The 57,671-nt window shown below is 72.8% G+C and carries 48 protein-coding genes (2 of these 48 cut by a window edge); 17 read left to right on the forward strand and 31 right to left on the reverse strand.

What is annotated here, in order from left to right; genetic code table 11:
- Positions 1–154 carry the start of an acyl-CoA dehydrogenase family protein gene (locus HNR57_RS36460; protein ID WP_184567209.1) on the reverse strand. It extends 1,001 nt beyond the left edge of the window, so only the first 154 of its 1,155 coding nucleotides appear in the window; it begins with the start codon at positions 152–154; its stop codon lies off the left edge, out of view.
- A gap of 127 nt (positions 155–281) precedes the next feature.
- On the opposite strand from HNR57_RS36460, the gene HNR57_RS36465 reads away from it, so the two are divergent.
- The 6 genes from HNR57_RS36465 (at position 282) to HNR57_RS36490 (ending at position 6,544) form a co-directional block, all read left to right on the forward strand.
- Entirely contained in the window at positions 282–1,892 is a 1,611-nt protein-coding gene (locus HNR57_RS36465) for an AMP-binding protein (RefSeq protein WP_184567211.1), read from the forward strand.
- A gap of 15 nt (positions 1,893–1,907) precedes the next feature.
- Positions 1,908–2,720 carry a PaaX family transcriptional regulator gene (locus tag HNR57_RS36470; RefSeq protein ID WP_184567215.1) on the forward strand — a complete coding sequence of 271 codons (813 nt, stop codon included), beginning with the start codon at positions 1,908–1,910 and terminating at the stop codon, positions 2,718–2,720.
- Between the two features lie 153 nt (positions 2,721–2,873).
- Complete coding sequence (locus tag HNR57_RS36475; protein ID WP_313675787.1) at positions 2,874–3,692, forward strand: YhjD/YihY/BrkB family envelope integrity protein; 819 nt, start codon at positions 2,874–2,876, stop codon at positions 3,690–3,692.
- Between the two features lie 118 nt (positions 3,693–3,810).
- Entirely contained in the window at positions 3,811–4,626 is an 816-nt protein-coding gene (gene modA / locus HNR57_RS36480; protein WP_184567217.1) for a molybdate ABC transporter substrate-binding protein, read from the forward strand.
- Entirely contained in the window at positions 4,623–5,474 is an 852-nt protein-coding gene (modB, locus tag HNR57_RS36485; RefSeq protein ID WP_184567225.1) for a molybdate ABC transporter permease subunit, read from the forward strand. Before modA ends, modB begins: the two co-directional genes overlap by 4 nt.
- Positions 5,471–6,544, forward strand: coding sequence for an ABC transporter ATP-binding protein (locus HNR57_RS36490; protein ID WP_184567227.1), 1,074 nt, complete (start codon positions 5,471–5,473; stop codon positions 6,542–6,544). The genes modB and HNR57_RS36490 overlap by 4 nt, the downstream gene beginning before the upstream one ends.
- 21 nt (positions 6,545–6,565) lie before the next feature.
- Here HNR57_RS36490 and HNR57_RS36495 read toward each other — a convergent pair whose 3' ends face one another.
- From HNR57_RS36495 to HNR57_RS36510, 4 genes are all read right to left on the reverse strand, one after another.
- Positions 6,566–7,777, reverse strand: coding sequence for an NAD(P)/FAD-dependent oxidoreductase (locus tag HNR57_RS36495; protein ID WP_184567229.1), 1,212 nt, complete (start codon positions 7,775–7,777; stop codon positions 6,566–6,568).
- Between the two features lie 114 nt (positions 7,778–7,891).
- On the reverse strand, positions 7,892–8,842 hold the full coding sequence (gene sigJ / locus HNR57_RS36500) for an RNA polymerase sigma factor SigJ (protein ID WP_184567231.1): 951 nt from the start codon (positions 8,840–8,842) through the stop codon (positions 7,892–7,894).
- A gap of 10 nt (positions 8,843–8,852) precedes the next feature.
- Positions 8,853–11,213 (reverse strand): bifunctional salicylyl-CoA 5-hydroxylase/oxidoreductase, encoded by a 2,361-nt coding sequence (locus HNR57_RS36505; RefSeq protein ID WP_376772332.1) that lies wholly within the window; start codon positions 11,211–11,213, stop codon positions 8,853–8,855.
- Entirely contained in the window at positions 11,213–12,040 is an 828-nt protein-coding gene (locus HNR57_RS36510; protein WP_184567235.1) for an enoyl-CoA hydratase family protein, read from the reverse strand. The genes HNR57_RS36505 and HNR57_RS36510 overlap by 1 nt, the downstream gene beginning before the upstream one ends.
- Before the next feature lie 308 nt (positions 12,041–12,348).
- On the opposite strand from HNR57_RS36510, the gene HNR57_RS36515 reads away from it, so the two are divergent.
- Positions 12,349–12,816 (forward strand): ATP-binding protein, encoded by a 468-nt coding sequence (locus HNR57_RS36515; RefSeq protein WP_184567237.1) that lies wholly within the window; start codon positions 12,349–12,351, stop codon positions 12,814–12,816.
- On the opposite strand, the gene HNR57_RS36520 is transcribed toward HNR57_RS36515, so the two are convergent.
- The 13 genes from HNR57_RS36520 to HNR57_RS36580 form a co-directional block, all read right to left on the reverse strand.
- Positions 12,773–14,203, reverse strand: a complete 1,431-nt coding sequence (locus HNR57_RS36520; RefSeq protein ID WP_184567239.1) for an amino acid permease — start codon at positions 14,201–14,203, stop codon at positions 12,773–12,775. The two genes, HNR57_RS36515 and HNR57_RS36520, sit on opposite strands and share 44 nt — an antisense overlap.
- A 103-nt stretch (positions 14,204–14,306) precedes the next feature.
- Positions 14,307–15,314 carry an ornithine carbamoyltransferase gene (argF, locus tag HNR57_RS36525; protein ID WP_184567241.1) on the reverse strand — a complete coding sequence of 336 codons (1,008 nt, stop codon included), beginning with the start codon at positions 15,312–15,314 and terminating at the stop codon, positions 14,307–14,309.
- Positions 15,315–15,424: 110 nt separating this feature from the next.
- The gene (locus HNR57_RS36530; protein ID WP_184567243.1) at positions 15,425–16,651 is read right to left on the reverse strand and encodes an arginine deiminase; all 1,227 of its coding nucleotides are present in this window, start codon (positions 16,649–16,651) and stop codon (positions 15,425–15,427) included.
- Between the two features lie 100 nt (positions 16,652–16,751).
- Positions 16,752–18,467 carry an HEXXH motif domain-containing protein gene (locus tag HNR57_RS36535; protein WP_184567245.1) on the reverse strand — a complete coding sequence of 572 codons (1,716 nt, stop codon included), beginning with the start codon at positions 18,465–18,467 and terminating at the stop codon, positions 16,752–16,754.
- 94 nt (positions 18,468–18,561) lie between these two features.
- Positions 18,562–18,795, reverse strand: coding sequence for a hypothetical protein (locus HNR57_RS36540; RefSeq protein WP_184567247.1), 234 nt, complete (start codon positions 18,793–18,795; stop codon positions 18,562–18,564).
- Between the two features lie 97 nt (positions 18,796–18,892).
- The gene (locus HNR57_RS36545; RefSeq protein ID WP_184567249.1) at positions 18,893–20,026 is read right to left on the reverse strand and encodes an effector-associated domain 2-containing protein; all 1,134 of its coding nucleotides are present in this window, start codon (positions 20,024–20,026) and stop codon (positions 18,893–18,895) included.
- The gene (locus HNR57_RS36550; RefSeq protein WP_184567251.1) at positions 20,023–21,198 is read right to left on the reverse strand and encodes a hypothetical protein; all 1,176 of its coding nucleotides are present in this window, start codon (positions 21,196–21,198) and stop codon (positions 20,023–20,025) included. Before HNR57_RS36550 ends, HNR57_RS36545 begins: the two co-directional genes overlap by 4 nt.
- A gap of 67 nt (positions 21,199–21,265) precedes the next feature.
- On the reverse strand, positions 21,266–25,699 hold the full coding sequence (gene fxsT, locus HNR57_RS36555) for an FxSxx-COOH system tetratricopeptide repeat protein (RefSeq protein ID WP_446696908.1): 4,434 nt from the start codon (positions 25,697–25,699) through the stop codon (positions 21,266–21,268).
- 68 nt (positions 25,700–25,767) lie between these two features.
- Complete coding sequence (locus HNR57_RS36560; RefSeq protein WP_184567255.1) at positions 25,768–26,859, reverse strand: AAA family ATPase; 1,092 nt, start codon at positions 26,857–26,859, stop codon at positions 25,768–25,770.
- Between the two features lie 16 nt (positions 26,860–26,875).
- Positions 26,876–28,393, reverse strand: a complete 1,518-nt coding sequence (locus HNR57_RS36565; protein WP_184567257.1) for a VMAP-C domain-containing protein — start codon at positions 28,391–28,393, stop codon at positions 26,876–26,878.
- Between the two features lie 157 nt (positions 28,394–28,550).
- The gene (locus HNR57_RS36570) at positions 28,551–31,094 is read right to left on the reverse strand and encodes a polynucleotide kinase-phosphatase (protein ID WP_184567259.1); all 2,544 of its coding nucleotides are present in this window, start codon (positions 31,092–31,094) and stop codon (positions 28,551–28,553) included.
- On the reverse strand, positions 31,091–32,554 hold the full coding sequence (locus tag HNR57_RS36575) for a 3' terminal RNA ribose 2'-O-methyltransferase Hen1 (RefSeq protein ID WP_184567261.1): 1,464 nt from the start codon (positions 32,552–32,554) through the stop codon (positions 31,091–31,093). The genes HNR57_RS36570 and HNR57_RS36575 overlap by 4 nt, the downstream gene beginning before the upstream one ends.
- 156 nt (positions 32,555–32,710) lie before the next feature.
- Positions 32,711–33,634 (reverse strand): LLM class F420-dependent oxidoreductase, encoded by a 924-nt coding sequence (locus HNR57_RS36580; protein ID WP_184567263.1) that lies wholly within the window; start codon positions 33,632–33,634, stop codon positions 32,711–32,713.
- Positions 33,635–33,870: 236 nt separating this feature from the next.
- Between HNR57_RS36580 and HNR57_RS36585 the strand changes: the two genes are divergently transcribed.
- A complete protein-coding gene (locus tag HNR57_RS36585; protein WP_184567265.1) occupies positions 33,871–34,044 on the forward strand; it encodes a hypothetical protein in 174 nt (57 codons plus the stop codon).
- Positions 34,045–34,069: 25 nt separating this feature from the next.
- On the opposite strand, the gene HNR57_RS36590 is transcribed toward HNR57_RS36585, so the two are convergent.
- Entirely contained in the window at positions 34,070–34,540 is a 471-nt protein-coding gene (locus tag HNR57_RS36590; protein ID WP_184567267.1) for a DUF6099 family protein, read from the reverse strand.
- 472 nt (positions 34,541–35,012) lie between these two features.
- Positions 35,013–37,286, reverse strand: coding sequence for an MMPL family transporter (locus HNR57_RS36595; RefSeq protein ID WP_184567269.1), 2,274 nt, complete (start codon positions 37,284–37,286; stop codon positions 35,013–35,015).
- 175 nt (positions 37,287–37,461) lie between these two features.
- Between HNR57_RS36595 and HNR57_RS36600 the strand changes: the two genes are divergently transcribed.
- Together HNR57_RS36600 and HNR57_RS36605 are read left to right on the forward strand one after the other, a co-directional pair.
- Positions 37,462–38,634 (forward strand): sensor histidine kinase, encoded by a 1,173-nt coding sequence (locus HNR57_RS36600; protein ID WP_184567271.1) that lies wholly within the window; start codon positions 37,462–37,464, stop codon positions 38,632–38,634.
- Positions 38,609–39,271 carry a response regulator gene (locus HNR57_RS36605; RefSeq protein WP_184567273.1) on the forward strand — a complete coding sequence of 221 codons (663 nt, stop codon included), beginning with the start codon at positions 38,609–38,611 and terminating at the stop codon, positions 39,269–39,271. Before HNR57_RS36600 ends, HNR57_RS36605 begins: the two co-directional genes overlap by 26 nt.
- A gap of 117 nt (positions 39,272–39,388) precedes the next feature.
- Here HNR57_RS36605 and HNR57_RS36610 read toward each other — a convergent pair whose 3' ends face one another.
- The 3 genes from HNR57_RS36610 to HNR57_RS36620 all read right to left on the reverse strand — a co-directional run bounded on the left by HNR57_RS36610 (position 39,389) and on the right by HNR57_RS36620 (position 41,309).
- Positions 39,389–39,712, reverse strand: a complete 324-nt coding sequence (locus HNR57_RS36610; RefSeq protein WP_184567275.1) for a nucleotide pyrophosphohydrolase — start codon at positions 39,710–39,712, stop codon at positions 39,389–39,391.
- Entirely contained in the window at positions 39,705–40,841 is a 1,137-nt protein-coding gene (locus HNR57_RS36615; protein WP_184567277.1) for an AAA family ATPase, read from the reverse strand. Before HNR57_RS36615 ends, HNR57_RS36610 begins: the two co-directional genes overlap by 8 nt.
- 72 nt (positions 40,842–40,913) lie before the next feature.
- Entirely contained in the window at positions 40,914–41,309 is a 396-nt protein-coding gene (locus HNR57_RS36620) for a cell division protein SepF (RefSeq protein WP_031134653.1), read from the reverse strand.
- Between the two features lie 194 nt (positions 41,310–41,503).
- On the opposite strand from HNR57_RS36620, the gene HNR57_RS36625 reads away from it, so the two are divergent.
- Together HNR57_RS36625 and HNR57_RS36630 are read left to right on the forward strand one after the other, a co-directional pair.
- A complete protein-coding gene (locus HNR57_RS36625) occupies positions 41,504–45,523 on the forward strand; it encodes a bifunctional nitrate reductase/sulfite reductase flavoprotein subunit alpha (protein ID WP_184567279.1) in 4,020 nt (1,339 codons plus the stop codon).
- A gap of 164 nt (positions 45,524–45,687) precedes the next feature.
- Entirely contained in the window at positions 45,688–47,382 is a 1,695-nt protein-coding gene (locus HNR57_RS36630) for a hypothetical protein (protein ID WP_184567329.1), read from the forward strand.
- Between the two features lie 8 nt (positions 47,383–47,390).
- Here HNR57_RS36630 and HNR57_RS36635 read toward each other — a convergent pair whose 3' ends face one another.
- A complete protein-coding gene (locus tag HNR57_RS36635; RefSeq protein ID WP_184567281.1) occupies positions 47,391–47,906 on the reverse strand; it encodes a YceI family protein in 516 nt (171 codons plus the stop codon).
- A gap of 118 nt (positions 47,907–48,024) precedes the next feature.
- Between HNR57_RS36635 and HNR57_RS36640 the strand changes: the two genes are divergently transcribed.
- The 5 genes from HNR57_RS36640 (at position 48,025) to HNR57_RS36660 (ending at position 52,080) form a co-directional block, all read left to right on the forward strand.
- Complete coding sequence (locus tag HNR57_RS36640) at positions 48,025–48,528, forward strand: MarR family winged helix-turn-helix transcriptional regulator (RefSeq protein WP_184567283.1); 504 nt, start codon at positions 48,025–48,027, stop codon at positions 48,526–48,528.
- Positions 48,529–48,717: 189 nt separating this feature from the next.
- Positions 48,718–50,061 (forward strand): hemolysin family protein, encoded by a 1,344-nt coding sequence (locus HNR57_RS36645; protein ID WP_184567285.1) that lies wholly within the window; start codon positions 48,718–48,720, stop codon positions 50,059–50,061.
- Positions 50,058–51,080, forward strand: coding sequence for a CNNM domain-containing protein (locus tag HNR57_RS36650; protein ID WP_184567293.1), 1,023 nt, complete (start codon positions 50,058–50,060; stop codon positions 51,078–51,080). The genes HNR57_RS36645 and HNR57_RS36650 overlap by 4 nt, the downstream gene beginning before the upstream one ends.
- A 387-nt stretch (positions 51,081–51,467) precedes the next feature.
- Entirely contained in the window at positions 51,468–51,698 is a 231-nt protein-coding gene (locus tag HNR57_RS36655) for a hypothetical protein (RefSeq protein WP_184567295.1), read from the forward strand.
- 211 nt (positions 51,699–51,909) lie between these two features.
- Positions 51,910–52,080, forward strand: coding sequence for a hypothetical protein (locus tag HNR57_RS36660; protein WP_184567297.1), 171 nt, complete (start codon positions 51,910–51,912; stop codon positions 52,078–52,080).
- On the opposite strand, the gene HNR57_RS36665 is transcribed toward HNR57_RS36660, so the two are convergent.
- From HNR57_RS36665 to HNR57_RS36695, 7 genes are all read right to left on the reverse strand, one after another.
- Positions 52,081–52,416: a DUF3140 domain-containing protein gene (locus HNR57_RS36665; protein WP_184567299.1), complete on the reverse strand. Its 336-nt coding sequence runs from the start codon at positions 52,414–52,416 to the stop codon at positions 52,081–52,083.
- A gap of 12 nt (positions 52,417–52,428) precedes the next feature.
- The gene (locus HNR57_RS36670) at positions 52,429–52,653 is read right to left on the reverse strand and encodes a hypervirulence associated TUDOR domain-containing protein (protein ID WP_184567301.1); all 225 of its coding nucleotides are present in this window, start codon (positions 52,651–52,653) and stop codon (positions 52,429–52,431) included.
- Positions 52,654–52,708: 55 nt separating this feature from the next.
- Positions 52,709–53,830 (reverse strand): acyltransferase family protein, encoded by a 1,122-nt coding sequence (locus tag HNR57_RS36675; protein WP_184567303.1) that lies wholly within the window; start codon positions 53,828–53,830, stop codon positions 52,709–52,711.
- A 191-nt stretch (positions 53,831–54,021) separates the two neighbouring features.
- Positions 54,022–55,083 carry a peptidoglycan recognition protein family protein gene (locus HNR57_RS36680; protein ID WP_184567305.1) on the reverse strand — a complete coding sequence of 354 codons (1,062 nt, stop codon included), beginning with the start codon at positions 55,081–55,083 and terminating at the stop codon, positions 54,022–54,024.
- Positions 55,084–55,777: 694 nt separating this feature from the next.
- Positions 55,778–56,818, reverse strand: coding sequence for a hypothetical protein (locus tag HNR57_RS36685; protein ID WP_184567307.1), 1,041 nt, complete (start codon positions 56,816–56,818; stop codon positions 55,778–55,780).
- Positions 56,811–57,335 (reverse strand): hypothetical protein, encoded by a 525-nt coding sequence (locus tag HNR57_RS36690; RefSeq protein ID WP_184567309.1) that lies wholly within the window; start codon positions 57,333–57,335, stop codon positions 56,811–56,813. The genes HNR57_RS36685 and HNR57_RS36690 overlap by 8 nt, the downstream gene beginning before the upstream one ends.
- Before the next feature lie 129 nt (positions 57,336–57,464).
- Positions 57,465–57,671, reverse strand: partial view of a pyridoxamine 5'-phosphate oxidase family protein gene (locus HNR57_RS36695; RefSeq protein ID WP_184567311.1) — the final stretch only. Its footprint extends 291 nt past the window's final position; 207 of the gene's 498 nt are visible here — the last part of the coding sequence; its start codon lies beyond the right edge, outside the window; the stop codon is at positions 57,465–57,467.

Raw genomic sequence — 57,671 nt, forward strand, 5'->3', positions numbered from 1 at the left:
CGAGGAGCCCCAGGCTGCCCAGTTCGGCGACCAGGGCCCGGTTCACCTGCCCCGGTTCGCCCTTGTCGGCCAGCGGGCGGAGCCGTTCCGCGGCCAGGGTGCGCAGCTCGGCACACCAGGCGAGTTGTGCCGGTTCGAGCGAGAATGCGGTCATCGCCGGTCCCTTCTCCGCCACCCCGCCTTCCGGCCGGGCCACTCCGAGGCTATCGCGGACCGTTGACTGTCGTCACCAACACGATACGCTCCTGGGGCGAGCCCACCACGCCAAGGGGGCGAACCGTATGAATTCACGGCGCACGGCCCACGTCGACACCTTCGCCCGGGACCATCTGCCACCCCGGGACCAATGGCCCGAGCTCCGCTTCGATCTGCCGGAGCTGCACTACCCCGAACGGCTCAACTGCGCCGCCGAACTGCTGCACGGCCCGCCCGACGATCGCCCGGCGTTCCTCACGCCCACCGGCGAGCCGTGGACGTACGGCGATCTGCGCGCCCGCGTGGACCACGTCGCGCACCTGCTCACCGGTGAACTCGGTGTCGTCCCCGGCAACCGGGTGCTGCTGCGCGGCCCCACCACGCCCTGGCTCGCGGCCTGCTGGCTGGCGGTGCTGAAGGCGGGGGCCGTGGCGGTCACGGTGCTCGCCCAGCAGCGCCCGCACGAGCTGAGCACGATGTGCGAGATCGCGCGGGTGCGGCACGCGCTGTGCGACATCCGGGCCGTCGACGACCTCGCCAAGGCCGAGGTCCCCGGCCTGCGCATCACGGCCTACGGCGGTGACGCCCCGGACGACCTCCTCAACCGCCCGGCCCCCGCGACCCCGTACGAGGCCGTCGCCACGGCGGCCGACGACGTGGCGCTGATCGCGTTCACCTCCGGCACCACCGGCCGCCCCAAGGGCTGTATGCATCTGCACCGGGACGTCCTGGCGATCGCCGACACCTTCTCCCGGCACGTCCTGAAGCCCGACGCGGACGACGTGTTCACCGGCAGCCCTCCCCTGGGCTTCACCTTCGGTCTCGGCGGGCTGGTGGTCTTCCCGCTGCGGGCCGGCGCACGTGCGCTGCTGCTCGAACAGGCCGGGCCCCGGCAGCTGCTGCCCGCCATCGCCCGGCACCGGGTCTCCGTGCTGTTCACCGCGCCGACGGCGTACCGCGCGATGCTCGACCAACTCGACGGGCATGACATCTCCTCCCTGCGCCGCTGCGTCTCGGCCGGCGAGAACCTGCCCGCGGCCACCTGGCAGGCCTGGCACGAGCGCACCGGCCTGCGCGTCATCAACGGCATCGGCGCCACCGAGCTGCTGCACATCTTCATCTCCGCGGCAGACGACCGGATCCGGCCCGGAACCACGGGCGTCCCCGTGCCGGGGTGGCAGGCGCGCGTACAGGACGCGGACGGCCGGCCCGTGCCAGACGGCCAGCCGGGGCTGCTCGCCGTACGGGGACCGGTCGGCTGCCGCTACCTGGCCGACCCTCGGCAACGGGACTACGTGCGCGGCGGCTGGAACGTCACCGGCGACACCTACGTCCGCGACCCCGACGGCTACTTCCGCTATGTCGCCCGCGCCGACGACATGATCATCTCGGCCGGCTACAACATCGCCGGCCCCGAGGTGGAGGACGCGCTGCTGCGGCACCCGGACGTGGTGGAGGCGGCGGTCGTGGGGCGGCCCGACGAGGCCCGCGGGCAGGTCGTGCTGGCCTTCGCCGTCCTCAAGGAGGGCGCGGAGCGGGACGCCGAGGCGCTGCGCGCCTTCGTGAAGGGCGAGCTGGCCCCGTACAAGTGCCCGCGCGAGATCGTCTTCCTGGACGCGCTGCCGCGCACGGCGACCGGCAAGCTCCAGCGGTTCAGACTGCGGGCCCACGGGGTACCGGGAGGCGACCAGGAGTGATCCGTACGACCTAAGATGATCAACGTGTCCGACCAGCATGCACCACGGTCTCTCATCGTCACGCTCTACGGCGCGTACGGCCGCTTCGTGCCGGGCCCCGTGCCGGTAGCCGAACTGATCCGGCTGCTGGCCGCGGCCGGCGTGGACGCCCCGTCCGTCCGCTCCTCGGTGTCGCGGCTCAAGAGACGCGGACTGCTCGTACCGGCCCGCACCGCCCAGGGTGCGGCCGGCTACGAACTGTCCCCGGACGCCCGTCAGTTGCTCGACGACGGCGACCGCCGCATCTACGCCTCCGCCCCGCCCGAGGACGAGGGCTGGGTGCTCGCGGTGTTCTCCGTGCCGGAGTCGGAACGGCAGAAGCGGCACGTGCTGCGCTCCCGGCTGGCCGGGCTCGGCTTCGGCACGGCCGCCCCGGGCGTGTGGATCGCGCCCGCGCGGCTCTACGAGGAGACCCGGCACACGCTCCAGCGGCTGCGGCTCGACGCGTACGTCGACTTCTTCCGCGGCGACCACCTCGGCTTCGCCCCGACCGCCGAGGCCGTAGCCCGGTGGTGGGACCTCGCGGCCATCGCCAAGGAGCACGAGGCGTTCCTCGACCGCCACGCACGTGTGCTGCGCGACTGGGAGAAGCGGGAGGACACCCCGGCCGAGGAGGCGTACCGGGACTACCTCCTCGCCCTGGACTCCTGGCGCCACCTCCCCTACACCGACCCGGGCCTGCCGTCCGGCCTGCTTCCCGCCGACTGGCCGGGTGTCCGCTCGGCGGCGGTGTTCCGGGGGCTCCACGAACGGCTGCGGGACGCGGGGGCGGGGTTCGTGGGGCTCTGACCCTCGCAAGCTCCGCCCGGTTTGCCACGTTTGCTCCGCTGGGGAACGGTCAACGATGTCCGCGAGTGGACGGAGCACGTACCGGGAGGCGGACCGAGGGATGACCGTCACCACACCACCGAGGACGGCAGGCCCCCGCACGGACCGGCTCCCGTGAAGCGTCTCGGGCGCTCGGTGCACGGCGGCTGGCGGCGGGCCGGCGCCCACACGCTCATCCGGCAGGGCCGCGACGTGGAGTTGCTGCACCGGGCCACCGGGTTCGCCACGCTCGCGCTGGTGACGCTGGCACCGCTGCTGATCGTGGTCGCCGCCGCCGACCCGCTGGGGCGGGGCGGCTTCGCGCTGTGGCTGGCCGACGGCATGGGGCTGTCCGGGCGGTCCGCGCGGGTGCTCACGGACATCATCAGCCCTCCGCGCAAGGTCATCGGCACCACGAGCGTGCTCGGCGGGGTCGCGCTCGCCATCTTCGGCGTCGCGTTCGGCGGAAGCGTGCAGAACGGCTACGAACGGATCTGGAGCCTGCCCTCGGGCCCGTGGCATCGCGTCTGGCGCCAGGCCGCGTGGATGATCGCGATGACCGCGTACCTGTACCAGGAGGTGCAGACGCGCAGCCTCGTCTCGGGGCCGGAGCGGATCGCGCTGAGCTCGGCGTCCGGTGTGCTGTTCTTCTGGTGGGGCCAGCGCTTCCTGCTGGGCGGACAGGTCCGCTGGAGCGATCTGCTCCCCGGGGCGGTGGCCACCATGGCGGGGCTCGTCGGCCTGCGCCTGTTCTCCTACTTCGTCTTCACCCCCCTCATCGTCACCAACGCCATCAACTACGGAGCGGTCGGCGTCGTCCTCGTCGTGGAGTCCTGGCTCATCGGCGTGGGCTACGTCGTCTACGGCGGGGCACTCCTCGGCCGCTGGGTGCTGGATCGCCACGGGCGCCGGAACCAGGCCGGTCAGACCCGGCCCCCGCCGGCCCTCCCGTAGGAACGCACCTGCCACCCCCAGCGATCCTCATCCCGGCTCATGCGAACATACAGGGGGCTTTTCCCTGGCATCTGCGGCATTATCATCGGCGCATACCACCCGAGGGAGCAGACCCGTGATGACCCGTACCGTGCGCCGGACCCGCCGCCCGCTCCAGGTGGCCGCGGGGGGAGCCGCAGCCCTGCTGGCCCTGAGTGCCTGCTCGTCGTCCGGCGCGGACTCCTCGGCGAAGCCGGACTCCTCCGGGCCGGGCAAGCTCTCCGGTGAGGTGACCGTCTTCGCCGCGGCCTCGCTGAAGGAGAGCTTCACGACGCTGGGCGAGCGGTTCGAGAAGGAGCACCCCGGCACGAAGGTCACCTTCAGCTTCGGCGGCAGCGACTCCCTCGCCGCGAGCATCACCGGCGGAGCCCCGGCGGATGTCTTCGCCTCGGCCAGCCCCAAGACGATGAAGATCGTCACGGACGCCGGGGACGCCTCGGGCACACCCGCGGCGTTCGTCCGCAACAAGCTGGAGATCGCGACCCTGCCGGGCAACCCGCACAAGGTCTCCTCCCTCAAGGACCTGGCCGCACCGGACCTGAAGGTGGTGCTCTGCGACAAGGAGGTGCCGTGCGGCGCCGCCGCACAGAAGGCCCTCGACGCGAGCAGGCTGAAGCTCACCCCCGTCTCCTACGAGCAGGACGTCAAGGCAGCGCTCACCAAGGTCGAGCTGAAGGAGGCCGACGCAGCCGTCGTCTACACGACGGACGTGCGCGCGGCGGGTGACAAGGTGGAGGGCGTGGAGTTCCCCGAATCCGCCGACGCCGTCAACGACTACCCGATCGCCCTGCTCAAGGACGCGCCCAACGCCGAGGCCGCCAGGGCGTTCATCGCGCTGGTGCGGTCCGCCGAGGGCCAGAAGGTCCTGAGCGGGGCCGGGTTCCTCAAGCCGTGACGTCCCCGGCCGGCAAGCCGCCCGCCGCGGCCGGCGTCCTGCGGGGCGGTCCGCGGCGCCGTCGCGTCCGGACGGGCGTCCCGCTGCCGCTGCTGCTTCCCGCGCTGACCGGCGTGGCCTTCCTGATCGTCCCGCTGGTCGCCCTGCTCGTGCGGACCCCGTGGCACAGCCTGCCCGCGCAGCTGACCAGTCCGGACGTGTGGCAGGCTCTCAAGCTCTCGCTGATCTGCGCGACCCTCGCCACCGGCGTGAGCCTGGTCATCGGCGTGCCGCTGGCCTGGCTGCTGGCCCGCGTCGACTTCCCCGGCCGCGGCCTCGTCCGCGCCCTCGTCACCCTGCCCCTCGTCCTGCCGCCGGTCGTGGGCGGTGTGGCGCTGCTGATGGCGCTGGGCCGCAACGGCATCGTCGGGCGGTGGCTCGACTCGTGGTTCGGGATCACGCTGCCCTTCACCACCGCCGGGGTCGTGATCGCGGAGGCGTTCGTGGCGATGCCGTTCCTCGTCATCAGCGTCGAGGGCACCCTGCGGGCCGCCGACCCCCGCTACGAGGAGGCGGCCGCCACCCTGGGAGCGTCCCGCTTCACCGCGTTCCGGCGGGTCACGCTGCCGCTGATCGCTCCGGGCATCGCGGCAGGCGCGGTCCTCGCCTGGGCGCGGGCGCTCGGCGAGTTCGGCGCGACGATCACCTTCGCCGGCAACTTCCCCGGCCGTACCCAGACCATGCCCTTGGCCGTCTACCTGGCCCTGCAGAGCGACCCGGAGGCCGCGATCGCCCTCAGCCTGGTGCTGCTGGCGGTGTCGATCGCGGTGCTGGCGGGGTTGCGTGACCGCTGGATGCGTGCCGGATGACCGAGACCCACCTCGCCACCGCCCCCTCGGTGGACGGGCTCGACGCCCGTCTCGTCGTGGACCGCGGCGGCTTCCGGCTCGACGTGACGCTGTCCGTCGCGCCCGGCGAGGTCGTCGCGCTGCTCGGGCCGAACGGGGCCGGCAAGACCACCGCGCTGCGCGCCCTCGCCGGCCTGACTCCGCTCTCCGGCGGTCATCTGCGGCTGGACGGCACCGAGCTGGGCCGGACGCCGCCGGAGGCCCGTCCCGTCGGTGTCGTCTTCCAGGACTATCTGCTCTTCCCTCACCTCACGGCCCTGGACAACGTCGCCTTCGGCCCTCGCTGCCAGGGCGCGAGCAAGGCGGAGGCCCGTGCGCAGGCCGCCGAGTGGCTCGACCGCCTCGGCCTCGCCGCGCACACCGGCGCCAAGCCGCGCCGGCTCTCCGGCGGCCAGGCGCAGCGCGTCGCGCTCGCCCGCGCCCTGGCGACCCGGCCCCGGCTCCTGCTGCTCGACGAGCCGCTGGCGGCCCTGGACGCCCGTACCCGCCTGGAGGTGCGCGCCGGGCTCCGGCGGCATCTGGCCGAGTTCGAGGCGGTGGCCGTGCTCGTCACCCACGATCCGCTCGACGCGATGGTGCTGGCCGACCGGCTGGTGGTCGTGGAGCACGGCCGGGTCGTCCAGGAGGGCACCCCGGCCGCCATCGCCCGCCACCCCCGCACGGACTACATCGCGCGGCTGGTCGGCCTGAACCTCTACCGGGGCGAGGCGGACGGCCACACCGTCCGTCTGGCCGACGGGCCGCCCCTCACCACCACCGAGGTGCTGTCCGGCCCGGTCTTCGTGGCGTTCCCGCCCAGCGCGGTCACCCTCCACCGCGACCGGCCCTCCGGCTCCAGCGCCCGCAACCTGTGGCGCTGCGAGGTGGCCGGTCTGGAGACCCACGGCGACCAGATCCGGGCCGACCTCACCGGAGAACTCCCCCTCGCGGCCGACCTCACGACGGTCGCCGCGGCGGAGCTGGGCCTCCATCCGGGCGCGGAGGTCTGGGCGACGGTGAAGGCGGCGCAGACCCACGCCTACCCGGTCTGAGGCGGTCGGCGTCCCCACGGGTCAGGCCGCCGTCCTGACCGGCGAGGCCTCCGCGACGACGGCCTCCGGCACGACGCGGCGGCGCCGGACCGCCATGACCATCGGGTGGGCGACGCTCCAGGCCGCGCCCTTGCAGATGATCTCCTTGTAGAAGGCGGCGAGCCGGCCGGTCAGGGCCGACCGGACGGCGCGGTCGTCCGCGGTGACGAACTGGATCAGGCCGTCCTTGCGGCCCAGCGAGATGCACTGGTTGTAGTAGCGCACCGGCACGTTCGGGACCTTCCCGCCGGTCAGACGGGCCGCGATGGCGTCGACGGCCTGCCAGGCGGTGAAGACGCCCGAGGCGCACGACATCCGCAGGGGCTTGTCTCCGGGGCCCATCGCCAGGGCCGCGTCGCCGACGGCGTACACGTCCGGGTGCGACAGCGAGCGCATGGTCCGGTCGACGACGATCTGGCCGGTGCCGGTGACCTCCAGGGTGGTGGCCCGGGCGATCGGGTGGACGGCGAAGCCCGTGGTCCACACGGTGACCGCGGCCGGGATGCTCGCGCCGTCGGCGGTGGTGACGTGGTCGGCCTCGACGGCGGTGACGGCGGTGTGCTCGTGGACGGTGATGCCCAGCCGGTCGACGACCTTGCGCAGGTGCCGGGCGCCCTTGGCCGAGAGCCAGTCGCCGAGGCCGCCGCGGGCGGCGAGGGCGACATCGAGGTCCGGGCGGGTCTCGGCGATCTCGGTCACGGCCTCCAGGCCGGTGAGGCCACCGCCGACCACGACCACGGACTCTCCGGCGGCCAGGCCGGCCAGGCGCTCGCGCAGCCGGAGCGCTCCGGGGCGGCCGGCGATCTCGTGGGCGTGCTCGGCGGTACCGGGCACGCCTTGGTCGTTCCAGCCACTGCCGAGGGCGTACACGAGGGTGTCGTACGCCAGTACCTCGTCCTCCCCCACTCCCGCGCCTCCCGGAGCGGCGACGGTGACGGTCTTGCGGTCCACGTCGACGGCGGTGACCTTGCCCTGCTTCAGTGCGACGCCGGTGCCCTCGAACATCTCGCCGAAGGGCCGGGGCGCGAGGTCCTGGCCGACGGCGAACTGGTGCATCCGGACGCGCTCGACGAAGTCGGGCTCGGCGTTGACGAGGGTGATGGCGACGTCTTCGCGGTGCAGTCGCTTGGCGAGACGCCCGGCGGCGGTGGCTCCGGTGTAGCCGGCCCCGAGGACGACGATGCGGTGCTGCATGGCGTGGCTCCTGTCATGACGGCTGTCTTCAGCGGGTTCGCCTCTTGAACCGGGCGGCCCGCCGTTCCCTGACAGGAATCCGATGTGAGCCACATCACATCGCGGCAGGTCGGGTCAGAAGACCGTGAGCAGGGGCTTTCCGTGGTCGCCGGCGGCCCACAGCCGGGTCGCGCGTTCGAGCTTGTCGGGGTTGACCTGGTTGCGGAACGCGGCGATGCCGTCGGCGGAGATCTCCAGGCACATGACGCCGATGACCCGGCCGTCGAGGACCACCACGAGGGCGGGGTCGCCGTTGGCGGTCCAGGCGTAGACGTCGGGCGAGCCGCCGACCAGGGCGCGCTTGGCCGCGCTGGGCTTGAACAGACCCCGCATGAACTTCGCGACCGCGAGGGCGCCCTCGAACGCCCTGGCGCGGGCCGGGACCTTCCCGCCGCCGTCGCCGACCGCGACGGCGTCGCCGGTGAGCAGTTGCACGAGCGGCTCGGTCCGGCCGCTGGCGGCGGCCGCGAGGAACTCGTCGATGATCCGCCGCGCGGCGGCCTCGTCGATCTCGGTGCGGGTGCGGGCCCTGCCGTCGGCGACGTGCTTCTTCGCTCGGTGGAAGATCTGCTGACTGGAGGCCTCGGTGATGTCGAGGATCTCGGCGATCTCCCGGTGCGGATAGTCGAAGGCCTCCCGCAGCACGTACACCGCCCGCTCGTTCGGGGAGAGCCGCTCCAGCAGGACGAGCACCGCGTACGAAACCGATTCACGCTGCTCGGCGGTGTCGGCGGGTCCGAGCATCCGGTCCCCGGCGAGCAGCGGCTCGGGCAGCCACTGACCCACGTACGTCTCCCGCCGGGCACGGGCCGAAGTGAGCTGGTTGAGGCACAGATTGGTGAGGACCTTCGTCAGCCAGGCCTCGGGGACCTCGATTCGGTCGGGGTCGGCGCCCTGCCAGCGCAGGAACGTCTCCTGCACGGCGTCCTCGGCCTCGCTCGCCGATCCCAGGAGCCGGTAGGCCACGGCCTCCAGGCGCGGCCTGAAGGCCTCGAACCGGTCCACGTCGTCCAGGGTCAGGGGCATGCCACGGATCCTAACGTCCCCCGGTTGCGCCGCCTCCCAGATCCAGTCGCGGTTTGGGGGCGTCCAGGCGGCCCGTCTGGGGGCGGCGGCTGCCCGCGCGGTACGGGGCCGGCCAGGTCGCGCCCGGTCCGGTGTAGCCCTGCTCGGCCGCCGCGTGCAGGGTCCAGTGGGGGTCGTAGAGGTGCGGGCGGGCGAGCGCGCAGAGGTCGGTGCGGCCCGCGAGGATCAGGGAGTTGACGTCGTCCCAGGAGGAGATCGCGCCGACGGCGATCACGGGGATGCCGGTGGCGTGGCGGATCCGGTCCGCGAACGGCGTCTGGTACGACCGCCCGAACTCCGGCTGCTCGTCCGCCACGACCTGCCCCGTCGACACGTCGATCGCGTCGGCGCCGTGCGCGGCGAAGGCCCGCGCGATCTCGACGGCGTCCTCGGCGGTCGTCCCACCGTCGGCCCAGTCGGTGGCGGAGATGCGGACGGTCATCGGCCGCTCGCCCGGCCACACGTTGCGTACGGCGTCGAAGACCTCCAGCGGGAAGCGGAGCCGCTTGTCCGGGGAGCCGCCGTAGGCGTCGGTGCGCCGGTTGGTCAGCGGGGAGAGGAACCCGGACAGCAGGTAGCCGTGCGCGCAGTGCAGTTCGAGCAGGTCGAAGCCGGCCCGGGCGGCGCGGACGGCGGATGCCGTGAACTGCTCCCGGATGTCGGTGAGCTGGGCGCGGGACAGCTCGCGCGGCGTCTGGCTGAAGGGCTTGTACGGGAGCGCCGAGGGGGCCACGAGCGGCCAGTTGCCCTCCTCCAGCGGCTCGTCCATGCCCTCCCACATCCGTTTCGTGGAGCCCTTGCGACCGCTGTGGCCGAGCTGCACGCCGATCGCGGTGCCGGGCGCCTGTTCGTGCACGAAGTTCGTGATCCGCTTCCAGGCCTCGGCCTGCCGGCCGGTGTAGAGGCCGGCGCAGCCGGGCGTGATCCTGCCCTCCTCGCTGACGCACACCATCTCGGTCATCACCAGCCCGGCCCCGCCCAGCGCCCGCGCGCCCAGGTGGACGAGGTGGAAGTCGCCGGGGACGCCGTCGGCGGCCGAGTACATGTCCATGGGAGAGACGACGACCCGGTTGCGCAGGGTCAGTCCGCGCAGCCGGAACGGTGTGAACATGGGGGGCGTGCCGGGCGGGCAGCCGAACTCCCGCTCCACCGTCTGTGTGAAGCGGGCGTCGCGCAGCCGCAGGTTGTCGTGCGTGACGCGGCGGCTGCGGGTGAGCAGGTTGAAGGCGAACTGGCGGGGCGGCTGGTCCAGATAGAGGGCGAGGTTCTCGAACCACTCCAGACTGGCGCGTGCCGCGCGCTGTGTGGAGGCGACGACCGGGCGCCGCTCGGCCTCGTAGGCGGCCAGGGCCTCGGGCAGGGAGTCCTGCTCCTCCAGGCAGGCCACGAGCGCCAGGGCGTCCTCGACGGCCAGCTTGGTGCCGGAGCCGATGGAGAAGTGGGCGGTGTGGGCGGCGTCCCCGAGGAGGACGAGGTTGCCGTGCGACCAGCGGTCGTTGACGACCGTGCGGAACGTCGTCCACGTGGAGTTGTTCGACTTCAGGGGGCGGCCGCGGAGCGCTTCCGCGAAGATCTTGGCGCAGCGCTGGACCGACTCCGCCTCGTCGAGCTCGTCGAAACCGGCCGCGCGCCAGACCTCCTCACGCATCTCGATGATCACCGTCGAGGCGTCGGGGGCGTAGGGGTAGCCGTGGAGCTGCATCACTCCGTGTTCGGTCTCGGCGATCTCGAAGCGGAAGGAGTCGAAGGGGAAGTCGGCGGCGAGCCAGATGTAGCGGCAGCGGTGGTTCGTCACCCGGGGGCGGAAGACGTCCGCGTGCCTCTCGCGGGTCGTGCTGTGGACGCCGTCCGCTGCGATGACCAGGTCGTGGGTGCGGGGCAGGTCATCCGGGGCCTCGGTGCGGAACCGGAGGTCGACACCGAGTTCGCGGCAGCGGGCGTGGAGGATCTCCAGGAGGCGCCGGCGGCCGAGGGCCGCGAACCCGTGCCCCGAGGAGGTGTGGCGGGTGTCGCGGTGGACGATGTCGATGTCGTCCCAGCGGGTGAAGTGCCGCTGGAGGGCCTCGTGGACCTGCGGGTCGGCGTGCTCTATGCCGCCGAGCGTCTCGTCGGAGAGGACCACGCCGAAGCCGAAGGTGTCGTCGGGGGCGTTGCGCTCCCAGACGGTGATGTGCCGTTCCGGATCGAGGCGTTTGAGGAGGGCGGCGGCGTAGAGGCCGCCGGGGCCGCCGCCGATGATCGCCACGCGCAGGGGGTGGTTCTCGCCCGTGTGCGGGTGCGGGTCCTCGGTGGCTTGTCGCGCAGTTCCCCGCGCCCCTTCAGGTGCATCCACTATCGTCCGCTCCACTTCGGGGGGCGCTTCTCCGTGAAAGCCGCGTGGAACTCGGCGTAGTCCTCCCCCGTCATCAGGAGCGCCTGGGTCGAGGCGTCGAGCTCGATCGAGGCCGCCAGGGGCATGTCCAGCTCGGACGTCAGGAGGGCCTTGGTCTGGGCGTAGGCCAGGGCCGGGCCCTCCGCCAGGCGGTGGGCCAGTTGCTGTGCGGTCTCGTCCGCCCGGCCCTCCTCCGTCAGTTCGCTGATGAGGCCGATGCGCTCCGCCTCGGTGGCGCGGACCGGGTCGCCCAGCATCAGCAGGCGGGTGGCGTGGCCCAGGCCGACGACCCTGGGCAGGAGGTAGGCCGCGCCCATGTCGCCGCCGGAGAGGCCGACGCGGGTGAAGAGGAAGGCGAAGCGGGCGGTGGGGTCGGCGACGCGGAAGTCCGCGGCCAGGGCGAGGACCGCACCGGCGCCCGCCGCCACGCCGTGCAGCGACGCGATCACCGGGAACGGGCACTCCCGGATCGCGCGGACCACCTGGCCGGTCATCCGGTTGAAGTCCAGGAGCTGGGCGGTGTCCATGCCGAGGGTGGCGCCGATGATCTCGTCGACGTCGCCGCCGGAGCAGAAGCCGCGGCCCCCGCCGGCCAGCACCAGGGCCCGTACGGACCGCTCCCGGGACAGCTCCGCGAGCAGATCGCGCAGGTCGGCGTAGGCGCCGAAGGTGAGCGCGTTGAGTTTCTCGGGGCGGGCCAGGGTGACGGTCGCGACGCCGTCGGCGACGCCGACGCGCAGATGCTCCCAGCCGGGGGTGCGGGCGGCGGAGCCGGTGAAGGGACTCATGACGTGCGGCCTCCTCGGGCGGGCACTGTCTCGCTGAGCTCTACCCCCCGAAGCTATCACTCATCCGTGACTGTCGTCATGAGTGCGCGATAGACCGTCCGGGTAGGACTTCGGTGCGGGCCCGGCGTGACCCGGGCCGGTCACATCCGTCACAGATCGTCCACACCGGCGTAACGGCTGGAGCAGCTGTGCGCGGCACCGCGTTCACCTGGGTAAGCCGTCCGGCAAGGAGGCAAGGGCGCCTCCGGCGGTGCCCCTCGGACGTCCCCGGAGAGCGGCGCCGTACCATTCATCAGGTTGAAAGCAGGATGTCCTGCTCCATGAACGGACCCGCCGTGTACGAACTCTCCTCAGCCCCCGCCTCCTGGCGGATCGCGCTGCCGCACACCGCAGCGGCGGTGCCCGTGGCCCGTGCCCTGGTCCGTACGGCGCTGGCCGAGCTGGAGCACGGCGCGGACTGCGACACCGCGGAGCTGCTCACGGCGGAGCTGGTGGCCAACGCGGTGGAGCACACCACGGGCGAGTCGCCGATAGAGCTGGTCGTGGAGCTCATGCCGTCCGGCTGCCAGGTCGAGGTCCACGACACCGACCCGGCCCCGCCCGGCGACCTCACCTGTCCGGCCGGCGGACCGCCCGACCCCTGGCAGGAGCACGGGCGCGGGCTGCTGCTGATCCGCACCCTGAGCTCCTCCTGCGGGCACCGGCCGACCGAGTCCGGCAAGGCGGTCTGGTTCAGACTGCCTCTGGTACCGGCTCAGCGGCGTCCGTCGGTGTGACCGCGGCGAGCCGGGAGTTCCGCCGCCCGTAGAGCAGGTACAGGGCGGCGCCGACCGCGAGGAACCCGGCGAACTGGATCCACGTCGTCGCACCCGTCTCGTACATCAGGTACAGGCAGAACGCGACACCGAGCAGCGGGGTGACGGGGTACAGCGGCACCCGGAAGGTGCGCGCGAGGCCGGGCTCGCGGCGGCGCAGGGCGATGACCGCGAGGTTGACGACGGCCATGACGGCGAGGGTGCCGATGGTGCACAGGTTGACCACCGCGTCCAGCGGCGCGAAGGCCGCCGGGAGCGCGAAGACGACCGCCACGATCAGGGTGCCGGCGACCGGCGTGGAGGTCTTCGGCGAGACCTTCTCGAAGACGCGCGGGATCAGCCCGTCACGGGACATGGACATCAGGATCCGGGTCTGGCCGTACATCACGGCGAGGACGACCGAGGCGATGGCGACGACCGCGCCGAAGGCGATCACCCCGCCGCCGACGGTGGAGCCGGTGACCTGGTTGACGACGTAGGAGAGTGCCGCCGGGCGGCCGCCGACCGCGTCGCCGCCGATGGCGCCGATCGCGGCGAGTGCGACGGCGCAGTAGAGCAGCGTGACCAGGCCGATGCAGACGAGGATCGCGACGGGGATGTCCCGGCGGGGGTTCTTCGCCTCCTCACCGGCGGTGGTGATCGCGTCGAAGCCGATGTACGAGAAGAAGGCGGCGGTCGTGCCCGCCCCGATGCCGGCCAGGCCCGTCGGCGAGAACGGCGTGAGGTTGCCGTCCTCGAAGGCGGTGAAGCCGATCGCGATGAAGGCCACCAGGACGGCGAGCTTCAGCACGGCCATCGCCGCCGTGGCCCGGGCGCTCTCGCGCACCCCGCGCACCAGCAGGACGGCGGCCATGGCGATGACGATCACGGCCGGGAGGTTCACCACGCCGCCCTCGCCCGGGCCGGCCGACAGGGCCGTGGGCAGGTGCAGGCCGACGAGGCTGTCCAGGAGCTCGTTGACGTACTGGCTCCAGCCGACCGCCACCGCGGACACCGAGACGCCGTACTCCAGCAGCAGGCACCAGCCGACGAGGAAGGCCGTGCCCTCGCCGAGACCGGCGTAGGCGAAGGAGTACGAGGAGCCGGAGACCGGGATCGCGCCGCCCAGCTCGGCGAAGGCGAACGCGGTGAAGACGCAGGTGATCGCGGCGAGCAGGAAGGAGACGACGACGCCCGGTCCGGCCTGGGCGACCGAGTCGGACAGGCCGACGAAGATGCCGGTGCCGACGATGGCGCCGACGCCGAAGCAGATGAGCTGGAAGAGGCCCATCGTGCGCCGGAGGCCGTGGCCTTCGCGGTCGGCGCCGGATTCGGCCACCAGGAGATGGGACGACTTGAAGCGGGGCATGCGGGTGGTGCTCGTTTCTGGTGGTGCGGCAGTGCGACGGGTTCGTCGCGCGGCGGCCGCGGAGAAGGGGTGTTTCCGGGCCGCCGGTCAGCATAAGGCCTGTTCAGGCCAGGGTTGCCACCATGACCGCCTTGATGGTGTGCATCCGGTTCTCCGCTTCGTCGAAGACCACCGAATGGGCCGACTCGAAGACCTCGTCGGAGACCTCCAGGTACTCCAGGTCGTGGGCCGCGTGGATCTCCTGGCCGACCTTGGTGCCGAGGTCGTGGAAGGCGGGCAGGCAGTGCAGGAACTTCACGTCCGGGTTGCCGGTGGCGCGCAGGACGTCCATGGTCACGGCGTAGGGGGCGAGGGCGGCGATGCGCTCGGCCCAGACGTCCTTCGGCTCGCCCATGGAGACCCAGACGTCCGTGGCGACGAAGTCGGCTCCGCGCACGCCGTCACCGACCGTCTCGGTGAGCGTGATGCGGGCGCCGCTGCCGGCGGCGAGCGCGCGGGCCCGGTCGACGACCTCCTCGGCCGGCCAGTACTCCTTCGGCGCGACGAGGCGGACGTCCATGCCGAGCAGGGCGCCGGTGACCAGGTAGGAGTTGCCCATGTTGAAGCGGGCGTCGCCCAGGTAGGCGAAGGAGACCTCCCTGAGCGGCTTGGCGCAGTGCTCGGTCATGGTCAGCACGTCGGCGAGCATCTGGGTGGGGTGCCAGTCGTCGGTGAGCCCGTTGTAGACGGGGACACCGGCGTGCGCCGCCAGCTCCTCCACCTTCTGCTGGCTGTCACCCCGGTACTCGATCGCGTCGTACATCCGGCCCAGCACCCGCGCGGTGTCCTTGACCGACTCCTTGTGCCCGATCTGGGAGCCGGAGGGGTCGAGGTACGTGGTCGAGGCGCCCTGGTCGGCGGCCGCGACCTCGAACGCGCAGCGGGTGCGGGTGGAGGTCTTCTCGAAGATCAGCGCGATGTTCCGGCCCCGCAGGTACTGGGTCTCGGCCCCGGCCTTCTTGGCGGCCTTCAGCTCGGCGGCCAGCTCGACCAGACCGCGGAACTCCTCCTCGGTGAAGTCCAGCTCCTTGAGGAGGTGGCGGCCGGCGAGGGCGGTCGGGACAGTCGCCATGAGGGCGCTCCAGGGATACGGGGACACAGACCTCTGGAATACTATACGAAAGACGGAATGCCTATACAGATGCTGTCGGGGGCCCGGAGCCCCGGGGAACCCCGCCGGCCCTACCGCACCGGATCCCGTTCGACCGGGCAGCTCATGCACCGCGGCCCGCCCCTCCCCCGGCCCAGCTCGCTGCCCGGGATCTCTATCACCTCGATGCCCTGCTTGCGCAGGTGGGTGTTGGTGGTGGAGTTCCGCTCGTAGGCGACCACGACCCCGGGTTCGACGGCGAGGACGTTGCACCCGTCGTCCCACTGCTCGCGCTCGGCCGCGTGCACGTCCTGGGTGGCGGTCAGCACACGGATCTCGTTCAGGCCGAGGGCGGCCGCGATCGCGCGGTGCATGTGCTCCGGCGGATGGTCGGTGACCTTCAGCTCCTTCTCGCCGACGCCCGGTTCGATGGTGTACGAGCGGAGCATGCCGAGGCCCGCGTACTGGGTGAAGGTGTCGCCGTCGACCATCGTCATCACGGTGTCGAGGTGCATGAAGGCACGCCGCTTGGGCATGTCGAGGGCCACGATCGTCTCGGCGGACCCGGCGGCGAACAGCTTGTGCGCGAGCATCTCCACGGCCTGCGGAGTGGTGCGCTCGCTCATGCCGATCAGCACCGCCCCGTTGCCGATGACCAGCACGTCCCCGCCCTCGATGGTGGAGGGGTAGTCGGTCTGGCCCTTCGACCACTCGTGGAACGTCTCGTCGCGGAACAGCGGGTGGTGCCGGTAGATCGCCTCGAAGTGCACGGTCTCGCGCTGCCGGGCGGGCCAGCGCATGGCGTTGATGGACACACCGTCGTAGATCCAGGCGGAGGTGTCACGGGTGAACAGGTGGTTGGGCAGCGGGCCCAGCAGGAAGTCGTCCAGCTCCATGACGTGGAAGCGCACGGAGGTCGGCTCCGGGTGCACGTCGAGGAACTCGCGTTTCGTCATGCCGCCGACCAGGACCTCGGCCAGCTCCCGCGCGGGCATGTTCTCGAAGGCGGCTCTGAGCGGGTCGGTGGCCAGCGGGCCGTACTCCTTCTCGTCGAAGACCCGCTCCAGGACGAGGGATCTGGCCGCCGGGACCTCGAGGGTCTCGGCCAGCAGGTCCCCGAAGAGGTGGACGGCGACACCCCGGTCGCGCAGCACGTCGGCGAACCCGTCGTGCTCGGCGCGGGCCCTGCGCACCCACAGCACGTCGTCGAAGAGCAGCGAGGTCTTGTTGCTGGGGGTGAGCCTTTTGAGCTCGAGATCGGGCCGGTGCAGGATGACGCGGCGCAGCCGCCCGGCCTCGGAGTGGACGTGGTATGCCATGCCTCCATCCTGACCATCGGAGGGCGTATTGACGCGCTCCTCGGCCGTTTCCGTCACCGCCAGTTCTCGTCGCGGCGACGACAAGCGGGGCAGGACCGGCTCACACCCGAGGCGACGGCTCCAGCAGTTCCTCGGGCCGGGCCAGCATCCGGCGGGCCGCACGGCCCGGTTCGACGGTCGTCCGGGCGACGATCCAGCCCGCGAGGGCATGCGGCTCGGCCGGGGCGTCGGCCAGCACGTCCGCGTACCGGGCGAGCGCGGCGGCCGCGTCACCGGCGGCGAGGTGCTCGTCGGCGGTGCGCGGCACGGTGGGACGCGTGGCGAAGCCGTGGGTGCGCGTGTCCGGCCAGGAGGTGCGGTCGGGGCGGAAGCGGAGGTCCGACGGCGCGGAGGCCGGGGCGGCCGGGGCGGGTACGACGTTGCGCAGCCGCCACTCGGTGCGGTGCAGGGCGGCGGCGGTACGCGCCCGGCCCAGTGCGGCCGGGGGGACCTCCTGCCGCAGCCAGCCGTCCAGCGTGCGGGCGAGCCCCGACACCAGGGCGCGGCCCTGAACGGTCAGCCGGCCGCTGGTCAGCAGGGTGCGCACGGCCAGGCGGCTCTGCAGGCGGCGCAGGGCGAAGAAGTATCCGGCGCGCTCGACCGCCTCGGCGCTCAGCGTGTCGGCGCTCAGCGCATCCGCCAGCCGGTCCCGCCAGAAGCCCGCGACGCCGGTGAAGGCGTAGGCGCCGTGCAGCAGACCGGTCAGGTGGCGGGGGTCGGTGCGCCAGGGGGCGTAGTAACGCTCGGCCCGGTCGTCCTCCAGCAGCGGGAACAGGTGCAGGAGGGCGGCGAGTTTGCTGTGCTGGAGCTCGTGCACCAGCGTTTCGGCGAGGGCGATCGCGGAGGCCGGGCGGACGATGAGCATGCCGCCGAAGGAGTCGCCACTGGAGGCCGACACCTGCACGAAGGGCAGCGGGGGCGGGCTGACTCCGGTGCGTCCGAACGGCACGATCGCCCGGATCATGGCGGGGTCGACCCGTCCGGGGCCCGGCGTGCCCGGGCGGGCGAGGATCCGCGCGGCCTCGCCGAACAGCCGCTGCCACTCGAGCGCCTCGTCCTCGTCGAGCCGGGCGGGGGGCAGGTGGTCGTCGAGATCGCGGTAGGGGTCGAGGTCTTCGAGTACGACGGTGCCAGGGGCTCCGCCGTCGGGGCGGGGGTGGGCGAGGGTGCGCAGCGGGAGCCAGGTGCCGGTGCCTTCACGCCGGGTCAGCGGACGGCACGTCACCCGCACCGAGCCGTTCGTGCGGCCCGGCCCCTCGACCGTCAGCTCTCCCCCGGCCGTCGTGGCCCGGCCGACCGCCAGGCCCTGTCCCGCCTCGGGGAGTTGGACCATCCCGAGTCCGGGCAGCGGCAGCCGCCCGTCGGTGAGCGGAACGTCGAAGGCCGTCTCCGTGCCCGCGTGCAGGGATGCCGAGAGGGCCAGCGCGCTCAGGTGGCCCGCCTCCGCCCACAGCGGCGGCCCGGTCGCCGTGCCGTGCACCCGGCGCAGCATGTGGGAGATCCAGCCGCCGGTCGGCGGGGCCAGCAGCAGCCGTTCGACCGGCTCGGGGGCCTTCTCGGCCGCCTCCTTCAGCACCCGCCAGGCCTCGGCGACGGGCGTGAGGGGCGTGGGCAGGGAGTCGAGGTGACCGAGGAGGGTGCGCAGGAGCAGCAACCGCCGTGCCCGCTCTGCCCGTTCGAGGAAGGCGACGGCCGCTGCCGAGCCGCCTCCGGCGGCCAGCTCCGCGAAGAGCCGGTCCGGCATGCGGAAGGGAGCGAGGTGCTGCTCGCTGGTCATCGTCGCGGACCTCCGGTCGCGTTGGCGGACATGCGGGGACCCCGGTGCGCGTACGGGTGCCGCACCGGGGCTCTGCCCTCAGGACGGGCAGCGGTCAATCGGCCCGGGCGCTGGGTCCTCCTTCGCCGCTCCGCATACTGCTGCGGGCGCGCAGCACTTCGGTCAGCAGGCGCGCGGTGGAAGGCAGGGCGGGGAGACCGTCCACGGCGCTCAGGGGCAGCGCCGCGAGGTCCGCCAGATCGGATTCCCAGACATCGGTCCGCGCGGGGGCGACGACCGGTACAGGTGCGGCGGCTCCGGCGTGGTGCAGAGCGGGCGGCTGGTCCAAGATGCTCCCCCTTCTCGCACGGTGGCACGCGATGCCCCGTGTCTTTCCATCATGGCCAATACCCCCCGGGGCGAAAACCGTACGATCACGCCACTGATCATCGGCGATCACTGCGACGCTCCGACGTGGCCGCCAACTCACGTGTCGCGGCGTCGAGTTCCTCTCTCAGTTCCGGATCGTCGTCAAGGGACACCACGGCGTCGAACAGGTCCCACAGCGCGCCCGGGTCCCGCCGGGCGAGCCCGCCGACCAGGTTGACGACATCGGTGCGTGCCCTGCTGTGACGGCGCAGCACGGCTGTGACACGGGGGTTCAGCACGGCGATGAGGGACTGCCGTTCGTCGGGGTCGTGCATCAAGGGGTAGGCGAGGAGGGCCTCCACCACCCGCTGCAACGCCGCGAGGGGGCGCGGCGCGGCGGGCGGTCCGGCCGGGGGCAGGGTCTCGGTGCGGTCGGGGCCCTGGAGCCTGATCTCGGGATGCTGAAGAGTACGGCCCTCTTCCCTGAGGGCCGCGATGCGCGCCCGAACGGCCGGAAACAGTTCCTCCGGATCGGGCGGTGCCGGCAGAGCGGCCGCCCGGCCGGCCAGCAGACCCAGCAGGACGTCGGAGAACAGGCCCGTGGCACGGACGGGGTCGTTGGCCGCCGCCCGGCCCCGGCCTGCGGCGCGCAGCACGGTCTGCCGGTGCGCGTGATCAGGGCGCCCCACCGGCAGGGCCTCGGCGGGCAGCGCCTCCCGGAAGGCGAGGTCCTCCTCGAATGTCTCGCAGGCGTCCACGATCCACAGCTGCTCGCGCAGCCCGGGCACGGCGTCGCCCGCGTACCGGGCGAGCGCGGAGTCCAGGTCGATGCCCACCTTGTCGTCGACGCCCGCGTCCGCGCAGAACAGCCGCAGCCGCCCGGACCTGTCCAGCACGCCGTGCCCGCCCCACCACACCCACAGCATGTCGCCCTGGGCCGGGGACAGTTCGCGCACGAGTACCCGGCGCAGGGTGGCCTGGTCCGCACGTCCGTAGGGGACGTCCGGGGCGTAGGGCGGCAGCGGGCTGAGGTGCAGCCGCAGGTTGGACTCGGGAACCCCGGCGTCCCGCAGCAGCCGCCAGAACCGGACGGCGTCGCGGGCGGGACCGGGCAGTCGCCAGGGGTCGCCGGCCTCGTACGCCTCTATCCCGACGACGAGGGCGTGCACCCGGGCGGGGTCGACGGACGGCAGCGGCCCGGCCCCGGTCACGGCAGACGGTCCGTGATGTGGCGGTACACGGCCGGGTTCGTCCAGTAGGCGCTGTGTGCGGCGGGGAACGGCTGGCCGCTGTCGACGGCCACGTCGGTGACACGGCCCGGGAAGAGTCCCGCGCCGACGTGGCCGAGCAGATCGCGCGGGTCGTACAGGTTCAGCCAGGCGGGGACGTGCGGCGGCAGCGGCGCGGGGTGTTCGAGGGACGGCAGGGAGCCCGACTCGTAGAGGAAGGGCCCTTGGGAGCCCGCCGTCACCAGCAGCCGGACCTGGGGCAGTGGGGCGGATATCAGCGTGTCGAGGGCGATGACGCCACCGAGGCTGTGGCCGACCAGGGCGACGGGCGGCTCCAGGCCGGCGACGAGGGCACGCAGGCCGTCCCGGCAGGCCGAACCCCGGCTCAGATAGCGCAGGATGTCGCCCGCAGCGGGGTGCGCGGCCTCGGTGATGGCACGGCGGCGGCGCTCGACGGCGCGCGCGGCCACCGCTCCGGCCGTCCGCAGCAGGACGGAGCGCAGCCCGCGCTCCGTACCGCCGGGCGGTGCGCCGAGGGCCTCGGCGATCCGGTCGGTGACGGCGTCCCGGGTCTCGGCGACGGGGACCAGCGGGGAGTCGGCGTCGAGGGCGTCGGCGACGAGGCGGGCGGTCAGGCTACGGGCGGCGAGGATGGCGAGGTCCGCCGGGTCGAGGGCTTCGGCGGCGGGGCCGAGCAGGGGGTGGGCGGCGAGATCGGCGGCGGCGCGGGCCAGCCCGGGGCCCGCCTCGGCCCCGGGTTCGTCGCCCCGGGCGGCGAGTGCGGTGAGCAGCGCACGAATGCGCTGCTGCGGCGGCACGGTGCCGGGCGGGCGTTCGACGGCCGGGCCGGAAGCGGCGGCGGCCAGGGCCAGTTCGGCCAGCGGGTCGGTGTAGAGGGCGGCCCATGCCCCGGCCGCCTCGTCGCCGGGGAGCGGTCCTGAGGGGCCTTCGCCGATGCCGCGCGTGGCGCCGGACCGGGGTGGCAGGCTGGCCCCGCCGGCCGCGAGCGTGGCACCGTGTACCGCTCCCCAGGCGTAGGGCACGACGCGAAGGCCGTCGCACTGTCCGGCCAGTCCGGCCGTCACCCGCGCGACCAGCGCGGAGAGGCCCGGCTCGCGGACCCCGGTCCCATGGACGAACACGACCGCCGTCATGCGCCCCCCGTGACACGACCGCCCTTGTGACATCAACTTACCAGTAACACACGGAAGTTGACCGTCGTCACATGGGCATGGGGGCGATGTCGCACTCGATGCGGCGGCGCTGGCGGGCGGCCTGGAGCCAGGGGTGGTCGGTGCGCAGCACTCCGGCGAAGCCCTCCACCGCCTTGCGCTGGAGCACGTCCGCCTCGTCACCGCGCCCGAGTCCCCGCAGATCGAGGGCGAGGTTGGAGAGGCAGGAGAGGGTGAGCGGGTGGTCCCCGCCCGCGACCTCGGTCAGCAGCGGAAGGTTGGCGGAGTCGATGGTGTGCGCCCGCTCGAAGTCGAGTCGTGCGTAGGCGGTGTTGGCCTGGCCGATGCCGACCGTGAGGGTGATGACGTGCCGCGCTCCGACCGTGTCGCGCAGCCGGTGCACCACGTCGTCCTCCAGCTCCTGCGCGGTGTCCAGCGAACCCAGGGCCCGCTCGGTGGCGGCCAGGTTCGCCCTGGTGACCAGGGTGTGCGCGTGGTTCTGTCCGAGGCGCCGGACCAGCCTGGTCACGGTGGACTCCGCGAGGCGCTGCGAGCCCTCCAGGTCCCCGGCCAGACGCCGGTCGACGCAGACGTTGGTGGCCGTGGTCAGCGAGTCGAGGTGCTCGTCGCCATAGCGGGACTTGAAGTTGCGCAGGGTCTCCTCGGCGAGCTTGGCACCCTCGGCGAGGTCACCGTCCCGGCGGCGGCAGACAGCGAGGTCACGGGCGATGCGCAGGGTCAGGGGGTGCTTCTCGCCGAGCGAGGTGAACGCCCTGCGGTAGACGTCCTCCTGCCATTCGCGCGCCTGGGGGTACCGGCCCGCCTCCCGCATGTCGATGGCGACGCAGTGCAGGGTGTTGAGCGTGAAGAAGCTGGCGTCGCCGAGCAGCATGTCGCGCTGGCGGGCGGTCTCCTCGTCCAGCGGCAGCGCTTCCCGGAACTCCCCGCACAGTCTCAGGTCGACGCCCCAGCTGTGGCTGCCCCGCAGGGTGGCCGGGTCTTCGGGGCCGAACAGCGAACGGGCAAGCTCGGTGGCCTCCTTGCCCAGGTCCCGCGCCTCCTGGAACCGGCCCTGGTAGCGGCGGGCGTCGGACATCTCGCACAGCGAGTCGATCAGCTCCTCCGGCTCGACCTGCACCCGGCGGGAGACTTCCAGCGCCTTCTCAGTCAGCGGGATCGACTCGGCGATCTGGCCGATCTGACGCAGCAGGAACGCGAAGCCCTTGGTCATCCGGATGACATAGATGTCCTCCTCGCCCGAGGCGGCGAGCCAGGCGCTCCACGCCTGCCGGCCGAACGCCGCTGCGCCTTCGTGGTCGCCCCAGTAGTAGAGGAACCACATGGTGTCGTAGACCAGGTCGCGCACATAGGGGTCGGTGCTGGTAACCGCCTGGGAGGCGAGGACGTGGGGCAGCAGCGCCTGGTAGTCGCGCCACTCCTGGGAGGATCCGTAGGGGCCCCGGTTGGCGGCGGACAGCAGCTGGTGCGCGGCGTCCCGCATCCGCTCGCGTTCCTCTTCGCTCAGCTTGGCGAGGAGCACGGTCTGGAGCAAGCGGTGCATCTGCAGGGTGCCCGCGCGCGGGTCGACCCTGATCAGGGAGAACTGGCTGAGGTCGCGGATGGCCCGGTTCAGCTTGATCGGCTCACGGAGCATCGGGTCGATCTGCGGTGTGATGTTGACGCCCCGGCTGCTGCGCAGGATCGACCGCGGGATCGGCTCGGGGGCCATGCTGGCGCAGATGTCGAGGAGCTGACGGGCTCCCGGATTGTTCTCCCTGATGCGCTCCAGGGAGATGTCCCAGGCGGCGGCGACGGAGACCGGGTAGTCGGGGCTCTGCTCGATCTCCAGGATCTCCGGGCTGCGCTGCGCGAGCAGGTCGAGGTACTCGTCGACCTCCATGCCGGTGACGCCGAGCCAGGCGCCCGCCTGCTCCACGGCGAGCGGCAGGTCACCGAGCGCTTCTGCCAGCCGGTCGGCATCCTCCCGCGGCAGGTCGGCGGCGCGCTTCTGGAGCAGCTCGACGGACTCCTCGCGCTCGAAGACGTTCACCGGCAGGGAGGTGGCCACCCGTTCCCAGCCCCGGTTCCGGGAGGTGACGATGACCTTGCCCGGCCCGTTGTGCGGGAAGTAGCCGCGCACCGCCTCGATGTCCTCGGCGTTGTCGAAGACCAGCAGCCAGTTGTCGTACGGCGTCCCGGTGCGCAGCGCTTCCAGCACGGCGGGCACGGCCGTGTTGGCCGCCGCGGCGCCCATGCTGTCCTGGCCGACGGGGGCGACGCCCAGCTGGGAGGCGAGGGAGGAGAGCGCGGCCAGGATGAGGCTCTCGCGTTCGGCGGGGATCCAGCAGATGATCCGGTAGTCACGCTGGTGGGTGTAGATGTACTCCAGCGCCAGCTGGGACTTGCCGACGCCACCGAGGCCGTGCAGGGCGTTGGGCAGCACGGCCGCGGTGTCCTGGGCGGCGAGCTGCTCCTCCACGGCCCTCAGCAGCGCCTGACGGCCGACGAACGAGGTGTTGCGCATGGGCACGTTCACCAGTAGGGCCGGCGTTGCGGTCGTGGTGCGCTGCATGAGCGGCTCTGCCTCCGGGGTCTCTTGTCGGTGCGCGCCGGCCCTCGAAGACGGCGCGGATTCTCCAGTCAGATCGGAAATTCCCGAATTCGGGTCACTGCCCGCTGGGCTGGATGGAGTCGTATCGCCCGGTTTATTCACCTTTGGGGGTGGATCTGCGGGCGCGGTGCTCTCCCCCTGTCCGGCCGCGGGAGGCGCGTACCTGGACAGATTCGGTTCGATGCGTTTGGCCCGCTCGGAGTAGGGCCCCGACAGGGCGCGCATCACGGCCAGTTCGCTGCGCGCCCAGCCGGGCTCGGCCGGGTCGGGCAGCCTGGTCCGCAGCGGGTCGTGCAGGGCGGCGCGCAGGGCGACGCCCCGTTCCCCCGCGGCGGGGAGGTCGCCCACCACGCTGACGGTTCGGGCGAGCTGACTACGGGTGGTCGTCGCGAGCAGCGCCTCGCGCACGCCCTCGGCGAACTCGGGACGCCCCTGCTCCCCGCCCTCCCAGTCGATCAGCCCGCCCATGAGGATCTCGGCCAGATGGTCGGGGCCGGTCTCCGGCATGACCCGACTGCGCAGCTGCTCCACGAGGTCGAAGTCGAAGGGAACAGCGGCCAGTTGGGTGGCGAGCCGGCGGGCGGAGGGGGTGGCGAGGCTGAAGAAGCGCCGTACGGCGGCGCCTGCGGCACGAGGCAGGCGCGGGGCGCGCAGACCGGGGGCGGGGGCACCCTTGCTCAGGGCACCCGCCAGCACCACGGGCAGCGAACGCCGGACGCCGCGACCGCCGGTGACCAGGTCGGACCAGGCGGCGAGGGAGGCGGGTTTGAGGGAGAGCACAGGGACGGCGACGGAGCCGTCACCCGCCTCGGGCAACGGCCGCATGGGGTCGGGTCCGCCGGGCGGGGCCCAGTGCCCGAGGCCGTCGTTGGGGGCTCCGAAACCCCCGGCCTCCAGGACGGCCGGGTACGGGTAGAGCGAGGACCGGTGACGCAGGTGCGGCGGCAGCAGGTGGACGAGCGCGGTGGGGCCGGCGTGGGCGAGGCGGCCGAGGAGTTCGTCGGCGGCGGTGGCGGCCCAGCCGTGGGCGAGTCCGTCGGTGACGACGAGGAAGATCCGGCTGCCCCGGCCGTCGAGCAGTTCGGCCGGGTCGGCGACGGCCCGGCCCGTGGGCCAGCGCAGCGTGGCGGAGCCGTTGCGCGGCACGGTCACCCGGATCGTGCGCACACTCCGGAAGGCGCCGCTGTGCTCGGCGGCACGGGCCAGGCGTGCGGCGCTCTCCTCCCAGATGCGCATCGTGGGCGCGTCGTCGAACAGCAGCACCAGGTCGAAGGCGGAGACCCGGGCGGGTCGCAGGAACGGCATCCACAGCCCGTCGGCGAGGCCCTGTTCCGCTGTGGTCTCCTCGTCCAGTTCCAGGCTGCTGCGGGACGGGATGCGGCGGGCCAGGTGATGCAGGGCGCGGGCGAGCAGCGCCGTGACGCGGCCGGGGCCGGACGGGTCGGGTTCGGCCCGGGGCAGCAGCGGCGGCCCGAGGTGCAGGGTGAAGCGGCCTTCGGGGTGCGGTAAGAAACGGCCGTCGGGCCGGGAGACGGACCGGCCGGCCGGAGGGAGCGAGGCGGGGGTCCGCCCGGTCGGCTGGGGCTCGGCGGGAGCGTCCTCCTCGTCGGCCGAGGGCAGGTCGGCGAGTGCGTCGTCGTCAGCCGCCGGCGGCGGGGACGGCCGTCCGGTCCCGGACTCCCGCGGGCGGACGGTCTCGCCGTCCAGGGCGGCGGCCGGCGCCTCCTGGGCCGTGCCGCCGGGTCCGCCGTACCGGCTCCAGTGCGCCGCCAGCCACACGGCGTCGGCGAACTCCTGCCAGCGCGGCACGAAAGGGTCGGGAGCGGCGGGGACCCGGTCCCCGCGCTCGCCCGCGGGCGGCTCGGGGTACACCGAAGGAGGCGGCGACGATCCCGATGCAGGATCCCCGTCGCCGGGTCCGGATGCGCGCTCCCGGGTCATCAGCGGCCCTTCGCGAGGTCGCGGAGCAGCAGTTCGACGAGCTTACGCCCGTCACCGTCAGCCTGAAAACCACCCGCAGTAGTCATCTGGACAGCGTTCAGCAACTGGTCGAGCGAGTGGACCCCACCCGCCTGGACCCGCTGAACGAACAGGTCGACGAGGTCTTCAGTGCCCTGCGGCCGGAGCCCGAGGTGGCCCTCCACCATGGCCAGGAGTTGCTCCCGGGTGGGGGTGTGCATCTCCATCGGCAGGCAGCGGCGACGGAAGGCGGCGGGGAATTCCCGCTCCCCGTTGCTGGTGATCACCACGACCGGGAACTCCCGGCATTCGACCCGTCCGCCCCGCACCACGGCCCGGCTGCCCGGGTCGCTGGTGTGCACGCTCGCCGCGTCGGCGGCGTCGCGCACCAGCTCCGGAACCTCATAACTTCCATTCTCCAGAACGTGCAGCAGGTCGTTCGGCAGATCGATGTCGCTTTTGTCGAGTTCGTCGACGAGAAGCACCCGGGGCCGGCCATAGGGCAGCAGGGCGGTGCCCAGGGGCCCCAGTGTAATGAACTCGCCTATAACCGGCGCAAGTTGACGATCTTTTGACGTGATCGCCGAGTTGACGGTCTGTTCGGTGTCTTCGAACACCGGCTCCGCCCGCGCCGTCTCGCGCAGTCCGGCCTGCCAGGCGGCGATGGCCTGGGCGCGGCCCATGGCGTCGTGGACGTACAAGCCGTCCCGCAGACTGGTCCGGCTCACGACGTTCCACTCCAGCACCCGGCCGAGCCCCAGCTCACGTGAGATCAGGTAGGCGAGTGTGGACTTGCCGACGCCCGGCGGGCCGGTGATCAGCAGCGGGCGGCGCAGCAGCAAGGCGGCGTTGACCGTCTCTATCTGCTCCTCGTCGAGTTGCGGGGTGAGGCCGCCGGGGCCCAGGCGGCGCAGCGCGGCCTCGGCGTCGTCCGGGGGCGGGGGCTCGACCGGGCCGCCGCGGAACCTCCGCCAGGGCGGCGGATCGGGCAGCACGGGTGGAGCGCCCTGCGGGCGCCCGGTGGCGTGGAAGACACGCCAGTCGTCCGCGGTCGTCCGTTCCTGTGCGCTCATGCCGAAGCCTCCTAGCTCAGCTGGCGAGATCGCCGGGGTCGGTGGCCTGGAGGTCGACGACCCGTGTGGGGTCGTCCCACAGGAATCCGACGTTCCGGGCCAGGTACTGGACCGCGTCCTCCGCGCCGCTCTCGGCGTTCAGACGCATGCGGTGAATGACGGAAGGAAGCCGCACGGGCATCGTGACGGCCGCGAACACCGCGGTCACCACCTCGCGCCTCTCCTCGATGAACACACCTCTGCGGTCCCAGACGGCCAGCCCGATCCCCTCCGCGATCGCCGCTTTGAGCGCCTCCAGGGCGGGGGCCCCGGTCGGCGCGTCCAACAGCACTGCCGTCTTTGTGGATTCCCCGGCGAGCGCGATCTGCCACGCGCGCTGCCGCCGGGCGTCCGCTTCGCGCCAGGCGTGCACCGTGATCCCGTGCCGCTTCAGCGCCGCCCAACGCCGCTGCCACTGCTGCCGGACCACGGCGTTGTCCGTACGCATGCGTTCCAGGCTGCGTAGATGGACCCCGTACCGCAGGCTGAGCGGAGTGGGCTCCCCGTCGCCGACCGCGAACGTCAACCCCGCCACATCGTGGTTCATCAGATCGTACGGAAGGAGGAACTCCACGTACGCAGGCGGCTCCTGGAGTCCGCTCGGCTCCGGTTCGCGGGGGACCAGCCAGAGTCGGGTGCCGCGCCGGAGCGCCTCGTCGACGGCCCGGCCGAGGTCGTCCAGGGCGGTCGTCTCGGGTTCGCCGGGGCGGGGGTCCCAGCGTCCCGGGGTCGCGTTGGTCCAGGTCCGCACGACCACGTCTGTGCTGCCGTCCCGGGCCGGTTCGACGGCGACGACGAGAGTGCGGGGGATGTCGGGCGACCACACCACCGCCGCGCGTCTGTCCCGGCGTCTCACCAACTCCGCGGTCAGGCCCGCGCGGCCGGTCCAGTCGTCGACCCAGCCGGTGAGCGCGAGGCGGTGCTCGACGGTCCCGGCGAGGCCGGCGGCGTGGTCGAGGAGCAGGACCACGGGCGGCAGGCCGTCGTCCTGCGCGTTCCATTCGAGGAGGTGAGCGAAGAGTTGCTCGGGGGTGAGGCCGTCGGGGAGGTCCAGGCCTGCGAGTTCCTCGGCCAGACCGTCCCGTAAGCGTGCCGAGGGCAGGTCTCCGCGGGAGAGCGCGACGCGTGCGCTCTTCTCGTCCTCCTTGGACAGCGGTCCGGCCAGAGCCGGGACAGGAGCGATCAGCCGGTCGAGTTCGTCTCCGGCGGGGGCTCCTTCGAGGATGCGGACCACCCCGACCAGTACGTGCTCGCCGCCCGCCACGCTCAGCGCGGCGGTCACCAGACTCACCACGTCCTCACGGAGTCTGACGCCGCGGATGTCCACCGGCCGGTGGAGCTGGCCCCCCAGGAGACTGGCGAACTGCACCCGGCTCGGCGCGTCCTCCACACAGCCCAGCTCGCAGAGGACGTCCGTGAGCCGTAACAGCAGCTCGAAATCCGGCTGATGTCCGGAAGTATCGCCGAACTCGCCGGGCGCCGTACCTGTCCGCACCGACTTTCCCCCTGAGTCGGTTCACCTGTCTGGGCAGACCAGCGAAGTTAGCACGGCAACCAGCGGTTAACCAGGGACGAATGGGACCGGAAGGGCGACGTCCGGCCAGGAGCGTCCCAGGCGGGACAAGCCTGGCCGGAATCGCGTGGCCTCCGGCTCACAGCCGCGGGTCCACCGGCTCCGACTCCAGGGCCAGCACCCCGAACACCGCCTCGTGCACCCGCCACAGCGGCTCGCCCTCGGCCAGCCGGTCCAGGGCCTCCAGGCCCAGGGCGTACTCGCGGATCGCCAGGGACCGCTTGTGGTTGAGGAACCGCGAGCGCAGGCGGGCGAGGTTCTCCGGACGCGTGTACTCCGGGCCGTAGATGATCCGCAGGTACTCGCGGCCGCGGCACTTGATGCCGGGCTGCACCAGGCGGCCCTGGCCGTCGCGGACCACCGCGCCGACCGGCTTGACGACCATGCCCTCGCCGCCGCGGCCGGTCATCTCCAGCCACCAGTCGACGCCGGCGCGCACCGACTCCGGGTCGGCGGTGTCGACGTAGAGCCGCCGGGTGGTCTGGAGCAGGCCGCTGCCGTCGTGCTCGACGAGCCGGTCGAGCAGGGCGAGCTGCTCGTCGTGCGGCAGCCCGGTGAGGCTGCGGCCCTGGACCGCGAGGATCTGGAACGGTGCCAGGCGCACGCCGTCCAGGCCGTCCGTGGTCCAGCAGTAGCGGCGGTACGCCTCGGTGAACGCGGCGGCGTCGGTGGCGCGTTCACCCGTGCGGGACAGCAGGCCCGTCACGTCGACGCCGCGTGCCGCCGCGCCCCGCAGGGCGGCCAGGGCCTGCGGGAGCGCCGCGCCGGAGGCGGCGCCCACGGCGGCGTACTGCGACCGCAGCAGCCCGGACGCCTTCAGCGACCAGGGCATCAGCTCGGCGTCCAGCAGCAGCCAGTCGGTCTCCAGCTCGTCCCAGAGGCCCGCCTCGCCGACCGCCGTGCGCACCCGGCCGAGGATCTCCTCGGTGAGGGCCTCGTCGTCGAGGAAGGGGCGGCCGGTGCGCGTGTAGAGCGACCCGGTGGGGCCTCCCCCAACGCCGAAGCGCCTGCGGGCCGCCTCCGCGTCGCGGCACACCAGGGCCACGGCCCGCGAGCCCATGTGCTTCTCCTCGCACACGACCCGCGCGACACCGTCGTCCTTGTACTGGGCGAACGCCTCCTCGGGGTGCTCCAGGTAGCCCTCGACGTGACTGGTGGCCGTCGGGGCCATGGTCGGCGGGAGGTACGGCAGCAGCCGCGGGTCCACCGCGAAGCGGCTCATGACCTCCAGGGCCGCCGCCGCGTTCTCCTCGCGGATCGAGACACGGCCCTGGTGCCGGGTCTCCACGACCCTGCGGCCCCGCACGTCCGCCAGGTCCAGCGGGCGGCCGTCCTGACCGCCGGGCGCCTCGGAGCGCAGCGGCTTGGCCGGCTCGTACCAGACCTGCTCCGCCGGGACGTCGGCCAGCTCGCGCTCCGGCCAGCGCAGCGCGGTGAGCTTGCCGCCGAAGACCGCGCCGGTGTCCAGGCAGATGGTGTTGTTGAGCCAGGTCGCCTCCGGGACCGGGGTGTGTCCGTAGACCACGGCGGCCCGGCCCCGGTAGTCCTCCGCCCACGGGTAGCGCACCGGCAGGCCGAACTCGTCGGTCTCCCCGGTCGTGTCGCCGTACAGGGCGTGGCTGCGGACGCGGCCGGAGGTGCGGCCGTGGTACTTCTCGGGCAGACCGGCGTGGCAGACGACCAGCCGGCCGCCGTCGAGGACGTAGTGGCTGACGAGGCCGTCGAGGAACTCCCGTACCTCGGCGAGGAACTCCTCGCTCTCGCCCGCCATCTGCTCGATGGTCTCGGCGAGGCCGTGGGTGTGCTGGACCTTGCGTCCGCGCAGGTAACGGCCGTACTTGTTCTCGTGGTTGCCGGGCACGCACAGGGCGTTGCCGGACTTCACCATCGCCATCACGCGGCGCAGCACGCCGGGGCTGTCCGGGCCGCGGTCGACCAGGTCGCCGACGAAGACGGCCGTACGGCCCTCCGGGTGGACCCCGTCGACGTAGCCCAGCTTGCCGAGCAGCGCCTCCAGTTCGGCGGCGCAGCCGTGGATGTCGCCGATGATGTCGAACGGGCCGGTGAGGTGGGTGAGGTCGTTGAAGCGCTTCTCGGTGACGATCGTGGCGTTCTCGACCTCGTCCACGCCGCGCAGGATGTGCACCTTGCGGAAGCCCTCGCGCTCCAGGTGCCGCAGGGAGCGTCGGAGCTCACGGGTGTGGCGGTGGATGACCCGGCGGGGCATGTCGGCGCGGTCGGTGCGGGCCGCGTTGCGCTCGGCGCACACCTCCTCGGGCACGTCGAGCACGATGGCGATCGGCAGCACGTCGTACTGCTTGGCCAGGTCGATCAGCTGGCGGCGGGCGTCGGACTGCACGCTGGTCGCGTCCACCACGGTGCGGCGGCCGGCGGCCAGGCGCTTGCCGGCGATGTAATGCAGGACGTCGAAGGCGTCCTTGGTGGCGCTCTGGTCGTTCTCGTCGTCCGAGACCAGGCCGCGGCAGAAGTCGGACGAGATGACCTCGGTCGGCTTGAAGTGCCTGCGGGCGAAGGTGGACTTGCCGGAGCCGGTGGCCCCGACCAGCACCACCAGGGACAGGTCGGTCACGGGCAGCACGCGCCCCTGCTGTGTGTCGGTCATGCCGCCTTCGCCTCCTTCGGGCTGGTCTGGGTGAACACGGCCATCTGGGTGGGCGGTCCCACCTCGGGGTCGTCGGGGCCGACGGGCTCGAACGCGACGCCGTAGCCGTGCCGTTCGGCCACCGCCTCGGCCCAGGCGCGGAACTCCGCGCGGGTCCATTCGAAGCGGTGGTCGCCGTGCCGGACGTGGCCGGCCGGGAGGGACTCCCAGCGCACGTTGTACTCGACGTTGGGGGTGGTCACGAGGACCGTCCTCGGACGGGCGGAGCCGAACACGGCGTACTCCAGGGCGGGCAGCCGGGGCAGGTCGAGGTGCTCGATGACCTCGCTGAGCACGGCGGCGTCGTAGCCCTTGAGACGGACGTCGGTGTACGCGAGGGAGCCCTGGAAGAGCTGGACGCGGGAGGCCTGCCGCTCGCCCATGCGGTCCAGCTTGAGCCGCCGGGAGGCGATGGTGAGGGCGCGCATCGACACGTCGACGCCGACGATCTCGGTGAACGCCGGGTCCTTGAGGAGGGTCTGCACCAACTGGCCCTGTCCGCAGCCGAGGTCGAGGACCCGGGCGGCGCCGGACTGCCGGAGCGCCGTGACGATCGCCTCGCGGCGCTGCACGGCCAGCGGGGTCGGCTTCTCCTCGGCCTCGGTCTCCGCCTCGACCGCGTTGTCGATCTCCTCGACCTCGCTGTCGTCGGCCTCGGCGAGGCGCACCAGCTCCAGGCGCTCGGTGGCCTGCCGGGTCAGGGACCAGCGGCGCGACAGGTAGCGGCTGGTGATCAGCCGCTGCTCCGGGTGGCCGGGCAGCCAGCCCTCACCGACGCGCAGCAGTTTGTCGACCTCGTCGGGGGCGACCCAGTAGTGCTTGGCGTCGTCGAGGACGGGGAGCAGGACGTACAGGTGCCGCAGGGCCTCGGCGAGGGTGAGCGCGTCCGCTTCCAGGACCAGGCTCACGTACCGCGAGTCGCCCCAGTCGGGGAACTCGGTGTCCAGCGGCACGGGCTCGGCGGTGACGGCCCAGCCGAGCGGCTCGAAGAGCTTCCGCACGAGGTCGGGGCCGCCCCGGGCGGGCAGCGCGGGCACCTCGACGCGCAGCGGCCTGGCCTGGCCGGGCAGTTCCGGCCGGGCGTTGCAGACGCCCTTCATGGCGCTGGAGAAGACGCTGCTCAGCGCCACCGCGAGCAGCGAGGAGGCCGCGTAGGGGCGGTCGTTGACGTACTGCGCGAGTGCCGCGTCGGGGGCGCCGCCGCGCCCCTTGCCCTTGCCGCGCCTGACCAGTGCCACGGCGTCCACTTCCAGCAGCAGCGCCGCCGTGCAGCGCCCGGATTCCGCCTCGGGGTAGAGGACGTGAGCCGTGCCGTAGGAGGTGGAGAACGCCTGCGCCTTGTCGGGATGCTTGTGCAGCAGGTAGCCGAGGTCGGTGGCGGGGCGCTCTGGGGTGCCGGTGGTCGTGATCGTCAGGAACATGCGGAGGGCCTCTCCGGCTGGGTGGATGTTTTCGCGCCGTACGTGCGCGAGCCCCCAGGATGGTGATCCTGGGGGCTCGGCAGGACGACGCCCACAGCTTCGCACACCTGTGCCCACCAGCGCCTTCGTTTATCGAGGGCGGCTCGGCGGGCCCGGCTACGACAGCTGGGACTGCACCTGCGCGGAGATCAGCTCCAGGTGGTCGAGGTCGTCGAGGTCGAGGACCTGGAGGTAGATGCGGCGGGAGCCGATCTCGGCGTAGCGGCCGATCTTGTCGACGACCTCGGCCGGGGAGCCGGCCAGGCCGTTGAGCTTCAGTTCGTCCACCTCGCGGCCGATCGCGGCGGCCCGGCGGGCGACCTCCGCGTCGTCCCGGCCGACGCAGACGACGAGGGCGTTGGAGTACGTCAGCTCGTCGCCGCCGCGGCCCGCCTCCTCGGCGGCCGCGCGCACCCGGCCGAACTGGCGCGCGCTGTCCTCGAGGGAGCCGAACGGCATGTTGAACTCGTCGGCGTACCGGGCGGCCAGTCGCGGGGTGCGGGAGGGGCCGTGGCCGCCGAGGAGCACGGGGATCTTCCGCTGTGCGGGCTTGGGCAGCGCGGGAGAGTCCGTGAGGTCGTAGTAGGTGCCGTGGAAGTCGAAGGTCTTGCCGGGGTCCGTCGCCCACAGGCCGGTGACGATCTCCAGCTGCTCTTCGAGCCGGGCGAACTTCTCCTTGGGGAACGGGATGCCGTAGGCCTTGTGCTCCTCCTCGAACCAGCCCGCGCCGAGGCCGAGTTCGACCCGGCCGCCGGACATCTGGTCGACCTGCGCGACCTGGATGGCGAGCACCCCGGGCAGCCGGAAGGTGCCGGCGGTCATCAGGGTGCCGAGCCGGATGCGCTTGGTCTCACGGGCGAGTCCGGCCAGGGTGATCCAGGCGTCGGTGGGGCCGGGCAGGCCGTCCACATTGCCCATGCGGAGGTAGTGGTCGGAGCGGAAGAAGGCGTCGAAGCCGAGGTCCTCGGTGGCCTTGGCGACGGTGAGCAGAGTGTCGTAAGTGGCCCCCTGCTGGGGCTCGGTGAAGATGCGAAGATCCATGCTTCCATCCTGCACGCCGGGGTGTGCGGTCCCGGGATCGGTCCCCCGTCCACGCCGGTCCCCGGTCGGGTGAAATTACGTCAATACCGCAGCCGCCGGCCGGCACGGCCAGTGACCGGCCCCGGTGGTGATCGTTGGCCGGGCGGAGCCGGACCCCCCGGCTTCCGCACCGGGGGTGGACCGCCGGGGCGTCACCGTGCCGGCCTCCCCGGGGGCCTCGGGCCGAGGAGGCCGTCATGTCCGAAGAGACCGTGCCGCAGCAGGGCGGGAGCGGGCAGCCGAAAGGGCTGCTGCAGCAGATGGAGGAACTGATGGCGGCGCTGAACGCGGACCTGTCGGCGTTGGACGCGCATCTTCAGGCGGCGGGGGATTCCGGACGCGGGGTCGTCGAGGAGGGGCAGGCGGGTTAGGGCGGCCCTCCTCGACGACCCCGCGTCACCCCGCTTCCCGCTCCGGCAGTGCCTGTTCCCGGTCCGCGAGTCTGCGGAGCATTTCCAGGACGCGGTCGCGGGACTCGTCCGCCGCGTCGATGGCCTCCATGCACTGCCAGTACGTGCCTTCGTCCTCGGCGGAGCTGGCCAGGGCGACGAGGGCGATGCCGACCTCGCCGAGGAGGCCGCCGAGGTGCATCAGGGTGTGGCGGGCGTCGCCCAGCTCGGTGAGCCGGCCCGCCCTCAGCTCACCGGGGGCCAGTTCCGGCGGATCGAGGACGCCGCAGCCCCGGCCCGCCAGCTCCGTCAACCCCAGTGCCTCGCCGCGTAGTTCGGGCGGCCCGGCGACCGCGAGGCGGCTGCCTATGGCTTGCGCGAGAGCCTGCGCCTGCCACACCTCGGCCAGGGTCTCCCGCGCGCCGCCGCCCGCCGCCAGGGACCGCCTGCTCGTCACGATGAGCCGCACCGCGTCCATGCGCTGCCCCCGTCTTGTCCGACGCGCTGCGCGCGTCCGTCTGCCCGCACTCCCTAGTTCACTACCCAGAGTGAAGGGGTGTGAGACGAAAAGCCAGAGGAAGGTGGAAAATTGCGGACAACGATTCGGATTCGAGCCGTAGTTTGATTACGTAGCGTACAAGTGGACTTCTCCACTCCAGGCTTGCGCCTCAGCCTTCCGCTTCAGGCGGTGGGACGGTGCCGCTGGGGCGCGTATCGAGTCGTGATCAATTTGCGGGATCTGCCTTCGTGGCACGGTCCGCTCCCGATAGGCGGTCTTACGTGACACGAGTGCAACTGACCGATCCGGATCGGGAGTTCATCGAGCCGTACCAGCCGATCGGCGAGTACGGCCCCGTACCCCGAGTCCCTGGTCAGCATCGACTCCACCACCGATAGGCACCTGGGTGACGCGCTGAGGTGCCGGACGCCAAGGGCGGGCAGGAGCTGAGTCAACGGTCGACCAGCCGTGGACGCGGGGCCTCACCCGTGGATTCCGCGTCGGTGTCGTCGGTGCCGACCGGGCCGCGGGGAAGCATCCGGTCCAGCCACTTCGGCAGCCACCAGTTGGTCCGGCCGAGGAGTGTCATGGTCGCCGGCACCAGCACCATGCGTACGACCGTGGCGTCGATGAAGATCGCGGTGGCCAGGCCGAGCCCGAACATTTTGGTGGAGGGGTCCTCGGCGACGGCGAAGGACAGGAAGACCGCCACCATGATGAGGGCGGCCGAGGTGATGATCCGGGCGGTGCGCGAGACGCCCTCAACGATCGCCGTGCCGTTGTCGCCGGTGCGCAGATACTCCTCGCGTACGCGGGAGAGGAGGAACACCTCGTAGTCCATCGACAGGCCGAACAGGATGGCGAAGAGGAACATCGGGATGAACGACACGATCGGAACCGTCGCTTCCAGCCCGATGAGTGCGCCTCCCCAGCCCCACTGGAAGACCGCGACCATGATGCCGTAGGCCGCGCCGATGCTCAGCAGATTCAGCAGTACCGCCTTGAGCGGTACGAGTATCGAGCGGAAGACCAGCATCAGCAGCAGGAACGACATCGCCAGCACGGTGGCGACGAACACCGGCAGGCGTTGACTGGTGCGTTGGCCCACATCGGACAGGCTCGCGGCGGCGCCGCCGACGTGGGCCCTGGCCGGGCCGTGCCCGATCGCCGTGGGCAGCACGTCGGTGCGCAGCCGGGCGATGGTGTCGGCCGTGGCCTTGTCCTGAGGGCTGGTGGTCGGGAACACCACGAGGGTCGCGATGCCGGTGGCCCGATCGATGTGCGTCGGCGCGACGGATGCGATGCCCGGATCCGCCGCGACCGCCCCGACGAGTCGGTCCAGCACTCCCGGATCACCGGTGGGGTCCGCGGCGATGACGAGGGGACCGTTGGTGCCCGGGCCGAACCCCTCGGCGACGAGGTCGTAGGCCCGGCGCTCGGTACGGCTGTGGGGCAGTGAGCCGTCGTCGGGCAGGCCGACGCGCAGGCCGAGCACGGGCAGCGTCGCGGTCATCAGCAGCCCCGCCGCGCCGACCGCGTACGGCACCGGGTGCCGGCTGACGTGCCCGATCCAGCGACGCCACCCGGCGGCGTGGGCGGCGCCTGCCGCCGGGTCCCGCCGCCGTGCGAGTCGGCCCAGCCTCCTGGTCCGCAGAGCCCGGCCGATCCGGCCGGCCCGGGCCAGGCGTGGGCCGGCGGCGCCGAGGAAGGCCGGCAGCAGCGTCACCGACGCGAGCACCATCGTCAGGACGACGATCGAGACGGCGAGCCCGCCCACCGTCATGAACGGTACGTTCGCGACCGCCAGGCCGAGGATCGATACGACGACGGTGCCGCCGGCGAAGACCACGGGCCTCCCCGCCGTGGCCACCGCTCGTCCGGCCGCCGCCTGCGGATCGAGCCCGCGCGCGAGGTACTCCCGGTGCCTGGCGAGCACGAACAGCGCGTAGTCGATGCCCACTCCGAGCCCGACCATGCTGCCCAGGACCGGTGCGAAGGTGGGGACCTCTGTCACCCCCGCCAGTACCGTCATGATGGCGACCCCGACGGTCAGCCCGAAGACCGCCATGCCGATCGGCAGCGCGGCGGCGACGAGCGAACCGAACGCCAGGAACAGGATCGCGGCCGCGGCGAGGAGGCCGATCAGCTCGCTCGCGCCGCCGTCGGGGTCGGAGAAGGCGTAGAAGAGGTTCCCGCCCATCTCGATGCGCAGCGGCAGCTCGGGGCGCAGCCGATCGCCGAGATCGACGAGGGCGTCGAGGTCTTCGGCCGACAGCCGGCTCTGGTCGGGGTACTGCACCCGGACGACCGCGATCCGCCCGTCGGCCGAAACGAGGCCGCCGCGCACGGCGGTGTCCCCGCCCGCGTCGAGCGCCCCCGCCGGGTCGCTCGTGCCGAGCACGTGCGGCAGCCGTTTCACCTCGGTCTGCAGCCGCGTGAGAGCGGCGCGCGCGCCGTCGTCGTCGTCGAAGAACGTCGCACCGTCGTCGAGGGGGGTGACGACCACTTGGGCGGTCATCCCCTCCTGGCCGGTGTGGGCCCGCTCGATCAGTTCCGCGGCCCGCTGGGAGTCCAGTCCCGGAGCGGTCATCGAATCCGCATTCCGCCCGCCGAAGGCGACGGCGGCGAGGACGGCGAGCGTGGCGGCGATCAGCCATGCCGCGATCACCCGCCAGGGATGGCGGGCGGCGCTTGCGCCCAGGCGCAACAGGGCTTTCGAGAGCATCGGGTCCTCCAACCACCTCGTCGGCCGTCCTTGTACGGCCGCCGATGCCGAGGCTCGTCGCCACGGCGCTCCGCGGCATCGGCCCGCGGGCCGCGGATCCGTCGGCCCCGGGGCGGAGTGACGAACCGTCCTTTCGGCCGATGCGCGGCACGCCGCAGTCCCTACGCTGAGAACCGTGCTGCGAGAAGACCTGCGAACCCTGTGGACCGAACCCCGTCCGCCCGACGCGCCCGCCCGGGTGTGGCGGGACTGGGTGCTGCTCGCCGCGGGCCTTGCCGGTGTGGTGCTGGAGGCCACCCTGCGCGAGAACGTCGTGTGGCGGCCGGTGGCGGTGGTGTTCGCCGTATGGCTGTGCCTGCTGCCCCTGTGGCGCCGGACCCGCCCCCTGACGATGGTCACGCTGGCCTTCGGCTCGGTGATCCTGCTTCAGGTGGCCTCGCTGGTCGCCGCTCCGCGCGAGCCCGTCGGCCTGTACACCGGCGCGGTCGTGCTCGTGCTGGTGTACGCGCTGCCCCGGTGGGGATCGGGACGCGAGATCGTGCTGGGCGGCGCGGTGATCCTCGCGGCCGGCGCGCTGTGTTCCGTCACGGACGAGACCCCGGTCGTCGAGAACGTCGTGGGCTTCGTCTTCCTGCTGCTGCCCGGCGTGTTCGGGGCTGCCGTGCGGTTCTGGGTGACCGCTCGCGAGCGGCAGTTGGAGCAGGTGCGCTCCCGCGAGCGCGAGCAGCTCGCCCGGGAACTGCACGACACGGTGGCCCACCACGTGTCGGCCATGGTGATCATCGCCCAGGCGGGCGGGGTGCTCGCGGGCGCCGACCCGTCCGCCGCCGTCAAGGCGCTGGAGGGGGTCGAGGAGGAAGGGGCGCGCACTCTGGAGGAAATGCGCGCCATGGTCGCCGCGCTGCGCGACCGCGGGGTCGGCGCCGAGCTGGCGCCCCCTGCCGGAGTCGCGGATCTGGAGCGCCTGGTGCGCACCCCGGGTGGTCGCCTCAGGGTCGACCTGGGGCTCGACGGCGAACTGGACGCGCTGCCTCCGGCCGTGGACGCGGCCGTCTACCGGATCGTGCAGGAGTCGGTGACCAACGCGCTGCGCCATGCGGTCGACGCGACCGAGCTCGTCGTCCGGGTCGCCGCGGAACGGCACACGGTACGGGTGAGCGTGCGCGACAACGGCCGGCGCACCGGCCGGGGTCGCGACGGATACGGACTTACCGGACTGCGCGAGCGCGCGACCCTGCTCGGCGGCACACTACGAGCCGGTCCGGGTACCGACCGGGGCTGGCATGTCGAAGCCGAACTGCCGGGAGCGAGGAGCGAGAGCGGTGTCCATTCGCGTCCTCGTCGCTGACGACCAGACGATCATCCGCACCGGGCTGCGGATCATGCTGAACGCCCAACCCGGCATCGTGGTGGTCGGCGAGGCCGCCGACGGGCGGGAAGCGGTACGTCTGGCCCGCGAACTACGCCCCGACGTCTGCCTGTTCGACATCCGCATGCCCGTACTCGACGGGCTCGAGGCCACCCGGCTGGTCGCCGGCCCGGGCGTCGCCGACCCGCTGGCCGTGGTCGTCATCACCACGTTCGACCTCGACGAGTACGTCTACGGCTCACTGCGTGCCGGCGCCCGCGGATTCCTCCTCAAGGACACGGGACCGGACCTTCTGGCGCAGGCCGTACGGTCGGCGTCCGACGGTGAGGCGCTCATCGCGCCCAGCGTCACCGTCCGTCTGCTCCAGGCATTCGCGGACCTGCCCGCCGGCCGGCCCGCGGCCCAGCCGGTCTCCCCCGTCACCGCCCGCGAGGAGCAGGTGCTCCTCGCCGTCGCCCGCGGGCTGACCAACACCGAGATCGCCGATGCACTGCACATCAGCCTCAGCACGGTGAAGACGCATCTGGCCAGCCTGATGGCCAAACTCGGCGCCCGCAACCGGGTCGAGATCGCGATGTGGGCCTACGAAACGCGCCGTATCCTCCCCAGAACCTGAGCCGGGTGCCGGGCCATGTCCCATGAGTCCCCGCCCGGACATCAGTGCACCGGTCGGCTCACGTCGGCTCCACGTGCCTCACCAGGACCACCCGATGATCACGACTCGATACGCGCCCTAGATCGGGAACCTCCGCTCGTTCCGGTCGATCTTCGCGTCCAGTGCCGCAAGCGGGTCGATGCCGAGCACCTCGCACAGCTGGAGCAGATACGCGAGCACGTCGGCGACCTCGTCGGTGACGCGGTGCGCGGTGTCCGGGTCGGCCATCACCCGGGCCGACTCCTCGGGTGTCAGCCACTGGAAGATCTCGACCAGTTCGGAGGCCTCCACGCTGAGGGCGACGGCCAGGTTCTTGGGGGTGTGGTACTGCTGCCAGTTCCGCGCGGCCGCGAAAGCGGCCAGTCGGCGCTGCAGTCCGGCCACGTCCAGGGGATCAGTCACGGTCCAGGTGTACCACCGTCGCCCCCTCCGTCCCGGCGGCCCAGGAGCCGTCGCTGACCGCGGCGACCAGCCGGATGTGCCCCCGCTCGCACATCCGGGCCGCCAGCCGCAGCAGTTCCAGCCGCTGCCGTCCGTCAAGGCCCCGGTCGAAGCCGTCGGCGAGGACCGTGAGCGTCTGGAGCGCGGCGGGCACCTCGCCGGCCGGGTCGACCTCCAGCACGCCCGGTCCGGTGAGCAGGACCAACGCGAGCGCCACGTAACGCAGTTCGCCGTCGCCGAGCCGTCGCAGGTCCGTACGGACGCCGTCGCCCCGGTCGAGCGAGGCGCGGATCGTTCCCCTGGCCTCCTCCGCCCGGGCGAGCACGTCCGCCACCGGCCCCGCGCACCCCGCCCGCACCGCCGCCACGAACTGCGCGTGCCGCCGCCCGCACTCGGTGCGGGTGCGCCACAGCACGTCGGGGAGATTGCCGCAGCCGCCCAGCAGACGGCCCGAGCCTGCCGTCACGGGGGCGCGCATGCGGGCGGGTTCGGGGTCGCAGGCGAAGGCGGAGCGCAGGGCGACGACCATCTGCTCGGCGGCCGCCAGCACCCTGCGCTGCCCGGGTGTCCGGCCGGCCACGCGCAGCGGCAGCAGGGCGGTGCCGAGCCGGTCGTCCGGGAGCGGGCCGCGGGTCACCGGGGTCGGCCCGGCCGTGTGCCAGGCGGCCTGCACGGCGCGCTTGCCCGGGTCGCGCAGGGCGGTCTCCAGGAGGATCAGCCCGCCGGCCGTCAACCGTTCACCCACGACGCGCAGTTCGGGTTCGGCCTGCACGGCGACGTCGAGGCTGACCGGGCCTGCGGGGCCGTCGGCCGTGCAGCCGATGCGGAACCCGCGGCGGCCCTGGGCGTCGGGCCGGGCCCGTTCGGGGACGCAGGCGGTGGGGTCGGGGAACGCCTCGCCGAGCTCGGCGCCGCCCCCGAGCCGGGCGAGGGCCTCGTACGCCCGCAGCGCGCTGGTCTTGCCGCTGCCGCTGGGACCGGCGAGGAGGGTGAGGGGCCCGAGCGGGAACGCGGCGCGGCGGTGGGTGGTGAAGGCGGCCAGGCGCAGTTCGGTGACGCGGGGGCGGTCGGGGAAGGCGGGCTGGATCATATGCGGACGGTAGGGCTCCGCCGGCAGGACGAACCGTTCCGCCTCCGGGGGCTTCCTACGATCGGGCGACGGTCACACCCCGGGAAGGCCCGCCCCCTCCATCAGCCCCGTCACCTCGGTCCCCGCCGGGGTCAGCAGGAACACGTTCCGGTCCACCCGGTGCATCCCGCTCGCCAGGCCGAAGACGACGCCGGTGCTGAAGTCGAGGACCCGCTTGGCGACCTCCGTCTCCGCCCCGGTGAGGTCGAGGAGGACGGGGACGCCCGCCATCAGCCGCTCGGCGACGTCACGGGCGTCGGCGAAGACGTTCACGCGCAGGACGACGAAACGGCGGCGGGTCTCCGTCTCGGCCTCAGGTATGGACCGGTGGCCGACAGAGGACGGCCAGGCGTCCCGGCCCCGCAGCGGCACGACCTGGGCGAGCCCCTCCCACTGTTCGTCGGTGACATCGTGGCTGTTCACCGGCATGCTCCGTCCTGGCTCGCACTCGCTGTCTGCATCGGGCAATTCTTGCGCAGAGTCACCCGTTCGGCCCAACAGCGACACGCTCCGCGACCTCAATGCACCTCACAACGGCTGGAAGGAGGCTGTGTGACGGGCGTAACTGCTCGTGATCAAGCAATGTGACACCTGCGTAACGGGATGTTCGTACCGTCGACGGCATGACCACGACCCCCCGGCCGCAGCAGGAGACGCAGCGGGTGCGCACCGTCTGCTCGTACTGCGGTGTGGGCTGCGGCCTCGTGCTGGAGGTCGGGGCGGGTCCGGACGGGCGGCGCAAGGTTCTGAAGGCGTCGGGTGACAAGGCTCACCCCGCGAACGCGGGCCGGCTGTGCACCAAGGGCGCGACCACCGCCGACATGCTCGCCGCGCCCGGGCGGCTGACCGGCGCGCTCGTGCGGGACGAGCGGGGCGAGGAGGCCGTTCCGGCGCCCGTGGCCGACGCGATCGCCGAGACCGCCGCGCGGCTGCGGGCGATCGTCGACGAGCACGGGCCGGACGCGGTCGCCTTCTACGTCTCCGGGCAGATGAGCCTGGAGGCGCAGTACCTGGCGAACAAGCTGGCCAAGGGGTTCGTCGGGACGAACCGGATCGAGTCGAACTCGCGGCTGTGCATGGCGAGCGCGGGCACCGGCTACAAGCTGTCGCTGGGTGCGGACGGGCCGCCCGGGTCGTACGAGGACTTCGACCGGGCGGACGCCTTCCTCGTCATCGGGTCGAACATGGCCGACTGCCATCCGATCCTGTTCCTGCGGATGATGGAGCGGGTCAAGGCGGGCGCCAAGCTGATCGTCGTCGATCCGAGGCGGACCGCGACCGCCGCCAAGGCCGATCTGTTCCTCCAGGTCAGGCCGGGTACCGACCTCGCGCTGCTGAACGGCCTGCTGCACCTGCTGCTGGAGAACGGGCACACCGACCCGGAGTTCGTCGCGGACCACACCGAGGGCTGGGAGGAGCTGCCCGGGTTCCTCGCCGGCTACCACCCGGCGGCCATCGCCGAGATCACCGGGCTCGCCGAGGACGACCTGCGGGAGGCGGCCCGGATCATCGGCGCGGCCGGGAAGCGGTGGATGAGCTGCTGGACCATGGGCCTCAACCAGTCCACGCACGGCACCTGGAACACCAACGCCCTGATCAACCTGCATCTGGCCACGGGAGCGATCTGCCGTCCGGGGGCCGGGCCGTTCTCGCTGACCGGGCAGCCCAACGCCATGGGCGGGCGCGAGATGGGCTACATGGGGCCGGGGCTGCCGGGGCAAAGGTCGGTGCTCGTCGCGGAGGAACGGGCGTTCACCGAAGAGGTGTGGGAGCTCCCGCCCGGGACGCTGCGGGCCGACGGGGCCGGGCAGGGCACGGTCGAGATGTTCCGGCAGATGGCCGACGGGGAGATCAAGGCCTGCTGGATCATCTGCACCAACCCCGTCGCCTCGGTCGCCAATCGCCGCACGGTCATCGAGGGCCTGGAGGCCGCCGAGTTCGTCGTCACTCAGGACGTGTTCACGGACACCGAGACGAACGCGTACGCCGATGTCGTCCTGCCGGGCGCTATGTGGACCGAGGCGGAGGGCGTCTTCGTCAACAGCGAGCGCACCCTCACGCTGACCCGGCCGGCCGCGGACCCGCCCGGGGAGGCGATGGCCGACTGGCGGATCATCGCGGAGGTGGCGTGCGCGATGGGATACAAGAAGGGGTTCTCGTACGACAGCGCCGAGCAGGTCTTCGAGGAGATCCGGCGGTTCTGGAACCCGAAGACCGGGTGGGATCTGCGCGGGGTGTCCTACGAGCGGCTGCGCGAGACGCCCGTGCAGTGGCCGGCCGCGCGGGAGGACGGGCCGGAGCGCAATCCGGTCCGGTACGTGGACGCCGGGGGGCTGCGCTTTCCGACGGCGTCCGGGCGGGCCGCCTTCTTCGCACGGCCGCATCTGCCCGCCGCCGAGATGCCGGACGACGACTACCCCTTCGTGCTCAACACCGGGCGGGTGCAGCACCAGTGGCACACGCTCACCAAGACCGGGAAGGTCGCCAAGCTCACCAAGCTGAACCCCGGGCCGTTCGTGGAGCTCCACCCCGCGGACGCCTCGGCGCTCGGGGTCGCCGACGGCGATCTCGTGGAGGTCGCCTCGCGGCGCGGGCGGGCCGTGCTGCCGGCGGTGGTGACGGACCGGGTGCGGCCCGGGTGCTGCTTCGCGCCGTTCCACTGGAACGACCTGTTCGGCGAGTACCTGAGCATCAACGCGGTGACGAGCGACGCGGTGGATCCGCTGTCGTTCCAGCCGGAGTTCAAGGTGTGTGCGGTGTCGCTGGCGAAGGTGGCGGCGCCCGCACCCGAGGCCCCGGCCCTGACACCCACGACCGTGACGCCGGGCGGGGCGAACCCCTTCGGCCTCGAACCCTCCCCTCCCCCGGTGCTCTCCGCCCAGGAACGCCGGTACCTCACCGGCTTCCTCGCCGGGCTCGGCTCGGGTGCCCCCGGGGTGCCGGTGCTGCCGCCCGACGCGCCCTTCTCCCCCGAGCACGCGCTGTGGGTGAACGGGGTCCTCGCCGGCATGTACTCCCGGACCGGGGCCGCGGTGCCGCAGGAGCGGTCCGGGCGGGAGGTCGTCGTGCTGTGGGCCTCGCAGACCGGGAACGCGGAGGAGTTCGCCACCGCCACCGCCGAACGGCTGACCTCGACGGGGCACCGTACGACCCTCGTCGGCATGGACGACGCCGATGTCGGGACGCTCGCCCGTACCGCGGACCTGCTGTTCATCACCAGCACCTTCGGGGACGGCGACGCCCCCGACAACGGCTCCGGCTTCTGGGACGCGCTCTCCGGCGAGCTGGCCCCTCGGCTGGACGGGGTGCGGTACGCCGTGCTGGCCTTCGGCGACTCCTCCTACGACGACTTCTGCGGGCACGGGCGGCGGCTGGACGCGCGGCTCGACGAGCTGGGCGGGGTGCGGCTGGCCCCTCGCACGGACTGCGAGCCGGACTTCGAGCCGTCCGCAGGGCAGTGGCTCGACCAGGTGCTGTCGGCGCTGGGCGAGACGACTGCCGCGCCGGCCGGGAAGCCCAGGACGAAGTCCAAGCCCGTCACCACCGCCCGGCTGGTCGGCAACCGGCTGCTCAGCCGGGCCGGTGCGGGCAAGGAGGTCCGGCGGTTCACCTTCGACACGAGCGGGACGGACCTGGCGTACGAGGCCGGGGACGCGCTCGGGGTACGGCCGGTCAACGCGCCCGCCCTCGTGGAGGAGTGGCTGGCGGTGACCGGGGTGGACGCGGGGACGGCCGTGGTGGTCGACGGCGTCGGTGAGGTGCCGTTCGGCGAGGCCCTGCACCGGCATCTCGACATCACCCGGATCACTCCCGACCTGCTTCGCTTCGTCGCCGAACGCGCCCGTGACAAGCACGAGTTGCGCAGGCTGCTGCGGCCCGACAACAAGGACGGGCTGGCGCAGTGGAGCTGGGGGCGGCAGGCCGTGGACGTGCTCGCCGAGTACACGGTGCGGGCGAGCGCCGAGGAATGGGCCGGGGTGCTGCGCAGGCTCCAGCCACGGCTGTACTCCATATCGTCCAGCCCGCTCGCCGATCCCCACCGGGTGTCGCTGACGGTGTCCGTGGTGCGGTACGAGAACCTGCACGGCCGGGCGCGCGGCGGGGTCTGCTCGCCGTACCTCGCGGACGCCGGACCGGACACGGAGGTGCCGGTGTTCGTGCAGCGCTCGCCGCACTTCCGGCCCCCGGCGGACGCCTCGACGCCGATGGTCATGGTCGGCCCGGGCACCGGCGTGGCGCCTTTCATCGGCTTCCTCCAGGAGCGGCGGGCGCTCGGCCACCACGCCCCCAACTGGCTGTTCTTCGGGGAGCAGCACCGGGCGACGGACTTCTACTACGAGGACGAGCTGACGGCGCTGCGCGACGAGGGCACCCTCACCCGGCTGGACACCGCCTTCTCCCGGGACCAGCGCAACAAGGTGTACGTGCAGGACCGGATGCGCGAGCACGGGCCGGAGCTGTGGCACTGGCTGCGCGACGGGGCCCGCTTCTATGTGTGCGGCGACGCCTCCCGGATGGCGAAGGACGTGGACCGGGCACTGCGGGACATCGTGATGGCGCACGGCGGACTGGGCGAGGCGGAGGCCGCCGCGTATGTGAAGCAGCTCGCGGCGGACAAGCGGTACGTGCGGGACGTGTACTGACCCCGGTCGTGTACCGGCCGGCGGGCCCACGGGGGCCCTTACCCGGATCACACCGGAATCATCACCTCCCTCCGAGTCCCGCTCACCGGCGGCGATTAGCGTCCTTCGGTGTGTATTCGGCAGAAACGACGCTGGTCGTGCCCGGCCCGCGCACGCAGTCCGCGGTGCCGGCACCGCCGGCTCCCCCGGCCCAGTGGCACCGCGTCCTGACCCTGCTCGCCGACATCGGCCTGCTGATCGGTACGCGGGCGGTGTGGACGTCGGCGGCCGGTCACCGTCCGGCCGTGGCCGGGGTGATCTCGCTGTGCTACGCCTCGATCCTGGTGTGCGGGGTGCTGGCCCTGGTCGTCCGCCGGGCCCGGTCGCTGGCCCGGGTGGACAGTTGCGTGCTGGTGACGGGCGTGACGCTCACCCTGTGCGCGTGGATCATGCTCCACAACGGCTCCGACGAGGCCCTGCTCACCACCCAGGCGGCGCGGGAACTGGCCGTGGGGCACCCCATGTACGGGCAGCCGTGGCCCTGGCTGTTCGGTCACGGTGTCGCCCTCACCCCGACGGTGACCGGCGGCTACGACCTGACCTACGGCTATCCGCCGCTGGCGCCGCTGCTGGCGGTGCCGCTGCTGTGGCTGGGCCACGGCGGCACTCCGGCGACGGCCGTGAGCACGGGCGCGCTGATCGCCGGGACGGTCGCGCTGTGGCGGATGCTGCCGACCCCGTGGCGCTCCGCGGCGACCCTGGTGTGCCTGGGCTTCGGGATGCTTCCGTCGTACGGGCGGCTCGGTTACCCGGCGATCGTGGCGCTGGCGCTGCTGGTGCCGGTGGTGGTGCGCTGGACCCGGACCGGCGAGGGTGGACGGCTCGGGGCGGCGGGTCTGGCGCGGGCCGCGTGTCTGGGGCTGGCGTGCGCGGCGCAGCAACTGCCGTGGTTCCTGGCGCCGTTCCTGCTGGCCGGGATCTACGCGGTGCGGCGCGGTGAGCTGGGCGGGCGGGCGGCGGCGCTGGTGGTGGCGCGGTTCGCCGGGGTCGCGGCCGGCGGGTGGCTGCTGGTCAACGCGTACTTCGTGGTGAGCGAGCCGGGCCGCTGGCTCACGGGGATCGCCCTGCCGCTCACCCAGGGGGCGGTGCTGCACGGCCAGGGCGTGATCGGCATCTCGCTGTATCTGACGGACGGCAGCGACCGGATCGACTGGTACTCCCGCGCGAGTCTGCTGCTCCTCGCCGGGCTGCTCGCGCTGTTCGTGCTGTTCGTACGGCGGCTGGGCCCGGCGGCGGCCGTGCTGCCCTGGTGCGCCTTCTATCTGGCGACCCGGTCGCAGGACGGCTACTACCTGCTGATGACGCCGTTGTGGCTGGCGGCGGCGGTGACCGCTCCGGCGCCGGCGTTCGCCGGGGCGTGGCAGCCGCGTCCGCGCCCGCTGGCGGGCCTGTTGTCCGGGCCGCGGCGCCGCCCGGCGCGTATCGCCGCGACGGTCCTGCTGGTGGCGCCGGCGCTGGCCGCCGCGGGCGTGGCGGCGGCGGGCACACCGCCCCTGCGGATGCGGGTCACGGCGGCCCGGCACACCACCGCGACCACCGTCTCGCGCCTCGCCCTGAAGGTCACCAACACCGGCGACACGGCCCTCAGCCCGCACTTCACGCTGACCACCGGGCAGGGCATGGACCCGTACTGGCGGGTGGTCAGGGGCCCGCGCGCCCTGCCCGCGCACAGCACCGCCCGCTACGAACTCCGGCCGCCCGCGGGCCGCTTCACGCTGCCCCGGCCGGGCGTCCGGATCCGCCTGCGCGCGTTCACGGCGTCGCCGCAGACCCTGTCGAGCACGGATGTGCAGGACGCCGTGCGCGGCGGGGCGGACTGACGGCGGCGTCAGGCCGTGGCCCGGGTGAAGCGGAGGGTGGCGGCGACCGTGGCACGGCCGCGGATCATGCCCAGCTGGTTCCAGCCCATGCCGAACTGCTCGCGGTCCACGGTGAACTCGGTGTCCAGGGTGAGGCCCGCGGCGTCCCGGTCCGTCACGCGCGCGTCCAGGGACAGCGGCCTGCTGATGCCGCGCACGGTCAGCTGGCCGATGACGTGCACCCGGTCACCGTCGCGGAGTTCGGCGCTGCGGGCCGCGAAGGTGATCTCGGGGTGGTGGCCGGCGTCGAAGAAGTGCTCCGACCTCAGGTGGGTGTCGCGCTTGGCGTGCCCGGTGTCCAGGGAGGCGACGTCGAAGGTCAGGGTGCCGACGGCGGACCCGTCGGGCCGGACCTCACCCGTGCCGCTGACGGCGCCGAAGGTGCCCTTCACGGTGACCAGGCCCCACATGGTCTTGTGCCGGATGCCGACGGTCGAGGCGGTCGCGTCGAGCTGCCACTGTCCGGTTTCCACGGCGACGGTCATGATCGTTCTCCTTGAGGTGTCGTTCAAATTTGGATGACTGCTGCACGGCACGCTAGCGGCTAATCCAAACTTGAACAACCATCTGCTCCAAATTTGGACGACAGGTAGACTCGACACCATGGCCGAGCCCGAGGAGCACCCCACCGACCTGCCCGAATGCCCGTCCCTCGGCGGAGGCGGGCTGCTGCCCGCCGAACTGCGCGCCTGGATGCTGCTGCTGGCGGCGACCGGGGCGGTGGAGCAGCGGCTGCGCGCGGTCGTGAAGGAGAAGCTGGACGTCTCGCACGACGAGTTCCTGGTTCTGTGCCTGCTCGCGGAGCAGCCCGAAGGCGGTCTGCGCATGACGCGGATCGCGGAGCTCCTGGGCCGTCCCAAGACCCGCCTGACCTACCAGATCGCCTGCCTCCAGCACGCCGGCCTCGTCACCCGCAGGTCGGTCTGCGGCGACAAGCGGGGCGTCGAGGTCGCCCTCACGGACAAGGCACGCGACCTGCTGAAAGAGGCCTCCGCCCCGCTCGCCGAGACGGTCACCGAGTCCCTGGCCCGCTTCATGGGGCCGGACCAGTGCGCGGCGATGCGGGGGCTGGTGCCGGATCTCGTGGAGGAGTCGCGGCCGGAGTGAGCCGGGCGGCTTCATCTACACGGTCGTAGAATCCGGGAACACCGGCGCGGTGACGCGCGTTGTAGCGGAGACACACGACACCTGAAGGAGCACGTTCTTGTCCGCCAGACCGACGGACCCTCCGGGGCACAGTCCCCGACCATCCCGCCACGGCACCAGTGATCGCGGCACACGGCGGGGTGGTGTCGGATGAGTGCCGCAGAGGCCCTGCTGGGCCTGCTCGCCGTGTTCGTGCTGACCGCCGGCACCGGCTACTTCGTCGCCCAGGAGTTCGCCTACGTCTCCGCCGACCGGCTCACCCTCGCGCGTGAGGCCGAGGCCGGGGACCGCCGGGCGGCCGGCGCCCTGAAGGTGCTGGAGCGGCTGTCGTTCATGCTGTCCGGCGCGCAGCTCGGCATCACCGTCACCGGGCTGGTGGTCGGCTTCATCGCCGAACCGTCGGTGTCCGCCCTGCTCAGGCCCGCCCTGTCGGGGCTCGGCCTGCCGGACGCGGCCGTCGGCGGCATCGCCGTCGTGCTCGCCTTCACGCTGGCCACGGTCGTGCAGATGGTGCTGGGCGAACTCGCCCCGAAGAACCTCGCGATCGCCGTGCCCGAGCGGCTGGCGAAGGCGCTGGCCCCGTCCACCCTGGCGTACCTGAAGGTCGTCGGACCCCTCGTGCGGATCTTCGACGGCGCGGCCGACCGGCTGCTGCGCAAGGCCGGGATCGAGCCCGTCGAGGAACTGCACCACGGCGCCACGCTGGAGGAGCTCGGCCATCTGATCGGCGAGTCCCACGAGCGGGGCGAGCTGCCCGAGGACACCGCCGCGCTGCTCGACCACGCATTGGAGTTCTCCGAGCGCACCCTCGACGAGGTGATGGTGCCGCGCGCGGACGCCGTGTTCGTGCGCAAGGACGCCGGCGCCGAGGAGGCGGTCGGCCTGATCGCCCGGCACGGCCACTCCAACTACCCGGTCCTCGGCGACCACCCGGACGACATCGTGGGCGTGCTGGGCGTGCGCGAGCTGATGGCGCTGCCCGCCGCCCGCATGGCCGGCTCGCGGGCCGGAGAGGTGGCCCGGCGGCCCCTGCTGCTGCCGGACACCCTCGCGCTGCCCGACGCGGTGGCGCGGATGCGGGAGCAGGACGACGAGTTCGCGGTCGTCCTCGACGAGCACGGCGGCGTGGCGGGCATCGTCACGTACGAGGACATCGCCGAGGAACTGGTCGGTGACATCGCCGACGAGTCCGACAAGGTCACCCTGCTCGCCGTCGCGGACGGCGACGGATGGCTGGTGGACGCCGGCCGCCGGGTGGACGAGGTGGCCGAGGCGACCGGTGTCCGGCTGCCGGAGGACGACGACTACGACACCGTGGCCGGCCTGGTCGTGGACCGGCTCGGCCGCTTCCCGACGGTCGGCGACCGCGTCACGGTCGGGCTGCCCGGGGGCGGCCGGGCCGTGATCGACGTCCGCACGCTGGACCGGCACGTGGCCGACCGGGTCCGGATCAGCCCGCTCGTGGAGGCCGTGGAAGCCGAGGAGATGGCGTGAGTTTCCCGATGGCGGTCTTCGTGACCGTGCTGCTGCTGATCGGCAGCGGCTTCTTCGTCGCGGCCGAGTTCGCTCTCGTCGCCGCCAAACGGCACCGCATGGAGAAGGCGGCGGCCGACGGGCGGCGCGGCGCCGCAGCGGCCCTGGCCGGCATGCGCGAGCTGTCGCTGATGCTGGCCGGCGCCCAGCTGGGCATCACCGTGTGCACGCTGGGCCTCGGCTCGGTGTCCAAGCCGGCGATCTCGCACGAGCTCGACCCGCTGCTGCACACGCTGGGCCTGCCCAGTGCCGTCAGCTACGGCGTCGCCTTCGCCGTGGCGATGGTCGTGGTGGTGTTCCTGCACATGGTGGTCGGCGAGATGGCGCCCAAGTCCTGGGCGATCGCCCACCCCGAGCGTTCGGCGATGCTGCTGTCGCCGCCCTTCCGGGCCGTGGTGCGGGCCGTGCGTCCGCTGATCCGGCTGCTCAACGCGGTGAGCAATGCCCTGGTGCGGCTGTGCCGGGTCGCCCCGCGCGACGATCTGGCCTCGGTGCACAACCGGGAGCAGCTGACGCACCTGGTGGAGGAGTCGGAGCGGCTGGGCCTGATCAGCGCGACCGACTCGGAACTGCTGACCCGCTCGCTGACCGAGCCGGAGACACCGGTCGCCGCGCTGCGGATCCCGGCCGCCGAGATCACCTGGGCCGAGGGCGGCGCGGACGTCGAGGCGCTGCTGCGCTTCGCCGCCGAGCACGACCGCACCCGGCTGCTGGTCCGGGAGAACGGCGCCGTCCTCGGCTCGGTGCACGCCCGGGACGCCCTGGTGGCGCGGGCCCGGGGCCGGGCCACGACCGCGCGGGACCTCGCCCGGCCGGTGCCGGAGCTGGCGGAGACCGCCACGGTCGCCGACGCGATCGAGGTGCTGCGCCGCCGCCGGGCCTCCCTGGCCGTGGTGCGCGACGGCTCCGGCCGGCTCACCGGCCTGGTCACTCTGGACGACCTGCTGGCCCGTCTGATGCAGCCGGCCGCGGCGGCCTGACGGGGACGGGGCCCGAACCTCCAGCACATCTGCACACCTCGGGCCGGGAGGCGGCGCGCCGCCCGGCCCGCCCGCGGGTCCCGGCCCCGTCGGGGGAGCTTGGAGGTGAAGTGCCCGCTTCGGGAATCGGGGCGCAATACTCCCGCACCCGGCCGGGCGACGGGCTGTGTGAAGGAGTGGGCGCATCCGGTGACCCCGTCGTCACAGCGGTGAAGACGGCCGTCGGAGGGAGCCGCGTATCGCCACAGGGCGGTTGGCTCTCCTCTCCGGGGAGTGTTTTGATCCTGCGCACGGCGGGAGCAGCCGGGACGGGAGCTGGTTCCCTGATTCCGGCGTCACTCGCGCTCACCGCCACTGCGAGACATTCACGCGAAGGGAAACACCCCCATGAACCTCACCTCTCGGGTCGCCACCGCCGAGCTCTCCGACGCCGACCTGGACACCGTTGCCGGTGGCAACGCGGGCGGCGTCGATGTCTCCGCGGGCCTCGTCGGCGGCCTCTCCGCCGGCCTGGTCGGCCCCCTGACCGGCGAGGCCTGCGCCGCCCTGCAGGGGACCCTCTCGCCGGAGGGCGCGGCTGCGGGCGGGCACGCGGGCGTCCAGACGACGTCGCTCTGACGACCTCCGCGCCACAGGGCCCCGGGAAGCGATTCCCGGGGCCCTTTCGGCTGTGTGCGGCGGTGCCCCGGCACGGATCGCAAACGTGAGGAATTTGCGAAGTACGTGACGGAAATCTGGACTCCACGGGGGTGGGTAACGCGGTGAGGGGCCGTGACGCAGACTTACTCGGACCCCTCAGATCCCGGCTGCAAACCGATTGGAACCCGCTGTGACATCCGACTCGACCCGAACCGAAGAACTGCCGATCTACGAGAGCCTCATACGCGAACGGGGTGACGTCGTCGAGGAGGCCCGGGTGCTGGCCGAAGAGACCCAGCACCAGATGAGCCAGGCACTGAACGGTGTCGCCGCGCCCCCGCAGGAGACCGGCGCGCGCTGATCACCCGTCCAGCGGGTCGTGGCCCCAGTTCATCAGGGAGTACCGCCACCGCGTGTCCCGGACGTCCCCGGAGGGCCGCTGGGCCTGATGGCGGCGGACGTAGCCCACGACCTTGCGCATGTGCCGGTAGTCGTCGTCCGTGAGGTCGCCCTTCTCGGCCCGCAGGATCGCCACGATCCGCCGGCCGGAGGCGTGCCCGGTGGACTCGCCCCCGTCCTGGTGCTGCCCGGCGTTTCGCGAGTCGTCGGACTCCAGCCACTTCTCCAGGTCCGCCGGTGTCATGTTCACCAGCTCACGGAAGTCGTTCCAGGTCTCCTCGCGCTCCTCGCCGTCCACGCCGCCTCACTTCTACTTCTTGAGCGCGGACGGTCTGTGCACCGCGGTCCTGCCGGACTTGTCGCTGCGTACCTCGTACTGCGGGTCGTCCGGTGAGGCGTCGACCGTGCGGCCCGACGCCTCGGTCCGTTCGGTGATCTCCTTCTCGGCCTGGCCCTCGGTCCGCCTGCCGTGACTGCTCCAGGTGACCTTGTCGCCCTTCTTCGGCTTCCCGCCCTCGCTGCGGCCCTTCGCCATGCCGGTGCTCCCTCGCGGAGACGTGTGCTGTCTCTCCAGCGTGCGGGCTGCGTGGTCAGGGCGCAGCCCGGCGGGCACCGGTCCGGGTGGCGGCCGTGCCGCGGAAGGCCCACGCCATGCCGGGTTCCGTCACGGGACGGAAGATCAGCCGTACGGACGGCGTGCACAGGCCAGTGACGGTCACGGCGGCGACCAGGGTGGCGGCGGCCAGGCCGGCGGGGCCGTGGACCCAGGCCGGCTCGTACCAGCCCCAGTGCTTCGCGGCCTGCGCGACGAAGCCGTGCAGCAGGTAGCCGCACAGGGTGCCGGCGCCCAGCACGGTGAACCAGGTCCGGCGCCCGGGCACCCAGGCCAGGAAGCAGCCGACCAGGACGAGGGAGCAGCCGAAGGCGGCCAGGGTCATCACGGGCCCGTACCAGAGGGGGACGCCCAGCTCCGGGGCTGTGTCGGCGTGGAAGAACCAGGCGTAGTCCATCCGCGGGACCGCCCAGTACGCCACCGCCAGGGCGCAGGCGGCCACCGGCACGGCGAGGATCCGCGCCGCGCGCCGCCGTACCAGCCGGAAGTGCTCGGGCCGCAGCAGCAGACCGAACACGAAGTAGGGCAGGAACTGCAGGGTGCGCTGCAGATCGAGGTCGTGACCGATGGACGGTGCCGTCGTCGCGAGCATCGCGACGGCCAGGGCGAGCGGGAGCGGCCACCGCACCAGCCGCCACAGGGGCGTGGTCAGCCGCCAGACGAACAGCGCCGCGAGGAACCAGGTGAGGTACAGGGGATCCAGCAGGCTGACCGGACGGCCGGGGTCCTGGCTGGTCCAGCGGGTGAACAGGGTGTACGCCGTCTCGAACACCACGTACGGGACGACGAGGCCGGTGAGCAGGCGCCTGAGCCGGGCGGGGCTGCCGTCGAAGGTGCGGGAGAAGTAGCCGGAGACGATGATGAACGCCGGCATGTGGAAGGCGTAGACGAGCATGTAGAGGGCGGTGACCGCCCTGCTGCCCTGGCGCAGTGGCTCCCAGGCGTGTCCTACGGCCACCAGCACGATCGCGAGGTACTTGGCGTTGTCGAAGAACGCGTCCCGCTGCCGGGCGAGGCGGGGCGCCGCGTCCTGCTCCTTCGTCCCCGTCGCCCGTGTCACTTCGGCCCCGGGGCGGGCCGCGGTCACCGTGTCACTCACGGGACCTCCCGCAACGACGGAGGCGGGTGCCTCTTGCGGCCGGGAGTAAGGGAGAGGGGTGCGCGCAGAACATCGCCCGCACCCTAATCACAGGGCCGTGCGTTCGTTCAACTCGTAACGGCCGTGGCTCGCTTCGGTGCATGCCCGGGTATACGTACGCGGGCGGGCGATCGTCTCCCGGAGGGCCGTGTTCAGGTCTCCTTCCACACCAGCGCGGTCAGTACGGCGCTCACGACGGTGACGGGGACGGCGGCCTGGTTCAGCAGCCGCACCCGCATGCTGCGCCCGGCGGCGAGCCGCTTGGTCACGGGCACGACCACGAAGCTGCCGCCGCCGGTCCCGGCGATCTCGTGGATCGGGTGGTCCACCCGGTGCTCGTCGCCCTCGTACTCCGACATGCGCGCCTGCACGACCGCCCCCGCCGGCAGACCGTCGATGTGGAGGCTGACGGTGCCGCTGAACCGGGCGGGGCCCCGGGCGAACACGCTTCCGGCGGTGGCGTGGTGGCCGGTCTCGTCGGTCCACTCCGCTGTGAACTCGACCGAGTCCCAGGCGCCGGGCGCGAGCTGGTACTCACCGGCGACACCGAGGTTGACGTACTGGGGCATGGGGTCCTCTCCTTCCCACCGGCCCGCCGGGAGGGCCAGGGCGTCGGCGACGTCACGGCGGAAGCCGGCCATGTCGAATCCGCGCGGGTCGACCTTCCAGTCGCTCCATTCCAGGTGGCCGACGGCGCTCTTGTGGCCCCAGCCGTGCGCGCGGCAGATCGCGGCGGTGGCCTTGACCATCGCGAGGTACTGGGTGGGCGGCCACGGGTCCTTGCCGTCGCCCCTGTTCTCGCACTCCCAGCCGTAGAACCGGGCGTTGCCGTCGACCGCGCCGGCCGATCCGTCGTGCTCGTGCGTCGGGGGCGGATACGTGCCGTACGACTCGCCGATGACGGCGTCGAGCACGTCGCGGTCGCCGCCGCCGGCGTGGTTGGCCCGGCCGTTTCCGGTGAGGTGGACGACGCCGTCCTTGGTGATGCATCCGGTGGCGAGCGGGCCGGGCAGGGCGCTGTGTCCGTGGAAGATCAGCCCGACGACGTCCGTGCCGGAGCCGGTGACGGTGTGGTGGATCATCACGCCGTGCACCGGGCCCCAAGGGCCCTTGTGGTTGCGGTTGTTGGTGCGCCAGCCGGCGACTTCGCGAACGGCGCAGCCCTCGGCTTTCAGCGCGGCGACGAGCCGGGCGGCGGTGAGCGGAGTGGCCATGAGTCAGTCCTCCGTTCCGGCGCGTCCGTGCCGGTCTGAAGACGGTCCGATCACATCGGGGGGCGTGCCTGCTCTCGGAGCTCGCCCGGCGGCGGCGCGGGTTCGGCGGATCGTTCCGCCCGCGGGTTCCGGGTGTGCCGTTCCAGGCCCTTATCATTCTTCCGCCGCTCGCCCCGTCGCTCACCTCGCCGGGGGCCACGTCCGAAAAATCGGCGCGAATACGACGTCGCCGCACCATCAGCGGCACCCGGTCGGGCTCGCCGCGGTGCCGGGTCCGGGCGACGGTGCCGCCGGTCCGGCAGGGCCGGGCGCAGGCGCCGATGGTCCGCTCGATGCCGGGATCGGTGATGCTGCCGAACACTCCGCGGACCAGGACGAGATCGGCGGGGGCCGGTCCCGGTACCGGTCGACGAGCGAGGCCTCACCCGTCACCACCTCGGCCCCGTCCAGGTGCGCCCGGCGCGCCGCGGCGGAGGCCGCCTCGGCGTTGCGGGGGTCCAGTTCGACCAGTCGCGCCCGCACGTCGTGGCGCCGGGGGTGCCCGGCGAGGACGTGGAGGAGGTCCCTGCCGTCCCCGGCGCACAGACTGATCACCTTCAGCGGCCCGGCCGGGGCGTCGTCCAGGGCCGTACCCCAGGCTCGGCCGGCCCTCGTGGACGACCGGATTTCGACGGTCGTCCGCGGGTACTGGGGGTCAGGCGGGGTCCGTCGTGGTGGGTTCCGCGCGGTAGGCGTCCAGGGCGGCGGCGCGCTCGTGGTACGGGATGCGGGAGAGCCGGGACACCATCGTCCACATGTCGCGTTCCGCGGCGAGGGTCTGCGGGAGGGCGAGGCCGAGGGAGGCGGCGAGGGGTTTGCGGCCGGTGTTGACCAGGGCGCGGACGGCGGCTGCCCACTCGTCGGTGGCGGTGACCGCCGACCGGTACCAGACCGGCACGAGCGCGGCGAGTACGACGAGGGTGCTCAGCAGGGCGAGGCGGTCCGGCTTGTCGCCGGCCGCCAGGGCGAGAGCGGCCGCCAGGGCGACGGCGACATGGCCGGACAGCAGGGCGACGAAGAAGTCGACGCTGGCGCGGGCGAGTTCGCTCTGGCGGCGGATCTGGTCCGGGACGCAGCCGGTGAGTTCGTTCCACAGCAGCTGGGTGTCGAGGCGGTAGCGGTCCCAGCCGTACTCCTCGAAGCGGCGGATGGCGTTCCCGAGCCGGGTCGGGGCGATCTGGTCGTCGGCGATCGGGAACCGGGCGAACCGCTCCCGCAGCAGACCGCGCTGGACGGCGGTACGGCGCCGGTCCAGCTCGGCGGCCCGGGCGAGCCGCGGGTCGGCCAGCAGCCTGGAGAGTTCCTGCGCGTCCTCGGTCCGCAGCGGCCCCCGCTCGGCCCGGCGGCGCTCCAGGCGGAGCACGGTCAGCCGGTCCGCGAGGAACGCCCGGCTGCGGCGACTGCGCCGGCAGCCCGCTTCGAAGGCCCGGGACGGCCACAGCAGGTAGCCCTCCAGGAGCCGGTAGAGCGCGTTCTGGCAGGCGTTGGCGACCAGGCCGAGCAGCAGCGCGCCGGTCAGCAGGGAGAGGCCGGTGCCGAGACCGCCCGCGCCGCGCAGCCGGTCGAGCGGGCCGAGGCCACGAAGGCTCGGGGCGACGGCGAGCAGGAAGACGGCCAGGTTCAGCGCGGTGGGCAGGATCCAGCCCACCAGCAGCGTCCAGGCCCCGCCCAGCACGCCCTTGGCGATGTCACCCATCGGCCGGGTCGGGCCATTCGTCGTCGTCCGAACCGGTGCTGGGGCCGGGCGGGGTGTGGCCCGCCGGTGTTCCGTACGCGCCGGGACGCGCACGGCCGGGCCTGCGGCTCACCGGCCACTGCCCTTCGGGTTCCGGAGAGCCGAGGGGCCCCTCCACCAGGGCGAGCGACTGGACGAGACCGACGACGGAGGCCAGGGGCGGCAGGACCGGTTCCGCTGCCTGCAGACGGGTGCGGAGCCGGGCGACGAGGCCCGGTGTGACGTAGCCCGTCCCGGAGATCTCCGCCACGACCGCGTCGCACTCGTCCCGGAGCGCGGCGATCTCGTCCGTACTCTGCAGGCGTTCGAGGTCGGACCGCACTTCCCGGAGAAGGGTGAGGAGTTCGGCGACGGGCTCGTCCGGGGGCTGAGTGGGCCCGGAACTCCACCCGACGCCGCCGCCCGTCGTGAAGTGATGGCCGCCTCCGATCACATGGCCCTCGGACGTGCTCTCCGCCCGTTCCCCCTCTGCCGCCATCAACTCTCCTCGGTCAGTGCCTCGTTCAGCCGGTCCGCTGATCCAACCGCACGCGGATCGTGCCGGGCAATCCGGCCGGCAGGGCGCCCGGCATCCGGGACCCTGGAACGTCAGCCGGGACAGACGGGCTCAAGGCTGCGGCGGCGGGTCGGCCGCCCAGATGCGGCTGCTCAGGTCCGAGCCGCGCAGGACCTGGACGCGCCAGGGATCGATGCGCAGCAGATGGTAGTCGGGGCTGTCGGGGCCGGCGCTCCAGTAGAGGTGCGGGTCGTAGCCGACGCCCGGGGGGCTGTTGCGGCGGTACAGCTCCCAGGCGCGCAGCTTGGTGTCCCGGTC

The organism is Streptomyces paradoxus (assembly GCF_014202475.1).
GTDB classification, from domain to species: Bacteria; Actinomycetota; Actinomycetes; order Streptomycetales; family Streptomycetaceae; genus Streptomyces; species Streptomyces paradoxus.

What these genes read in the sequence shown, in the direction of transcription:
- HNR57_RS36465 (WP_184567211.1), top strand. Translation starts at nt 282, where the DNA reads ATGAATTCACGGCGCACGGCCCACGTCGACACCTTCGCCCGGGACCAT.
- HNR57_RS36470 (WP_184567215.1), top strand. Translation starts at nt 1,908, where the DNA reads ATGATCAACGTGTCCGACCAGCATGCACCACGGTCTCTCATCGTCACG.
- modA (WP_184567217.1), top strand. Translation starts at nt 3,811, where the DNA reads ATGACCCGTACCGTGCGCCGGACCCGCCGCCCGCTCCAGGTGGCCGCG.
- HNR57_RS36490 (WP_184567227.1), top strand. Translation starts at nt 5,471, where the DNA reads ATGACCGAGACCCACCTCGCCACCGCCCCCTCGGTGGACGGGCTCGAC.
- HNR57_RS36495 (WP_184567229.1), bottom strand. Translation starts at nt 7,777, where the DNA reads ATGCAGCACCGCATCGTCGTCCTCGGGGCCGGCTACACCGGAGCCACC.
- sigJ (WP_184567231.1), bottom strand. Translation starts at nt 8,842, where the DNA reads ATGCCCCTGACCCTGGACGACGTGGACCGGTTCGAGGCCTTCAGGCCG.
- HNR57_RS36510 (WP_184567235.1), bottom strand. Translation starts at nt 12,040, where the DNA reads ATGAGTCCCTTCACCGGCTCCGCCGCCCGCACCCCCGGCTGGGAGCAT.
- HNR57_RS36515 (WP_184567237.1), top strand. Translation starts at nt 12,349, where the DNA reads ATGTCCTGCTCCATGAACGGACCCGCCGTGTACGAACTCTCCTCAGCC.
- HNR57_RS36520 (WP_184567239.1), bottom strand. Translation starts at nt 14,203, where the DNA reads ATGCCCCGCTTCAAGTCGTCCCATCTCCTGGTGGCCGAATCCGGCGCC.
- argF (WP_184567241.1), bottom strand. Translation starts at nt 15,314, where the DNA reads ATGGCGACTGTCCCGACCGCCCTCGCCGGCCGCCACCTCCTCAAGGAG.
- HNR57_RS36530 (WP_184567243.1), bottom strand. Translation starts at nt 16,651, where the DNA reads ATGGCATACCACGTCCACTCCGAGGCCGGGCGGCTGCGCCGCGTCATC.
- HNR57_RS36535 (WP_184567245.1), bottom strand. Translation starts at nt 18,467, where the DNA reads ATGACCAGCGAGCAGCACCTCGCTCCCTTCCGCATGCCGGACCGGCTC.
- HNR57_RS36550 (WP_184567251.1), bottom strand. Translation starts at nt 21,198, where the DNA reads ATGACGGCGGTCGTGTTCGTCCATGGGACCGGGGTCCGCGAGCCGGGC.
- HNR57_RS36560 (WP_184567255.1), bottom strand. Translation starts at nt 26,859, where the DNA reads ATGAGCGCACAGGAACGGACGACCGCGGACGACTGGCGTGTCTTCCAC.
- HNR57_RS36570 (WP_184567259.1), bottom strand. Translation starts at nt 31,094, where the DNA reads ATGACCGACACACAGCAGGGGCGCGTGCTGCCCGTGACCGACCTGTCC.
- HNR57_RS36575 (WP_184567261.1), bottom strand. Translation starts at nt 32,554, where the DNA reads ATGTTCCTGACGATCACGACCACCGGCACCCCAGAGCGCCCCGCCACC.
- HNR57_RS36580 (WP_184567263.1), bottom strand. Translation starts at nt 33,634, where the DNA reads ATGGATCTTCGCATCTTCACCGAGCCCCAGCAGGGGGCCACTTACGAC.
- HNR57_RS36585 (WP_184567265.1), top strand. Translation starts at nt 33,871, where the DNA reads ATGTCCGAAGAGACCGTGCCGCAGCAGGGCGGGAGCGGGCAGCCGAAA.
- HNR57_RS36590 (WP_184567267.1), bottom strand. Translation starts at nt 34,540, where the DNA reads ATGGACGCGGTGCGGCTCATCGTGACGAGCAGGCGGTCCCTGGCGGCG.
- HNR57_RS36595 (WP_184567269.1), bottom strand. Translation starts at nt 37,286, where the DNA reads ATGCTCTCGAAAGCCCTGTTGCGCCTGGGCGCAAGCGCCGCCCGCCAT.
- HNR57_RS36615 (WP_184567277.1), bottom strand. Translation starts at nt 40,841, where the DNA reads ATGATCCAGCCCGCCTTCCCCGACCGCCCCCGCGTCACCGAACTGCGC.
- HNR57_RS36620 (WP_031134653.1), bottom strand. Translation starts at nt 41,309, where the DNA reads ATGCCGGTGAACAGCCACGATGTCACCGACGAACAGTGGGAGGGGCTC.
- HNR57_RS36625 (WP_184567279.1), top strand. Translation starts at nt 41,504, where the DNA reads ATGACCACGACCCCCCGGCCGCAGCAGGAGACGCAGCGGGTGCGCACC.
- HNR57_RS36635 (WP_184567281.1), bottom strand. Translation starts at nt 47,906, where the DNA reads ATGACCGTCGCCGTGGAAACCGGACAGTGGCAGCTCGACGCGACCGCC.
- HNR57_RS36640 (WP_184567283.1), top strand. Translation starts at nt 48,025, where the DNA reads ATGGCCGAGCCCGAGGAGCACCCCACCGACCTGCCCGAATGCCCGTCC.
- HNR57_RS36645 (WP_184567285.1), top strand. Translation starts at nt 48,718, where the DNA reads ATGAGTGCCGCAGAGGCCCTGCTGGGCCTGCTCGCCGTGTTCGTGCTG.
- HNR57_RS36655 (WP_184567295.1), top strand. Translation starts at nt 51,468, where the DNA reads ATGAACCTCACCTCTCGGGTCGCCACCGCCGAGCTCTCCGACGCCGAC.
- HNR57_RS36670 (WP_184567301.1), bottom strand. Translation starts at nt 52,653, where the DNA reads ATGGCGAAGGGCCGCAGCGAGGGCGGGAAGCCGAAGAAGGGCGACAAG.
- HNR57_RS36680 (WP_184567305.1), bottom strand. Translation starts at nt 55,083, where the DNA reads ATGGCCACTCCGCTCACCGCCGCCCGGCTCGTCGCCGCGCTGAAAGCC.
- HNR57_RS36685 (WP_184567307.1), bottom strand. Translation starts at nt 56,818, where the DNA reads ATGGGTGACATCGCCAAGGGCGTGCTGGGCGGGGCCTGGACGCTGCTG.
- HNR57_RS36690 (WP_184567309.1), bottom strand. Translation starts at nt 57,335, where the DNA reads ATGGCGGCAGAGGGGGAACGGGCGGAGAGCACGTCCGAGGGCCATGTG.